Below are 57,671 nucleotides of genomic sequence, written 5' to 3'. Positions count from 1 at the left end.
ACTCGCTGGCACAGGAAGTCGCGGAACGCGTAATCTAGATGATCCCAATCAGCCTCTGTTATAAGCATGTATAGAATTTTGTGAAAAGGGAAACCCTCGTTATATGGGGAGGGTTTAACTAATGAACAAAATGGGCTTATACCAGAGGTTTTGGTGTCTTTTCGTCACCATCGTTCTTCTGCTGACCGCAGCCGGGATCTACCCGGATTACTCGCATAAGTCGGCTCAGGCGAGAGGGATGGAAGACACTGCAGGACAACTTGGCAGCAGCAGCAAGCCACAGCATTCACGGGTTCAGTCTCAGCAAGCAGGTGCAGCATCCCGTCTGGGTGGATCTTCCAGATCCGTTCAGCCAGCTCCTAAGCCTAAGACAGCGGTCAAGTCTCCGGCATCTGAACCGGTAGCCGCACCGGCACCGGAGCAGATTATCACTTCACTGAAAGTCACAGCGACCGGGTATACAGCCGGGTATGAGTCTACAGGTAAGACTGCGAAGCATCCTGAATATGGAATTACGTATTCTGGAGTTAAGGTACGCCGGGATAAGAATGCCGTATCCACGATTGCCGCAGATCCGAGAGTTTTGCCATTGGGAAGTATTTTATATATACCGGGTTACGGATATGCGATTGTGGCCGATACCGGATCAGCGATTAAGGGACAGAAGATCGACCTCTACTTCCGCACCACCAAGCAGGTCTACAAGGAATGGGGCAAGAAGACGGTTGTGGTTCAGCTCATCAAGCGCGGCAACGGAAAATGTACCGAGAGTATGCTGAAGAGTCTTGGCCATGCGATCCAGACCTATAAAGCGGTTCCGCAGTATTTGCTGGAAGAAGCCATTTAGGAACGATGCGCCGGTACCCGGAGTATGAATTTATTTTCACGTGAGTATGCATAATACAGCCTGCCGCTTCCCATAATATCGACTGGGGCAAAACACTTGCTCCTTCGAGAAATAAGGGAGGTGATTTCCGTGGCCAATTCCAAGAAACCAAAGGTGCAAGAAAACTTCAAAACACCTAATGAAAAATACAATGCAGAGTTCGCTGTTGAAAATGACGGTGCTACTAAGCAAAGCAGCAATACCTCTGCCAAGCCGATGCAGAAACCGCAGCAGTAATGCTGGGATTCCGGTAAGCCTATGAGGTAACAAGACTGTCCTTTCATGTCCGGATTACGGGCTGGAAGGGCAGTTTTTTTAATGAGAACAAGACGGTTAACATATAATCCCAAGTGCCTCAGTCTGGAGACCGAGGACGGTTTCCTACTCGCGCCGCTGTTCTCTGCTGCATTCTTCCTGTAGACTAAGGCTATAAGCGCCACATGGAAGATACGTACTAACGACAAGGGGGCACGACATTATGAAACGAAGGTTCACCAGCCAGGTTCTTGGAGGACTGATTCTCATCGGTCTGGGGGGATTATTCCTGCTCCGGCAGATGGGTTACACTGATTTTAGCCTGGGCTCACTGATCTCCACCTATTGGCCGGTTATTCTAATCCTGATGGGGCTGAAGCGGTTTTTGTCTCCGGATGAGGAGCATTCGAGATTCTCTGCAACATTGGGCGGTTTCTTCTTTCTGGCCATCGGGCTGTTCTTCCTGGGACGGAATCTGGACTGGTTCTACTACTCCGCAGGCGATTTCTTCAAAATGCTGATCCCGTTTATGCTGATCGGCGGCGGCCTGGCCGTCATCTTCAAGCCGCGGCGCAACACTCCGCCGATTCCACCAGCACCGCCTTCACCACCGGATTACTATCCGCCCGGACCGGGCAAGGGTCCGCTGGATGTGCAGCCGCCGGGACCGCTGGAATCTACACTCGACCAGCAGTTCGAGCAGAAATTCGGCAAGCCGGCAGGCAGCGTTGACCGGAACTGGGATGATTATCTGCATAAGGGTGCTGAAGACGCGCAAGGCAGCCAGCACTCCTCCTCGGCAGATGCCCGCTGGCAGGAGAAGCAGGAGCGCCATGAGCGCAGACGCCAGGAGCGTCAGGAACGGCATGCCCGCCGCCATGGCGAATGGCATGAGGAGTTTCAGAATTCCGGACATGATAAGGATGCAACGAACCGTTCGGCTTTTATCGGCGATGTGCATATGGGCCGTGAGCATTTTCAATTGAAGCGGACCAACATCTCGCAGTTCATCGGAGATACAGTGCTGGACCTGACCAATGCACAGATTCCTTACGGCGAAACGAAGATTAATGTCTCGGCCTTTGTCGGCGATATTAAGATTTATATTCCAGAGGATATGGATCTGGGCGTTGCGGTTACCGGCAGCTCGTTCATCGGGGATATGCAGGTGCTGGAGCAGTCGCGCAGCGGGTTCATGAGCAATGTGCAGTGCAAGTCCCCTTATTACAAGGAAGCCGGCAAAAAAGTGCGCATCAATGTGAGCTGCGTCATCGGTGACATTAAAGTCAAAACGGTGGGTTAGATGGGGATGATCTTCAGTAACACCAAATGGATGCTGCTGGTGTATTTCCTGCTTAGCGGCGGGGTGACGGCCGGACTGATGTATGCCGGGACATGCCTGGGCTACATCCAGGTAGTGGACACGAGAATGTGGATCTACCTGTGTCTGGGCATCGTGCTGTTCACGGTAATTATCGGCTATATCGCCGGGCAGCGGATTCAGAGACGGATTGATCATCTGGATCTGAATATGCTGCAGGTAGCCAAGGGGAATATGTCCGTGCGGATGCCGGTGAGCGAAGACCAGTCTTTTGCCCAGGTCTATCATGAATTCAACATTATGATGGATACGGTGGAGAAGAAGATGAAGCGGCTCCAGCAGCTCGGGGAACAGGAAGTCATTGAGAAGGAAAAGGCGGCGGAGAGCGCGGTACTGGAAGAGCGGAGGCGTATGGCCCGGGATCTGCATGATACGGTGAGCCAGCAGTTATTCGCTATTCACATGTCCGCTTCTTCGCTGCCTAAAGTGCTTGAACGCAGTGCCGAGCACGGGCAGACGGTCATGGATCAGCTGATCAGTATGTCCCAGATGGCGCAGAAACAGATGAGGGCGCTGATCGCACAACTTCGTCCGGTGGAGCTGGAAGGGCGCACACTGTTCGAGGCACTGGAGAAGTGGTTCCCGGATTACTGCCGCCAGAATGGGCTCAAAGGGGTGAAAGAGCTTGAACTGCAGGGAGAGCTGTCCGAAGCGATTGAGCATCAGCTGTTCCTGATTATTCAGGAGTCGATGGCGAATATCGTGAAGCACGCCGGTGCGCGCGTAGTCAGCCTGTCGCTGCGAGAGGTCACGCGGCAGGTCGTGCTGAGCATCAGCGATGACGGGCAGGGCTTCGAGCATGTGCAGCATAAGCAAGGCTCCTACGGTCTCACGACGATGCGTGAGCGTGCCGAGAAGCTCGGCGGCCAAGTCGAGATTATCAGCCGCAGGGGAGCGGGAACGACGATCCGCGTACATATTCCGAAGTTCGTCCAAGGCCACGCGGAGGCAGCCGGTGCCGAGATGGAAGCCGATTCCGAAGAAGCGTAAGGACGTCTTCAGGAAGCATTAAGCGTATACCATTTTAGGGGGAAACAGAATGAGTCTCGTTAAAGTACTGCTAGTAGATGATCACGATATGGTGCGGATGGGCCTCAAAACGTATCTGATGCTGGAACCGATGTTTGAAGTGATCGGGGAAGCGGCCAATGGGCATGAAGCGCTGAGGATGCTGCGTGAACTGGGACATGAAGCGCTGCCGGATCTGGTACTGATGGATCTGATGATGCCGGTCATGAACGGGGCCGAGACGACCCGCGCTGTGCTGGCTGAATTCCCCGGGCTCAAAATTGTCATCCTGACCAGCTTCCTGGAGGATGATCTGGTTGTCGATGCGATTGAGGCGGGGGCGGTCAGCTATGTACTCAAGACCGTCTCGGCAGAAGAGCTCATCTACGCATTGCAAGGCGCCTATCGCGGCATGCCGGTAATGACCGGGGATGTCTCACAGGCGCTGACCCGCGGTATCCGCCAGCGTACCGTGCAGGGCGATTCCTCCGGCCTGACCGAACGGGAGAAGGAAGTGCTGCTGCTGATCGCTGAAGGCAAGACCAATAAGGATATCGGCGAGGAGCTGCATATCAGTATCAAGACCGTCAAAACCCATGTCAGCAACCTGCTGATGAAATGCGAGCTGGATGACCGCACCCAGCTTGCAATCTATGCCCACCGTAAGGGTTGGGCGCAAGGAGGCCATCTCAATAGCGAACGCTAACTTAATGAAGGAAATTAACTTGAACCATGTGCGTCAAGTGATGAAACGTATGGAGACCGCTACCAAACCACAGTTAGCCTCACGGACCAAGCTGAGTGTCGTAACCATCAACTCCTTAGTCAAGGAACTGTCCGAGTTAGGGGAGCTGTTTGAAGACCTGGTGGTGCCATCCAACGGAGGCAGACCTGCGCAGACTTACCGCTATAATTATAACTTTAGCCTTGCGCTGGTGATGTACCTGACAGAAAAAGAGGGCCAGGTACTGGTTTCTGCTACCGTTGTAAACCTGAAGGACGATATTCAGATGAAGGATGAGCATATCATCCCGGTCTTTGAAAGAGACTTTTTCTATAAAATAATTGAACATGCTCTGGGCCAGTATCCTTCGATCAAGGTGATCGGCATAGGCATTCCGGGGCAGGCGGTAAACGGTGAAATTAAAGTCAGCAGTCTGCGGGAGCTGACGGGCTCGCGGCTGATTGAAGAGATTGAGTCGCTGTACGGACTCCCGATCCTGGTGGAGAATGATGTGAATGCAGCGGTCAGCGGGTATTGCCTGAAGCATAGGGAAGGTGAGCAACAATATTTGCTGGGTCTCTACTTTCCGAACGGGTACCCGCCTGGTATGGGGATCTACCTGAACGGGACTCTTCTAAGAGGGAATCAGGGCATGTCCGGAGAGGTGAAGTTCCTGCCTGATATGCCGGATTGGAGCCTGGAGATGACCGAAGGGAAATTCACTCAGGCCATTTGCAGAATCATTCAAACAGTGAATGCGGTTCTGGCCCCGGACAGAATTGTGATCTATCAGGACAGAGTGGAGGATGAAGTCTGGATGTCCGCCTGGCAAGCCTATCAGCTTCGGTACCCTATGCCCATCTATCCGGAGGTTGTATCGGAGCATACCTTTCAAGAGGATTTTGAGAGCGGTCTGCGCAGGCTGACCCTGAAAGAGCTGGAGCCGGGTTCAGCCTAGCATGATCATTTTAACAACGGAAACCCTTGGTAATCACAGGGTTTTTTGTTGTTTTATAGAGATATGAATAGATTCCTTGACAAGGAGATGAAGGCGTTACATACTTAGTATAATTACTTTATAAAGTATATATATTAAGTATTGCTTAGGGGGATTATTTTTGACTACATGGTTTTTGATCATTATCTATCTGGCGTTTATCAGTCTGGGACTACCCGATTCTCTGCTTGGCTCTGCATGGCCTGTGATCTGGCCGGAGATGGGCTCGTCGCTTGGATCGGCAGGAATCATCTCGATGATTATTGCGGGAGGGACCATTGTGTCCAGCCTGTTCAGTAACCTCATGGTGGAGCGTCTGGGGACAGGGCGGATTACTTTTGTCAGTTGTCTTCTTACGGCAGCCTCATTGTTCGGCTTCTCCGTATCGCCCTCCGTGCTGTGGTTCATAGTGATGGCTATTCCGCTTGGCCTTGGGGCAGGTGCAGTGGATGCAGCGCTGAATCATTATGTGGCCGCATACTATAAGGCCCACCACATGAGCTGGCTGCACTGCTTCTGGGGGGTGGGAGCTACCCTGGGGCCGATGATTATGGCGGTTCAACTGGCAAGCCCCGAGTCCTGGAGAGGCGGTTATGCGGTGGTAGCGGCTATTCAGTTCCTGTTCGCCATCATTCTGTTAGTGACTCTGCCTCTGTGGAAGAAGGTAGCTGCCACGCGGGAGCCGCTGCCTTCCGCAGCGCTTACCGACAGTGCCCCTGCAGAAGCAACGCCGGCAATCAGGCCGCAGGCGAACACCATCCGGCTGCGGGGAGTGCGGCCCACTCTTCTGACGTTCCTGTTATATTGCGGCATCGAAGCGATGGTTGGACTGTGGGGTGCCAGCTATCTGGTTGGCTCCAGAGGGGTTGCGCCTGAGAAGGCGGCGGTCTGGATTTCCTTGTACTACGCCGGGATTACAGTAGGCCGGTTAACCACCGGCTTCATAACCTTGAAGGTTCCTAACCGCCTGCTTATCCGTTACGGCCAGCTGCTGACTATAACCGGCGGTGTGGTTCTCTTATTGCCGCTCCATCCAAGCCTGTCCCTTGCAGGCCTGATATTGATTGGCTTAGGCCTTGCTCCTATTTATCCGGGACTCCTGCATGAAACGCCCGCCCGGTTCGGCAGGGAGAACTCCGCCCGCTTAATCGGGTATCAAATGGCTGTAGCGTATACGGGAACCACAGTAATTCCGCCGTTGTTCGGGCTTCTGTCTGTGCGCACCGGCATAGGCGTGTTCCCCTTTACTGCACTAGCTCTTCTGCTGTTGATGTTCTGGAGTGCGGAGACAGTGAACCGGCTTCTGGGCCGATCCGCGTTAGGGAGGGAATAAAACGATGGCTTATATCCTGATATGTGCAATGATCTGGCTGGCAGCCTATGCTCATCTGGCAGCATTCCATGAGCCGATGGAGGTGCAGCCGATCCGCTCCATAGAGGACCTGTTCGAGCAATGAAATCGCAATCGTCCGTGTATCTTTTATCTCCGCTTAAATTGTTTTTAATGTGACCTTAAGGTTTAAAGTACACAATAAGAACAAGAAAACAAATAACACTTTGCCTGACACGGCAAGGCGCGGGAGGAAAGCAAACATGGACGATAACAAAAACAACTTCAATCGTGATCATGAACCGGGACCGGATCGTGAGTGGGGCACTAATGATAGCAGTACCGTGAATAATAACAACAATCCTAACAACAGCACTGATTCCTCTACAGAAGGCGGCTCTTACTACTATTCTTACGGACCTTTCAAATCCTTGAACAACGACGACATGAACAGCAATGATCCGCAGCACTATAACCGCCGTGAACCGGAGCGGGTGGAGGTTACACCGCCACAGCCGGTGAAGTCACTGCCTTATAACACCTCGCTTCACACCACAGGCAATGACGGGAACGGCGGACGCGGCGGTAATTCTCCGGAGGGGAACAACAGCTGGCAGTACAACCGCAAGCCGAAGAAGCCGGTCAAAGCGGTATTGATTTCTTTTCTCGCCGGAATGGTTGTCTTGTCCGGTTCCATGTTCATGGCTGACCGGGGCAACTGGTTCACAGGAGATCAGGCGGCATCTAGCATCGTAAGTAATACGACAGCCAAGACTGCGAACGGCAATCCTAACATTACACCTTCTACCTCCACTGCCGCTCTGGTGACCGGGTCGGGAGATGTATCCAGCGTTGTAGACGGAGTAGGACCTGCAGTGGTTAAAATTGAGACGCTTGTGAAATCAAGCAACTCCAGAAACAGAAGCAGCAATCCGAATATGAGTGATCCGTTCTCCCAGTTCTTCTTCGGTGACCAGTTCGGCGGAGGAGGCTCTTCCGGCTCGAACTCACAATCTCAGCCGGAATCGAATAATTCGGATTCCTCACAGCTCACTCCTTATGGAGTCGGCACAGGCTTCATCTATAATGCTGACGGATACATTCTTACCAACCAGCATGTGGTGGATAATGCCGATGTGATTCAGGTTACAGTGGACGGCAACACCAAGCCTTACGGAGCGAAGCTGCTGGGCTCAAGCAAGGATTTGGACTTGGCTGTACTCAAGATTGAAGGATCGGATTTCCCTCATGTGGCCCTGGGTGATTCCGACGGTATTAAAGTCGGCTCAGAGGTAGTGGCGATTGGTAACCCGCAGGGCTTTGACCATACAGTTACAGCAGGGGTACTTAGTGCAAAAGGCCGCAGCATTGACATCGCCGCAGAAGACGGCAGCGGTACAGTCACCTACAAGAATCTGCTGCAGACCGACGCTTCAATCAATCCGGGGAACTCAGGCGGACCCTTGCTTAATCTGAACGGCCAGGTTATCGGCATGAATGTTGCTGTTAGCAGGGATGCCCAGGGTATCGGCTTTGCCATTCCGGTAAATACCATTAAAGGCGTTGTGGATAAGCTTGAAGCCAATCAGGAAATACCTAAGGAGCCGGTGCCTTTCATTGGTGCTACTCTAATGACGATTACCGATGAACTATCCAAGCAAATGGGTACAGACCTTAAAGAAGGCTCCGTAGTGGCTGAGATTGTCTTCAAATCACCGGCGTATACAGCAGATCTGCGCCCTTACGATATCATTACAGGGATGAACGGCAAGAACTATGCGACCAGCCAGGATCTGATCACTTATATTCAGACACTTAAAGTAGGCGATCAGGTGACCCTGAATGTGGTTCGTGACGGCAAGAAGCTGGAGCTTCCGGTAACCATCGGCAACAAAAATGATTTCGACACTGCGCAGAATCAGAAGCAATAAGCATACCGGACGGTGAGCGGCACAGCGGAAGGGGCAACCCTTCCGCTTTTGCTGCCTGAGTGCGGGTGCGGAGAGACGGATGCATCTGATACAATAGAGATATATGAATGAGACAATGGGGGCTGCCGGATGCGACCGAATATACTAATTATTGATGATGATGAGAAAATAATCTCCATGCTGCGCCGTGGGCTGGCCTTTGAAGGCTATGATGTCAAAACAGCGGCCAACGGGGCCGATGGCCTGCGCGCTGTACTGAACAGTGATCCCGATGTAGTCATCCTGGATGTTATGATGCCGCAGGTGGACGGATTCGAGGTGTGCCGCCGTCTGCGTGAAGGCGGCAGCAGTGTTCCCGTGCTAATGCTGACCGCCAAGGACGAAATTGAACACCGGGTGAAGGGGCTGGACCTCGGCGCGGATGACTACCTGGTGAAGCCGTTTGCCCTGGAGGAGCTGCTGGCCCGGGTGCGGGCGCTGCTCCGGCGCAAAAGCGAGCAGGGCGGAAGCGCTGATCAGGCGGTCTCCTATGAGGATATTACGCTGGATGTGGATTCGCGGGAAGTAACCCGTGCAGGCCGCCGTCTGGAGCTGACCGCGAAGGAATTTGAGCTGCTGCATTTGTTCATGCAGAATCCGAAGCGGGTGCTGTCCCGCGATCTGATCATGGACAAGATCTGGGGTTATGACTATAGCGGGGAATCGAATGTGCTTGAGGTGTATATTGCCATGCTGCGCCAGAAGACGGAGGAGCATGGCGGCAAAAGACTGATTCAGACGATCCGGGGAGCCGGCTACATCCTAAGAGGTGACTAATATGTCCATACGATTGCGGCTCACTGCCTGGTATTCAGGGATTCTTGCCGTCATGCTGCTGGTCTTGTCGGGCGTGATCTACGGCTTTGTCTATATCAATACGTACGGTGATCTGAAGAACCGGCTCCTGAGCCAGTCCCATCAGGTGGAGCTCAAGCCGGGTCTGAACGTTGACGGCACCCTGCAGCCGGTGCTTGGCGGTCCGGCGGGTCAGAGCCTGTTTGCTCAAATGTATATTTATGATCTGGACAGGCTGATCCCCAGTCCGAACATGACGGAGATCAGTCTGCAATTCAAGATCCCTGCCAAGGAGGATCTTCAGAGCCAGGAGGGATACCTGCAAGCCAGCTATGGCGGCAATCCTTTTCTGATCTATCAGACGGCTCTTGATATTAACATCAACAACACCAGTATGCCTGCTGTGCTTCAGGTTGCCGTATATACGGGCGAACAAGTCACGCTGCTCAACCGGCTGAAGAATATTCTGCTTGCCGGTTCCCTGGCTACCTTGTTTGCCGCCTTCACCTTCGGCTTATTCCTGGCCCGCAAGGCGATGAGTCCCATCGGCAAGGTGATTGAGGCTGCCAACGGGATACAGACGGGAACAGACCTCAGCTCACGGATCGAATACGACGGGCCGGAGGATGAAATCGGGCGGCTGATCGAGACGGTCAACAGTATGCTTGGGCGGATGGAGGGCTTCTATACGGGACTGGAGGAGGCTTACGCTACACAGCGCCGCTTCGTCTCGGATGCTTCGCATGAGCTGCGGACACCGCTTACAACGATCCGCGGAAATATTGATCTGCTGGAGAAAATATGGGAGATGGAGCCGGATGACAGCCGGATGACCGAGGCGGAAATCCGCCAGCTCTCCATAGAATCCGTGAAGGATATCGCTGATGAATCGAAGCGCATGAGCCGTCTGGTGGCGGATATGCTGTCCCTGGCCCGGGCGGATACCGGCCGGACCTTCGAGATTGAGCCGGTAGCACTGGAGCCGATGATGACCGAAGTGGCCCGCCGGGCGTCCTTCCTGCCGCGTGAGGCAGAGTGGTCTGTAGGGGAGCTGGGGCATTTGAACGGCAAATATATTCTCGGCAACAAGGATTATCTGCAGCAGATGATGTTTATTTTCATTGATAATGCGTTCAAATACACATCTGCGGGTCAGGTTACGCTGGACGCGGTCTTGTATCAGAATCAGGTGGGCATCCGCATTGCCGATACAGGAATCGGGATGGATAAAGATGAGGTGCCGCATATCTTCGACCGCTTCTACCGTGCAGATGAGTCGAGAGGCATCACTGAAGGCATCGGGCTTGGACTGTCCATTGCCAAGTGGATTATTGAGGAGCATGTGGGCTCTGTCGAGGTGGTCACCCGTCAGGGGGAAGGGACAACCTTTGTGATCTGGCTGCCGCTTCTCTTTGCCCCGCCGCTGGAATAGGGTATAATTATAAGGATTCCTATTACAGCAGTCATTGACAGCAGAAAGCGGTGAATTCATGGAAGTCATCAAAATCTCTCCCCGGGGTTATTGCTATGGCGTAGTCGATGCTATGGTAATGGCACGGCAGGCTGCGCAGAATCTTGACCTGCCCCGGCCGATTTATATACTGGGTATGATTGTGCACAACAGCCATGTCACGAACTCCTTCGAGGACGACGGAATTATTACGCTGGACGGGCATAACCGTCTGGATATTCTAGATAAAGTGGACAAGGGTACCGTTATTTTCACGGCGCACGGCGTATCTCCCGAGGTACGCAAGATGGCACGCGCCAAAGGGCTGACTACGGTGGATGCCACCTGTCCGGATGTGACGAAGACGCATGACCTCATCAAGGAGAAGGTTGATGAGGGCTGTGAGATTATTTATATCGGCAAGAAAGGCCATCCCGAGCCGGAGGGCGCGGTGGGCATTGCTCCTGAGCATGTCCATCTGATTGAGAAGGAGGAGGATATTGCCAGCCTGAGGATTCCTCCTTCACGTATTGTCATTACGAACCAGACCACCATGAGCCAGTGGGATATTAAGCATATTATGCGCAAGCTGCTGGAGACCTTCCCCGGAGCCGAGGTTCATAATGAGATCTGTATGGCGACACAGGTCCGCCAGGAGGCAGTGGCTGAGCAGGCGGGCCAGTGTGAGCTGGTCATTGTTGTCGGCGATCCGCGCAGCAATAACTCCAATCGCCTGGCACAGGTGTCGGAGGAGATTGCCGGCGTTCCTGCTCACCGCATCTCAGACGTATCCGAGCTGAATACAGAGTGGCTGAAGGGAATTAGCAAGGTGGGCGTAACCTCCGGCGCTTCCACGCCGACTCCGATTACCAAAGAGGTTATTAACTATCTGGAGCAGTATGACGAAGCGAATCCTGAGACCTGGGAGATCAAACGTACGGTCAATATGGCGAAGCTCCTGCCGCCGGTGAAGAATAAGACTGCAAGCACCAAGTGACAGGTCAGGAAACAATGAACTCATAGGGTAATTAGACGGCAGTGCAGCCTTAGGGGGCTGTACTGCTTTTTTTGAAAATATGAGAATTTATATGTTTCAGGGAGATCATTTAGAGGGAATTCGCCTAAATCCTGCGGAAGCCGGGGAATAACGGTTGACTGAAACGGAAACATGCGGTAAAATCACTTTAGTGCTTAAAAGCGTACACGCGTCGTAGCGAGATAGTGTCGGACATTGAATTGACCGATACCGTTGATAAGAATATCCATCCAAAAGGGGAGCTATAATATGATCGTTATTACATCCAACCAAACACCTCAAGAACAGGTGAATGAAATTATTGCCGTTATTGAAAAGGAAGGCTTGCAGGTTCACCTCTCCGTAGGGGCTGATCACACGGTAATCGGACTGGTCGGGGGCGTCACTCCGAAGCTTGCCGAGCATCTGCGCCAGATGAAGGGCGTAGAGAATGTTGTGAAGATTACCAAGTCCTACAAGCTCGCCAGCCGTGACTTCCATCCGGAGGATACGGTTATCGACATCCGGGGAGTGAAGATCGGCGGAGAGAATCTGGTCATTATGGGTGGTCCGTGCGCCGTGGAATCTCCGGAGCAGATTGATGAGATTGCCCGGCTTGTCAAAGCTTCCGGCGGTCAGGTGCTGCGCGGAGGTGCCTTCAAGCCGCGTACCGGACCTTACAGCTTCCAGGGGGTTGGTGTGGAAGGACTTACGATGATGGCCGAAGCCGGCAAACGCCACGGACTGCTGACGATTACTGAGGTTATGACACCGGAGTATGTGGATATCTGTGCCGAGCATGCGGATATTCTGCAGGTAGGTACACGCAACATGCAGAACTTCGACCTGCTGCGCAAGCTGGGAACCTGCGGCCGTCCTGTGCTGCTGAAGCGCGGATTCAGTGCGACTTACGATGAGCTGCTGAATGCGGCGGAATACATTCTCGCCGGGGGCAACCGCGATGTGATGTTATGTGAGCGCGGAATCCGTACCTTCGAGACCTACACACGCAACACGCTGGATCTGTCTGCGATCCCTGTGCTGCAGAACCTCAGCCATCTGCCGGTGATCTCCGATCCAAGCCATGGTACCGGACGCCGTGAATTGGTGGCCCCTATGGCCAAGGCTTCGGTTGCGGCAGGCGCCAATGGTCTGATTATCGAAATGCATACCGATCCTGATAATTCGATGACCGGTGACGGGGTGCAATCTCTGTTCCCTGAGCAATTCGACAGCCTGCTGCGAGATCTTGAGAAGCTGGCGCCGCTGGTTGGACGCAGGTTCTCCCCGTCCCTGGAGGCTGCTCCAGTCGTGTGATTTTGAGTGTGCCAATGGCTTATGAACAGCTCTCTTCCCGCCCGGCTGGGCGCAGGAAGAGGGTTGTTTTTGTTGAATACCGGACAAAGGTGACATGGAATAAGGGAAAAATAGGTTTTTTCACCAAAGCGTTAGAATATCTTACATGTTCGCAAGAAATACCTGACATAAGCATTGACGATGTTAGGTATGCGATTTATAATGACGACAGCAAAAAAATAAAAACAAGAACATTTGATACGAAGAGCGGGCTAATGTTCGGAACTTGGGGAGGAATTAAGCATGTCGGTTGAAAAAGTGTTGCAGACGATCAAGGAAAACAATATCGAGTGGGTGGATTTCCGTTTTGTAGATCTGGGTGGACGTGCCCATCATATCTCATTGCCAGCATCCGCAGTTGAAGAAGAAACATTTGAGAATGGTGTAGCCTTTGATGGTTCTTCCATTACAGGTTTCCGGGGGATCGAAGAATCGGATATGGTAATGATGCCTGATCCAAGCACAACATACATTGATCCTTTTACAGCTCATCCGACGCTTAACATTATGTGCGATATTTTCACGCCTGATGGCGAACGTTATGAGCGCGACCCGCGCGGTATCGCAGTGAAGGCAGAAGAATTCCTGCAATCCAGCGGTGTAGGTACAGCGGCATTCTTCGCACCTGAGTCTGAGTTCTTCATCTTCGACGATGTCCGTTACGAGAGCGGCATGAACACTTCCTCCTTCTTCGTGGATTCTGAAGAAGCGGCATGGAACACATCCCGCAAGGAAGAAGGCGGCAACATGGCCTTCAAAGTTGGCGTCAAAGGCGGATACGTGCCTGTAGCTCCAGTGGATTCCCAGCAGGATATCCGCAGCGAAATGTGCCGTCTGCTTGGTGAAGCGGGCCTTGAAATTGAACGCCATCACCATGAAGTGGCAACAGCGGGCCAGGCGGAAATCAACTTCCGTTTCGATACCCTGAAGAAGACAGCTGATAATCTCCTCACTTACAAATACATTGTGCAGAACACTGCACGCCAATACGGCAAGGTAGCAACCTTCATGCCAAAACCGCTGTTCGGCGATAACGGCAGCGGAATGCACGTTCACCAATCCATTTTCAACGGCGATTCTCCTTTGTTCTACGAAAAAGGCGCGTATGCCAACCTCAGTGAAATGGCCCTGCATTACATCGGCGGTATCCTGTATCATGCTCCTGCATTGATCGCGCTGACCAATCCAAGCACCAACTCATTCAAACGTCTGGTTCCCGGCTATGAAGCTCCGGTCAACCTGGTCTATTCCAAAGGTAACCGTTCCGCTGCTGTACGTATCCCGGTAGCTGCTGTAACTCCTAAGGGCTGCCGCATCGAGTTCCGTACACCGGACTCCACAGCTAACCCTTACCTGGCCTTCTCCGCCATGCTGATGGCAGGTCTTGACGGAATCAAGAAGAAGATCAACCCTGAAGAAATGGGTTACGGTCCGCTGGACAAGAACATCTACGAATTGTCTGATGCAGACAAAGAGAAGATCCGCAGCGTACCAGGCACCCTGGACGAAGCGCTTGATGCTCTGGAAGCGGACTACGAGTTCCTTACAGAAGGCGGCGTATTCACTAAGGACTTCATTGATAACTATATCGCCCTGAAGCGTTCCGAAGCTCAAGCCGTTGCGATTCGCGTTCATCCGCATGAATACTCCCTGTACTTCGATGTATAAGAGAACTTATTGTGAATAGAGTTAGATGAAGAAGAAGTCCCTGGAATCTTTGATTCCGGGGACTTTTTTGCGAATATTACGCCTTACCTCGCTGAAGCGGATGCTGCGGATCATAGAATCCTGCCCAAATTACAACATTTCCTTCGCCGAACAGGCTGTAATCAGGAAATGTTGCACAAAACGCAGGATTTCAGCACCTAGTAAGCCGCAGAGCGGGGCAGATGTTGCAATTCCGGCAAGAATTCTCCCGGACATCCGTAGGCCGGGATTTAGAATTTCCTTTTTTACAACATTATAGGTTACAAACAGCAGAGACAGCATTAAAGAGCACAAACAGAGAGTAGCTTCAGAATCAAAATGCAAACCATAGGCAGCAATATTAAAGGTTAGTTTCGTTGATTTTCGTAAATTTTCGTTAATATAGTACCTTTAATGCAATGAAATTGCAGTTTTGATAGGAGGATTGTTTATATCTGAGGGTGAACTCTGATTTGGCAACGGAAAACGGGTGTGAAATATGTATTATAACACAACTAATTGTATACATAATCCACATGACAGAAAGCGGTTTAAATAAGGTGTAGTTCATAAGCCTATCTTTGATAAAGCCTGATTTATCAGTATTTACAGTAAAAATTATACCCCTGTATATAGTCATAAAAAACGCTTTACAAAGGTAAACAACGATGTGATAATGAAAAACGAAACCGATTTCGGAAATGGAAGTTAGTAGAGTGGGGAGGATGATGATTTCAGTGAGTCATAAATCGGATAGGTCAAAAGCAGGCTGGAGCTTCACCGGGAGTAATGGGGACTTTAGGCTGGAGCAGCCGGACCGGAGCAGCTTTTTATATTTTCCGCTCGTCAACGAAGGGGGCATGATGTCTTCCGTCAGTCCTAAGCTGCATGGTCAGGTTACTTCTGGTCATAATACTTTTCTTACACCGCCAATCTCCGTAGAGGATCTGCATAATTCGCGCGCCTCGCGTAATTTCTGGGTCTATGTTGAAGGCAAGGGCGCCTGGTCGGCAGCGGGCAACTCGGCCCGGCAGAATGCCGCTTTCTATCACGAGACGGCAGATGATTCCTTGCTGGAAGCAGGACTCTTATGGCATAAGGTAACCCGGGAGAGCAAGGAGCTGGGGCTTAGAGCAGAGATCACCAGCTTTGTGCCGTGCGGCAATGATAAGGTTGAGCTAATGAAGGTTGTATTGACGAACAGCGGCACCGGGGAGCTTACGCTGACTCCTACTGCAGCTATTCCGCTGTATGCGCGGTCTGCGGATGATCTGCGGGATCACCGGCATGTCACCTCGCTGCTGAACCGGATCTATACCTCCGCTTACGGAGTAGAGGTGCAGCCTGCCCTGTCCTTCGATGAACGCGGACACCGGGTGAATCATACCTCTTACGGAGTGTTCGGCGCAGCTGACGGCGGGGCGCAGCCTACCGGATTTTTCCCGGTGCAGGAGGAGTTCATCGGTGAGGGAGGAAGCCTGGACTGGCCGGAGTCGGTAGTGAATAATCTGGCTCCACGGATCGGCGAAGGCGGAGGAATAGACAGGGAAGGTTATGAGGCACTGGGCGGTCTGCGGTTTGCGGAGGTTACCCTTGCGCCAGGCCAAAGTCACTCTTATGTCGTAGCAATGGTTATTGAGAATGAGAGAATTGATGTGCCGGCTTTGATGGAAAAGGTTGGCTCGGCGGCTGCTTTTGATGCACTGCTTGAAGAGAATAAGACCTTCTGGGCGGATAAAGTCAATACGGTGGAATTCCATACCGGAGATCATGCCGCAGATGAATGGATGAAGTGGGTAACCTTGCAGCCTGTGCTGCGCAGATTGTACGGCAATTCGTTCCTGCCATACCACGATTACGGCAGAGGCGGCCGCGGCTGGCGCGATCTCTGGCAGGATTGCCTGGCGCTGCTGATTATGGAGCCTGCCGATGTGCGCAGCCTGCTCCTGAATAACTATGCCGGAGTCAGAATAGACGGCAGTAACGCGACGATTATCGGGCAGGAGCCCGGAGAATTCATTGCGGACCGCAATAATATCCCCCGGGTCTGGATGGACCACGGCGCCTGGCCGTTCCTGACCACCATGCTGTATCTGGATCAGAGCGGTGACCTGGACTTCCTGCTGCAGGAGCAGACCTATTTCCGCGATACCTTCATGAACCGCTGCAAGGACCGCGATACTTCCTGGGAGCCGGGTGCAGGCAGCAGTCTGCGGACGGCAGCGGGCGAAGTCTATACAGGTACTATTCTGGAGCATATCCTGCTGCAGAATCTTGTTCCGTTCTTCAATGTGGGTGAGCATAACAACATCCTGCTGGAAGGGGCGGACTGGAATGACGGTCTGGACATGGCTGCCCAGCGGGGCGAGAGTGTAACCTTCACCGCCTTCTATGCCAGCAACCTGCTGGATCTGTCCAGGCTGCTGATCACCTTGAAGGAACGGACTGGCGGAGATACGCTGGAGCTTGCTGAAGAGATGGTGCTGCTGCTGGATTCTCTCCGGCAATCCATTGATTATGAATCTATTCCCGCCAAGCATGAGCTGCTGAACCGCTTCTATGCAGCTGCACCGAATAAGGTGAGCGGTGTGCGGTCCGTCTTGAAGCTTGAGGAGGTTGCAGCAGATCTCGCCCGTAAAGCGGAATGGATCTTCGATCATCTGCGCCGTAATGAATGGGTAGAGAGCGGGCATGGCGACGGCTGGTTCAACGGATATTACAATAACGACGGGGAACGTGTAGAAGGCGAAGGTGCCGGAGGCACCCGGATGACGCTTACCGGACAGGTCTTCCCGCTCCTGGGCCACGCTGCGGCTCCAGAGCAGATTCCTGCGATGATCTCTGCTGTGGAACGCAATCTGTTCGATGAGAAGATCGGCTATCGTCTGAACAGCAACTTCGGCGGCATTCAGCAGAATCTGGGCCGGGCGTTCGGCTTTGCCTTCGGACACAAGGAGAACGGGGCCATGTTCAGCCATATGACCGTAATGTACGGTAATGCGCTGTATAAGCGCGGTTATGTCAAAGAAGGCCGCAAGGTGCTGGACTCCCTGTACAGCCTGAGTGCGAACTTTGAGGTCAGCCGGATGTATCCGGGAATCCCGGAATATATCAACGAAGAGGGCAGAGGGATGTACACCTATCTGACAGGCTCGGCGAGCTGGATGCTGCTGACCATGGTCACAGAGGTATTTGGGGTCAAAGGCAAGCTCGGCGACCTGCTGCTGCAGCCGAAGCTGGTTCAAGAACAGTTCGACGGGGAGCAAAGCGCCTCGATCAAAACGATTTTTGCCGGACGCGAGCTGAAAGTCGTCTATACGGCTTCAGGAAGCACGGAGTACGGAGAGTATCAAATACACTCTGCCGCCTTGAACGGGGCTGAGGTAACGCTTCAGCGCGTCTCAGAGGGCGCTGTGATTCCGCGCAGCCTGCTGACCGCTCTGCCTGAAGGGGAAATTCATCTGCTTGAAGTAAAACTGGCATAAGCCGGGGCTGCCTGCCCCATAGCGCCTGCTCTGACGGTCCGCCGGAGAGCAGGCGTTTTGATATCCGAATACGGAGGATAGAATGCGCTGGAAATGGTATGATAGGATGTGCTGTGTAATTCAGGACAGAAAGGACAGATAGAAATGGCACGTATACTTTCAAACGGAATACTTACAGTAGAGATTGCTGATGTGGGTGCCTATGGGGGGACCCGTTTTGACTGGAGCGGATTTATTACAGGCGTTACGCTGGAGCAGGGCGGACATACCTTTTGCGTTCCCGAAAGTCTGGTGCCTGGACAAGGCACGGGCGGTATCGGTCTCTGCAATGAGTTTGGCATTTCCCGGGCAATTGGCTACGAGGAGGCGGCAGTGGGGGAATGGTTCCCCAAGCCCGGCATCGGACTGCTCCAGAAGCAGAGCGGAGAGCCGTATTCTTTCGTAGGGGAATATCCGCTCAAGCCATTTCCCATTATTGAGGAGTGGAGCGAACAATCGGTTACATACACGGTTGAGCCGTTGGAATGCCGGGGCTACAGCATGAGGCTGGTCAAGTCGCTGAAGCTGGAGGGGGACCGGTTGAACATATCCTATAATATGGAAAATAATGGAACAAAAGCCTTGCGGATCGAAGAGTATATCCACAACTTTGTTGGAATTGACCAAGCATTCGTAGGAACGGATTATGAGCTTAAGCTGCCGGGAGTCCCGCAGATCGTTGCCCCTGAATCTTCTTATACGGAGAATCTGCTGAGTGTATCCGGGAACAGCCTCACATGGGCAGGGGAACCGGACCGTCAGTTCTATTGCAGGCTCGAAGGCTGGGAGCAGGCTGAGGCGAATTATTACTGGGAGCTGCTCCATAAGCCGAGCGGTGCCTGCATCAGGGAGAGTGGAGATTTCACCGCCGAGCGGATTGCTTTGTGGGGGGACAAGCATGTTATTTCTCCAGAGGTTTTTGCGGACATCACTATTTTACCGCGTCACAGCAAGGGTTGGAGCCGCAGCTATCAGTTTTTCACCTCCTGAACCCTGCCTGGCTTACCTTATATGTGAATAATTATACTTGCTGGTGTTTATCGTTATCTGCTATCATAGCGATATCCATATTCATAGGAGAGAAAGGGTGGGAGTTATTTTGAGCAAGAGAGCATACAATTTTAATGCCGGTCCGGCAGCATTGCCGCTGGCAGTATTGGAACGTGCGCAAGCGGAGTTTGTCGAGTTCCGGGAGAGCGGAATGTCCATTATGGAGATGTCGCACCGCGGGGCGATATACGAATCTGTGCATAATGAAGCTCAGGAACGCCTGCTTTCGCTTCTCGGCAATCCGCAAGGCTACAAGGTATTGTTCATCCAGGGCGGGGCAAGCACGCAGTTCGCTATGGTGCCTATGAACTTCATCTCTGAAGGCCAGGTCGGCAGTTATGTGATGACAGGAAGCTGGGCGGACAAAGCCTTGAAGGAAGCCAAGCTGACAGGCGGCGGTCATGTAGCCGCATCCTCAGCAGACAAGAAATTCCTGGCTATTCCTGAGCTTGACAGTATTAAGGCCGCAGACAATGCCGCTTATCTGCATATCACCTCGAATGAGACGATCGAAGGCACGCAGTATGCGGAGTATCCTGATGCCGGTAACATTCCGCTGATTGGCGATATGTCCAGTGATATTCTGAGCCGCGACTTCGACATCAACAAGTTCGGACTGATCTATGCCGGAGCGCAGAAGAATCTCGGACCGTCCGGTGTCACTGTAGTGATCGCCAAGGAAGAGCTGATCTCCAGTTCCCCTGCGAATATTCCGACGATTCTGCGGTATGATACCCACTACAAGAATAACTCTCTCTACAATACGCCGCCATCCTTCTCTGTATATATGGTTAACGAAGTGTTAAAATGGATTGAGGAGCAGGGCGGGCTTGCCGGCACCGAAGCCAAGAACCGTGACAAAGCAGGTCTCCTGTATGACTATATCGACGGCAGCGACGGCTTCTACCGCGGAGTTGCGGAAGAAGGCAGCCGTTCCATTATGAATGTAACGTTCCGGATGCCATCGGAGGAGCTGGAGAAGCAGTTCATCAAAGCTTCTGAAGCAGAAGGCTTCATCGGGCTCAAGGGCCACCGCAGTGTAGGAGGCTTACGTGCCTCTATCTATAACGCAGTCCCTCATGAGAGTGTTAAGGCGCTAGCCGACTTCATGAAGCATTTCCGGCAAACTCAAGGTTAATGAAAGAACGTTCCTGACCTTCCGCCTGGCAGCGGAAGGTTTCTTCTTGCCCGCCTGCCTCAGGAATTCTAAGACCCTACAGAGAGGAGTATCGTAAATTATGGCATTACACATTGTGCTGGTGGAACCGGAAATTCCGGCCAACACCGGCAATATCGCCCGCACCTGTGCGGCCACAGGAACCCATCTCCACCTGGTACATCCGCTGGGCTTCCGCACAGACGATGCAACGCTGAAGCGTGCCGGACTCGACTATTGGCATGCGGTGAATATCGAATATCATGATTCCTTCAGTGAAGTGCTGGAGAAGTATAAGGAAGGCCGGTTCTTCTACGCCACTACCAAGGCAGAGAAGCGGTATTCTGATTTCACCTTCCAGGATGGAGACTTTTTTGTTTTTGGCAAAGAGACCAAGGGACTGCCTGCGGATATTCTGGAGGCCGGCAAGGAAACCTGCATGCGGATGCCGATGAGCGAGGCGGTAAGATCGCTGAATTTGTCCAATTCTGCAGCAATTGTTGTATATGAAGCGCTCCGGCAACTGGATTTCCCAGAACTTTTCTAAAAGTTGACATCATTTTTTATTTTTTTCAGCAGGATTCGACATTTTAGTAACGAAATAGTTGATTAGTGCCGAAGTAAGTAATATAGAACGTGAACTTAGAAGGCCAAGAAGGGCACTACTAATCATAAGTTGAACAGGAGAGTGTAAGTTAGATATGAAACCTGCTGGCGTTGTACGTAAAGTGGATCAGCTGGGCAGAATTGTTCTGCCTAAGTCTCTGCGTAAAAGGTATCAAATGAATGAAGGCGACCCTGTAGAAATTCTGGTTCAGGGCGACCACATTATTCTGGAGCGTTACCGTCCGAAGTGTGTGTTTTGCGGATCAATGGAAGGCGTAAGTGAATATAAAGACCGTTATATTTGTGCAAGCTGCCTTTCGGAAATGACGCAATTGCCAAAACACGCGTAAGCGTAGACCGCATCGCTATCTACATAGGATAAACGCCCAAGCGGCGTCCTATAACAGGGATGCTGGCTGGACATGCTTAAGTTAATAGTCACACAAGCAGAAACGGCTATGCCGTCCATTGGAAGGTCGGCATTCGTTTCAGCGAGAAATAGAAGGATGTTCACAAAAAAGAGCGCCGCACATCAGTGCGGTGCTCCTTTTTGTAGTAATACGCTCAGGGATGGATGCGCAGGGATCTGTTTACAATCCCTTCGTCTTGTCGTCGTTGTAGGATGAAGTAAGAATACCGGCCATAAACAGCACAAAAACCAGGGTTACGATCCAAAAAGTCAGGGAGAACGACATGCTGGGCACCTCCGTTATTGACGATCTTCATTAACCTGAGTATACCCTTTTATTCTGTAAAAATAAATATAAAGTGTGATATTTGGCATTGACGAGCTCTACTGAATCACTTGAAGAACAGAAAGTTCGTCGGGACACGGCGCAGATTGCCGTCAGAAGGCCTATTAATGACCTTTCCCCTGAAGATCAGGGAGGAAGAGCCGCCGCCATCCAGGTTATAGGCATCAATGACACCGAGATTGTACAGCTTGTCTTGAAGCTCGGCCAGCGTGGCGCCGGAATTGCCGTTCTCGTCATATCCGTCAGCAACCAGAATCAGCAGCTGGTCATCCTTATAATTGCCGATGACGGTCCGCGGTGCCCGCTTGGGGGCGAGCTGCCATTTCAGCGGAATGGCGGTTTTGCTCTGATTCTTCAGCAGAACGGGGACAAAGGTTGCGCCGAATACCGGCTCCAGCCGGTCCAGCTCTGTACGGCTGTTGAACTTGCCTCCGATGAGCTTGCCTGCCTTGTCCAGGCCGACGAAGCTGAGATCCTTGTAGCTGGGCTCGAAGCCGTACAGATACTCTCCGCCGACGACGGTTGTCGAGAGCGGATAACGTTTGCCGTTCTGGTCGGCGAACCCCCCGGCATTAATACCGGCTGAAGCGCCGTAGCGGTTCACGGCCTGCAGGGTGGTCTCGGAGGCGCCGGTGCCGTCACCGGCCAGGCTCATCTTCATGGCTGACGGGTCCTTCAGCTTGATCTTTAGGGCGTATGCTGTATAGTTGCCGGGGTTCAGCCGGTATAATTCGATGGTAATCCGGTCACTGCTGATGATGTCGGCAGGAATGCCGAGCCGGGAACTAATCCGGTTGTTATAGATCCGCTCCGGACGGGAGGTCTGGGCTGCCGCTGTAGTGACCAGTGCGTTCATGGCGCTCGTGGTCTGCTTATAGAGCTGTGCGCTGGTGCTGATAGAGTCGATGGTGTAGGCGGCATAGCTTTTGGCCACGGCCAGATCCTGCTTCAATTGCGCGGTCTCATTCACGGGTCCGGGAACAGCAGCGAAGGGCCCGGTATTCAGCTTAAGCTCAAGCGGGGGCTGGTACAGCCACAGACAGAGCAGCAGTCCGAACAACGGGGCGGTCAGGAGCATGAAGAACCGGTTTACTCTTTTGACAGGAGTCATCATTTAAGCAGATCCATCTCTTTCTTGAGCGAATCAAGCTGTTTCTTGACCTCGCTTAATTGCGTGTACAGCTTGTTGCTGTTGTCCGTCTTGTTGCTGGCATTATCCTTGGTGAAGGTCAGTAGCTCATTGAACGTCTGAACCGTGCTCTGGAGTTCCTTCACCTGCTCGGACAGAACGGCAATCTTGGACTCATAATCGGTCTTCAAAACGGTAAGCTGCTGCTGGCTCTGAGATCCAAGCTCGCTCAGCACCTGATCTTTCAGATGATTGGTGTAGCTGTACACGGCATATACGCCGCTTGCGATCATCAAAATCCAGAACAGTAGAAACCATTTTACGGAAGAGCCGCTTCTCTCTGCGCTCCGGCGAGAGTGTACCCGGGTCGATTCCGCTAGCGGTTGCATTTCATCACCTCAAGCCATTATTTTTCAAGTCCCCATTCTATCAGACTTTCAGGTTTTTCGCAAAAGTGAAAGAGCCGTGCAAAAACGACAAAAAGTAATTGCATCCTGTTAAACTACTGCGATACAATTTCTATAGATTGGAATATCTGATGGACGTATTCAAGGTAAAAGCAGGAAAACAGACTTGGGCAGCATACATCCTTGCTTGCGTGTTGACAGGAAACGCTAATAGCGCTTTCCATTCTGGAATATTATATAGATAGCAGGAGGTCTGGGCATTAATGATGAAGGTCTGGCGGGTGGTCATCGTGGGATGTCATCCCACAAGTATGCTGGGAACAAAATTGATACTGGAAGATGAGGAGGGACTTACGGTAGACGGCATGTACTCTACCTGGGCAGAATGCATCCCCGTCGTGGAGGAGTGCCGGCCTGATCTGGTGCTGAGTGATTATCAGATGCCGGAAGGAACAGTGGAGCAGGTGCTGCCGGAGATGAAAAAAAGCTCCAAGTGCTCCCACATTATTGTCATGACCGAGGAGAACGATAAGGAAATGTTCCAGCCCCTGATTGAGCTTGGGGCCAGCGGGGTATTGTCGAAGGGGGCCACTCCGGGCCAGCTGCTGCAGATGATTAACGGAATCCGTGAAGGGTTCCTCTCGATTCCGCTGGAATGGATCGAAAAGGGCTTACGGCCGGTCACCTCTTCCAGAGGACTGGAGGGTGTGATGCAGCTAACACAGACAGAGATGTTCATCATGGAACGAATTGTGCAAGGAATTACATACGACAAGATCGCACTTGAAATTGAAGTCAGCCGCCGTTCGATCGACAACTATCTGCGTAAGATTTATGTCAAGCTGGAAGTATCGACCAGAGCGCAGGCGATTGAGAAATTTGCGCTGTTCTCAAGACAGAACAAGCAAATCTACGCATAATCCCTGTATTACGACATAATGGCGTCAGGAGCGGAATATTCTTAAACCAGATAAAGGGGGGAGCGTATGAAGTATGAGTTTTCTTCGCGCGCACATACATTGTTATCTTCACCGCTGCTGAGTATCCGTAAGGAGACACGCCGGGGTACGCTGATCTCGCTGGCGGAAGAGCTTCCGGCGGAAGAATTATTTCCGCTGTCACTGTTGTCTGAGGCCGCATCTACAGTGATATCGACAGATGCCAGTGCCTTGCAGTACGGGGAGCCGGAAGGGTATGGCCCGCTCCGTGAATGGCTTACCGGAGATTGGCTCAGCAGCAAAGGAGTCGCGGTAGCCGAAGGCGGCGTTCTGCTGACCACGGGAAGCCAGCAGGCCATTGATTTGCTGTCCAGGGTATATATTGATCCCGGAGATCATGTTCTGGTAGAGAATCCGACCTCTCCTGGTATTCTGCAGGCTCTGCGGATGCAGGGAGCCGTTATTATTCCGGTGCAGGGCGATAAGGATGGCCTGCTGCCGGATCATCTGCGCAGCATGATCCGGCAGTACAGGCCCAAGATGCTGTTCGCGGCGCCGAGCTTCACCAATCCCAGCGGAGTGCTCTGGAGCCTGGCGCGGCGTCATGAGATTCTGGAGCTGTGTATCTCCCATAATGTGCTGATTGTGGAGGATGATTCTTATGGCGATCTGCACTTCCAGCGGAGTGAAGGACATCCTTCCAAGCGGTATCCAACCCTCTACGCGCTGGAGAATGTCAGCGAGGGCGGGCATGTGCTGTATATCGGCTCCTTCAGCAAAACCGTCGCGCCCGCGCTGCGGACGGGCTGGGCGGCGGGAAGCCGGGAGCTGATCGGGATGATGGCTGCCGCCAAGCAGATGGCTGACTGGCAGTCCAGCTCGCTGAATCAGCGGCTGCTGCATCATCTGCTGAGTGTATCGGCCTTTGATCTGCGCGAGCATATTGCCCTGCTGAACCGCGAATACAATACCCGCCTGAAGCTGATGGCGGAGCTGCTGAAGCGTCCGGCCTGGAAGAGCAGCGTGTACGATATGCCGGTGGGCGGCATGTTCCTCTGGGTATCGCTGCCCGCAGGCTTGGATGCGATGGCTCTGCTGCGCGCCGCTCTGGCGAAGGGCGTCGCCTTTCTGCCCGGGCCGCTGTGCAGTGTAAGCGGAGGCACTGACCGCATCCGCCTGAACTTCAGCCATCCCGGCCGGGATGAGCTGCTGCTCGGAATGAACCTGATGAGTGAAGCTGTCACTGAGTTCACGGCCCGTAGTTAAGGGACGGGGAGCGAGCGAACGAATGAACCCCTAAATGGAAGTAGGATGACCGCTGGGCCTTGATGGCTGGCGGTCATTCTTTTTTGTGCAGGCCTCCGCAGGGATTACGATGTGTACTACGTCTAAGATAACAAGTGAATATATTCACATGTACTAAGCAGGAAATACATATCTAAGGAGTTGCAGGAGATGGAGAATGTACTGGAGTGCAGCAATGTAACCAAAAGGTATGGAAGGAAGACGGCGCTGGACGGTCTTAACCTGACCATTCCCGCCGGGAGAATCGTAGGGCTGCTTGGACCGAACGGGGCGGGGAAGACGACGCTGATGAAGCTGATTGTCTCTTTGCTCAGGGATTATAAGGGGACTCTTACGGTCAGCGGGATGCGGCCCGGCCTGGACACCAAAAAAATCGTCTCTTACCTGCCCGACCGCGAGTTCCTGTACCCGTGGATGACGATTGAAGAGAGCATTGCTTTTTTTGACCATTCGTTTGCCGATTTTCAGCGGGATAAGGCGTACAGCATGATTGAAGCCTTGGGACTGAATCTGCAGGACAAGGTGAAATCCTTATCCAAAGGGATGCAGGAGAGGGTAAGCCTCTCGCTGGTGTTTGCGCGCAAAGCCCGGCTGTTCGTTCTGGACGAGCCGCTGGCGGCGGTGGACCCTTCCACGAGGGATAAGATCATAGGCATCATCCTGGATAATTTCGATCCGGACAGCTCAATCCTGATCAGTACGCATCTGATTCACGATGTCGAGAGTCTGTTTACGGATGTGGTGTTTGTGAACGATGGCAAAGTGCTGCTGCAGGGAAGGGTGGAGGAGCTGCGGCGGGAACACGGTATGCCGATTGAGGATTTATTTAAACGTCTGATTTGAGCTACTTTACAAAAGGGGAGAACATCATGGTTTATTTGCATCAATTCAAGCTGGAATGCCGGAAGCATAGTGCCGTATTTGCCATCTTTACCGTCTTAAGCGGTCTCGCTAACCTGTATTTTCTGTTGGATCACGGACAGGATGTCGCCTTCGTCTTCCTGCTGGTAAATATGGTAATAGGCATACTGCTGCCGGTCTATATCTATATGGATTATTACAGGGAATTCTTCACGGGGACGATGCCGATTAACCATATGCTGCCACTCCGAACCTCCGCTCTGTTCGGTGTGAAGTCCGCTGTATTTATGCTGGGGCTTACGGCGGTCTGGTCCACCACTCTGCTGGATGTGTTCCTGAATCCCGAGGGGCTGTATCAGACACGGGTTATCCATTCCTCCAGCCCGCTGCTGGGGATGACCTACTTCATTCTCTCCAAGCTGTGCAGCCTTCCGGCGGGACTGGCGCTTATAGGTCTGGCCCTTGCGGCTGCCAAAAGATTCCGTAAGCCGGCGCTAAGCCATCTCTGCATCGCTGCGTTCATTCTCATCACAGTTGGCATCCAGTTTGCGCTGGTGGTCCGCGGCAGCACGCACTGGAGTATCGGCTCCTCATCGGCGGCAAGCTTCAAGCAATACGCAAATCTGCTGACGGTGAGTCCGGTAGGCCGGGAGCAGCCGGCTAACATCAACGAGACCATTAACTGGCTGTCCGTAGGCATGAACCTGCTGGTGGCGCTGCTTGCAGGAGCGATAGGCAGTGCGCTGCTGAACGGGCGCAAATATGAGCTGCACGGGAAGTGAGTGGGAAGTGAGTAGGGAGGGAGTGGGGAGTGTGTAGGGAGTTTGAGTGGGGAGTGTGTAAGGGAGTGAGTGGGGAGTGAACGGAGGGTGAGTGAGAGGGGAGTGAGTGGGGAGTCTGTAGGGAGTAAATGGGGTGTGTGAGGAGTGAGTGGGGTGTGAGTGGGGAGTGTGTGTGGAGTGTGTAGGGAGTGAGCGGGGTGTGAGTGAGGAGTGTATAGGGAGTTTGAGTGAGGAGTGTATAGGGAGTTTGAGTGAGGAGTGTATAGGGAGTTTGAGTGGGGAGTGTGTAAGGGAGTGAGTGGGGAGTGTGGAGGAGTGAGTGGGGAGTGAACAGGGTATGAGTGAGGAGTGAGCAGGGTGTGGAGTGAGAGTGTGGTAGAGGGTGAGCGGGCTTTTGGAGTTGTCACGCCGTAGCTTTGCAGCGATGCTGTGTGCGGAACAACCTGCGCCTGATCATCCGTGGGCCGTCTGCAGGAGCTTAAGGTTGTAGCTTTTTTGGGGCGTGGGTGGATGGGGAATAGTCCAGGTCAGGGCACCCTGGTGACCGCTCCCAACCTAACGTAATAGCAGTTGGAAAAAAGGCACTTAATTATGCTAGAATCCTGAAATTTAGGAGTTTAGTTGGAAAAATTACATCTACTCGCCTGGGATACGCTAATGGGGCTCAGAATCACAGAAAATAAATGCTATTTATCCAACTAATCTTTTTGTATCGGATAAACCAGTGAATTTAAGTGCCTAAATTCCACCTACTGTTGGGCAAGTGGAACGGGTACGCGATTCGCCTGTAGGGATATGGCGCTGGAAGTGAGCGTGGCTGGGCGTATTATGGGCGCATCCTCCAGAAGCATCATTGGTAGGCTAGGCAGCACCCTGGTACGCAGTCAGTTTGGCACCCCGGGCGGGGGTTGTAGCTAGCTCAAGCGTTGCTGCCTGGGCCCAGCGGAAGGCGTCGCTTAGATGGATAGACGGCGCGGTTGAGGCCGGGCGAATCCCGTCAGCGGCTCCCCCGGGGCGCGCCGCCTACAGCTTGGCGGCGCTGATCTCCGCGATCGTGGCATACTCGATCAGCGCTGCCCTTCCGGCGGCCGTGAGCGTGTAGCGGCCGCGACCCACCCGGAAGAACCACGAATAGTAGTTCTTCTGCAGGAAGGCGGCGGCGCCGGGCACGCCGCTCCGCTTACGCAGCGCGGCGGGCGTTACGCCGCGCGGTGCCTCCGCCCGGCTGAGCGCAGCCGCCGGGCCCGCACCCGCAGCAGCGTTCCCCGCCGCTGCTGCCGTATCCGTGGCCGCCGTCCCGGCAGCGGCCACGGCAGTTCCCGGCGCGCAGCCCGGCGACGCGCGCCCCCCGCCGAGGCCGGCCGCATCAGCGGCTTCGGCCTCCAGGGCCTGCAGCGCGAGTGCGACGCGCAGCGCCTTCTCGCGGTAGGCGGTCACGAGCTTCACGCGCGTGCTGCCGCCGGTGTTGTAGTCCCCGCTGCGCTCGCGGAACTCGTAGAGCAAGCGCTCGCGGCGGCGCACGGCGCTGCGGGCCTGCGGCGGCGCCTCGCCCGGCTCCGCGAGCACCTCGACGAGCGGGGCCTTCGTCTTGTAGAAGACGACGGTGATCAGCCCGAGTCCCAGGCGGCGGCACAGCCCGCTGAGCTCGCCCCAGCGCTGGTTGACCGCGCCTTTCTTCTCCCTAACGCGTTCTACCGCAAGGTAGACGTTAGGGCTTAGACGCAATCGTTCAATCCCCTGCAGCAGCAGGGCGAGATTGAACGATTTTTTCATCTCTACGATCAGCGGCTGGGCCTCGTCCTCCCGGATGCCGACCAGATCGCAAGTGCGCACCTCGCCTTTGATCTCATAGCCCTGCCGTTCAAAAAATCCCTTCAAAGGAGCATACAGCTCCGTTTCCTGCTTGATCGCCATTGGTTGTCACTCCTGCCCTGGATTGCAGCGTAATCATTCTTCAGAAATCATGATTCTCTATTATAGCACAGCAAAAAAGAGGTCAACTATTCCGGGCTCGCCGCATAGGTATGTAATACACTTTCTAAGCTTGGTGGAGCAAGTAGGAGCGCAAGAGGAGGCAGCGAGCCATGGATATTTTTGAGCGTATATCTTCGTATCGGGCTGAGAACGACCGTTTGGCGTGGAGCGGCACTTTCAAGGACTATATAGAACTGCTGAGACTAGACCCCTCTCCCGCAAAAACGGCTCATTCCCGCGTATACGACATGATCAAGTCACACGGCGTCGAGGACATTAACGGACGTAAACGGTATAAGTTTTTTGAGCAGGAGATCTTTGGACTGGACCGTGCGGTGGAGAAGCTGGTGGAGGAATATTTCCATTCCGCAGCCCGCAGACTGGATGTGCGCAAACGGATCCTGCTGCTGATGGGACCGGTCAGTGGAGGAAAGTCCACACTTGTCACACTGCTGAAGCGCGGACTGGAGCAATATTCGCGTACAGATGCGGGTGCGGTGTATGCCATTGAGGGCTGCCCGATGCATGAGGACCCGCTGCATTTGATTCCGCTGGAGCTGCGTCCGGAGATTGAGCGCGAGCTGGGGGTGCGCATCGAAGGCAATCTCTGCCCGTCCTGCCAGATGCGGCTGAAGAATGAGTACCACGGGGACATTGAACAGGTTGGGGTGGTCCGGGTGCTTTTGTCGGAAGAGGAGCGGGTGGGGATTGGTACATTCAGCCCTTCCGATCCGAAGTCGCAGGATATCGCTGACCTGACCGGCAGTATCGACTTCTCAACCATTACCGAATTCGGCTCGGAGTCCGATCCGCGCGCTTACCGCTTCGACGGGGAGCTGAACAAGGCCAACCGCGGCCTGATGGAATTCCAGGAAATGCTGAAATGCGATGAGAAGTTCCTGTGGAACCTGCTGTCCTTGACCCAAGAGGGCAACTTCAAGGCCGGGCGGTTCGCGCTAATCAGTGCTGATGAACTCATCGTGGCCCATACGAATGAGACAGAATATAAGTCCTTCATCTCCAATAAAAAGAACGAAGCGCTCCAGTCGCGCATGATCGTCATGCCGGTTCCTTATAATCTGCGGGTCTCGGAAGAGGAGAAAATCTACGCCAAGCTCATCGGCCAGAGTGATATGAAGCATGTGCATATTGCCCCTCATGCGCTGCGCGCGGCAGCGATCTTCTCGATCCTGACCCGGCTCAAGGAGAGCAAGAAGCAGGGCATGGACCTGATCAAGAAGCTGCGCATGTATGACGGCGAAGAGGTTGAGGGCTACAAGGAAGCGGACCTGAAGGAGATGCAGACCGAATATCTGGATGAAGGCATGTCCGGCATCGACCCGCGTTATGTCATCAACCGCATCTCCAGCGCTTTGATCAAAGGCGACCTGCAGTGCATGAATGCGCTGGATGTGCTGCGGGCGATCAAGGACGGCCTGGATCAGCATCCTTCGATCACGAAGGAGGAACGTGAACGGTACCTGAACTTTATTTCCATTGCCCGCAAGGAATACGATATTCTCGCCAAAAGCGAAGTGCAGAAGGCGTTCGTCTACTCTTTTGAGGAATCCGCCAAAACCCTGTTCGAGAATTATCTCGACAACATCGAAGCCTTCTGTAACTGGTCCAAAATCCGTGACCCGCTCACCGATGAGGAGATGGAGCCGGATGAGCGGCTGATGCGCTCCATTGAAGAGCAGATCGGCATCTCCGAGAATGCCAAGAAGGCCTTCCGCGAGGAGATCCTGATCCGTATCTCCGCTTACTCCCGCAAGGGCAAAAAGTTCGAGTACAACAATCACGACCGGCTGCGGGAAGCCATTGAGAAGAAGCTGTTCACCGATCTGAAGGATATCGTCAAAATCACCACCTCCTCCAAAACACCGGATGAAAGCCAGCTCAAACGGATCAACGAAGTCAGCCGCCGCCTGATTGATGAGCACAACTACTGCCCGATCTGCGCGAATGAGCTGCTGAAATATGTTGGAAGCCTGCTGAACCGCTGACGGGAAGCCATTGACGTCAGTAGATAATGGAAAAAGGGACGATCTCCGGCCATCTTCATGGCTGGGGATCGTCCCTTTGCATTGTCGAGCCGGTCTGCTGCACTCCCGTGCAGCTTCCTTACGGACTGGAGAGCCGTTATTTTCTACACAACGTCACTGCCACAATTTCCTGAAGTCTTATTCCTTAGTGTCCTTAGCCTGCTGCTCCTTACCGCCAATCTTAAAGCCTGCTTGCCCGTTGTATTTGCCTACCTGTCCGGTGATATCTAATCCAGCACCTTGCCCTCCGCCGAGCTGTGCCTTGGCCTCGGCACCGAGACCATTCTCACCGCCGAGCTGCAGATGGGTCTGGAGTCCGGCCCCTTCACTGAGACCCAGGTGACCTTCCGCATCCGCACTCAGACCGTGTTCACCTCCGGCTTGCGCTGCTGCATGGAAGCCTGCCCCTTGGCCGCCGCCGAGCTGGGTTGTGGCCTGGGCTTCAAGCCCATACTTGCCGAAGGCCTGGGCCTCTGCATCAAGTCCAAGGCCCTGGCCGTTACCCAGCTGGGTATTGCCCTGTGCCTGGATTCCGTAGGAAGGGTGGCCGATGTGGGCGTCCGCATGAATACTAGCGCCAGAGTGTGCTATATTCCCGCCAGCGTTCAAGCCAATGCCGTGCTCACCGCCAACTTCGCCTCCGGCATCAACCTGGATTCCCTGCCCGCTGCCTGCATTGGCGTTCATATGTCCCTTCGCAAGTTTATCGTTTCTACTGTGGTCTTCTGTGGCCTGAGCTGCCCGGCGGGTCTCCGGGCGGACCAGATGATAGTAATGCGAGTAGGGAAAGGAATCGTAACGTTTCTGGTCTTCATTCTCAAAGGTCATAGGCGATACCTCCATAATTCAAAGTTATAATAGCCTATTCACCGTAGCCCGGATGTGTGTTGTAATAGTTGCAGTGTTATGCTATAGGCAAGGAGGCGACCTATGGAAACCATTCTGATCATTGAAGATGATGCCAAGCTTGCAGGACTGCTGAGCGCATACCTCTCTAAATATGATTATCGCACCATTCGTATTGACGACTTCTCGAACGTGCTGGAAGCCTTTAAGGCGAGCGCTGCCGCTCTTGTGCTGCTGGATGTCAATCTGCCCAAGTACGATGGTTATTACTGGTGCCGCCAGATCCGCCAAATTTCGCTTTGTCCCATTCTGTTCATTTCAGCCAGAGACAGCGGGATGGACCAGGTGATGGCGCTGGAGAACGGCGGGGATGATTATATTACCAAACCGTTCCACTACGAAGTCGTTTTGGCCAAAATCCGCAGTCATCTGCGCAGAGCCTACGGCTCATATGCACAAACTCAGGGGGAACGTACGCTACATTCAGGAGCTCTAACCCTGTATCCTGAACGTTATACCATCCAGTATGCCGGGGAATCCATGGAATTGACCCAGAAGGAGTCTATCCTGATGGAAGCGCTGCTGCTGAAGGAAGGGCGTGTGGTCTCCCGGGAGAAGCTGCTGGATCTGATGTGGGAGGACCAGCATTTCATTGATGATAATACCTTGAACGTCTACATTACACGTGTCCGCAGGAAGCTCAAGGATCTTGGCGCGGGAGAAGTTGTTGAAACGGTAAGGGGCGCCGGGTATCGTCTGAATATACCGGGTGAAGCACCATGAGATTATTCTGGAAGGATCAGGTTCCGCTGCTGCTCTTCTATCTGCTGCAGATGCTCCTGGTTCCGGTGTTGTATTGGATCTCAGGCGAGGACAGGCCCCCGGCGATCATTGGATACGGTGTGCTCCTGAGCGGCAGTATTCTTCTCTTGTACCTCGGTTACCGTTATGTTCAGCACCGCAGATTATATAAGCTGTTAAGCTCTCCCGGCACCTTCTCTGCGGATCAGTTGACACCCCTTGGAGAGGTTGCGCTTCCCGAGGCCGTTCAAGAGCTGCTACAGAACATGGACCGCCAGTATCAGGAGAAGCTGAACGGGCACATCCGGCAGATGGACCAGCATATTGTGTTCATTAACCGCTGGGTGCATCAGATGAAGACCCCCATCTCTGTTATACAGCTCATCCTGCAGGATCTGGAGGACGAAACCGCCGGCAGCATTCAGGAGGAGGTGGAGAAGCTGCGCAAAGGACTGGAAATGGTCATCCACACCTCCCGTCTGGAACGTTTTGAGAATGACTTCCATGTGGAGCTATTGTCCCTCCGCAAGACTGTCGGCAATGCGGTAGCCGGGAACCGGAGACTATTCATCCGCAGGGGAGTCTCCGTGAATATTCTGGTGGATGACGGGACCCATGTATACAGCGATGCCAAATGGCTGATGTTCATGCTGGGCCAGATTTTGACCAATGCTGTCAATTACACGGTCGGTTCCGGCAAAACGGTGACGATCTCTGCACACCCCCGCGGCAAGGATACGGTTCTGGAGATTTCAGATCAGGGCATTGGCATTTCTCCCGAGGATTTGAAAAGAGTATTCAACCCGTATTTCACCGGTGAACGCGGGCGTCAATATCATGAGTCCACCGGAATGGGGCTGTATCTGGTCAAAGAAATCTGCACCAGACTGGGACATGCCGTTGAATTGGAATCCCGGCCCGGGGCAGGAACTGCGGTCCGGATTATTTTTAACGGCCAAGCCCCTGTACAGTAACCGAACATAACCTTAAACCAGGTGTAAGATAGCCTTAAGGTAAAGCCATAGCAGCGGAATTGCTCATCCTGTACATTGGAACAAGGATAAAGACCCACACACAGGTAAACACTTGTTTCCCTAAGGAAAGGATGATTTCAGTGAATGTATTGGAAGTGAAAGGACTGAATAAAGTATATCCCGGCAAAGTGAAGACCCAGGCGCTTACCGATATTCATCTCAGTGTCGAGAGCGGGGAATTCGTAGGGATCATGGGGCCCTCCGGCAGCGGTAAAACCACATTTCTTAATATGGTATCCACCATTGACCAGCCTACCTCCGGAGAGGTGAATATCAACGGCAGTAATCCGTACAAGCTGAATAAGAAAGAACTGGCTCATTTCCGCCGCAGACAGCTCGGCTTTGTCTTTCAGGACTTCAATCTGCTGGAGACGTTAACTGTGGCTGAGAATATTGTGCTTCCCCTTACGCTGGATAACCGCAAGCTGAAAGAGATGGATTCCCTGCTGCTGAAGGTTGCTGAACAGCTTAACATTACAGATATCCTGAATAAACGCACCTATGAGATATCGGGCGGACAGCGGCAGCGGACTGCTCTTGCACGTGCAATCATTACGTCCCCTGCGATGATCCTGGCTGATGAGCCGACCGGTTCCCTGGACTCTAATTCCTCGCGGATCGTTATGGAATCGCTGGCGAACATTAACCGCACACAAGGCACCACCCTATTGCTGGTTACCCATGACCCGCAGGCAGCGAGCTACTGTAACCGGATCATCTTCATTAAGGACGGCAAGCTGGCTGCCGAAATTCACCGTGGCGATAACCGTCAGGCCTTTTTCCAGAAGATTATTGACACACTATCGTTTTGGGGAGGGAATAGTCATGAGCTTTCCTCAATTCGCGTTTAATAATGTACGGCGTAACGCCCGGGCTTATATTGCTTATTTCCTGAGCAGTTCATTTATGGTCATGGTATTTTTTGCTTATTCCGTATTCATTTATCATCCCGGGATTGCGAGTCAGAATATAGGGACCATGGCGGTAACGAGTATGCGGGTCGCAGCCTGCATTGTGTATGTGTTCGCTTTTTTCTTCGTACTGTATTCCATCGGAACATTTTTGAAATCACGGAATCTGGAGTTCGGGATTCTGACCATCCTGGGTGCCCGGCCCAACCAGATTAACCGGCTCATCTTCCTTGAGAATATGCTGATCGGCATAGTTGCCATTGTAACCGGAATCGCAGGGGGCATGCTTCTCTCCAAGTTATTTCTGCTGCTCAGCACAAGGGCGATTGGAATTGAGGATCTGCCTTTCTACTGGCCTGTCCATGCCATGCTGGTCACCTCCCTGTCCTTCGTCTCCTTGTTTCTGTTCATCTCCTTCTTTACGCTGCTGCTTATCCGCAATAACAAAGTACTCGATCTGCTTCAGGGAAATGTTAAGCCGAAAAAACAGCCGAAGGCCTCCCTGTTTCTGTCCTTAATGGGCGTAATCCTGCTGAGTACCGGTTTTTATGCCCTGCGGATTGAACTCAGTCCCTTTGCTATTATTCTGGCCGCTGTTGCGGGAATTAGCGGCACCTATTTGTTCTACTCCCAGCTGTCTGTTGTTGTCATTCGTCTGCTTAAGCGCAGCCGGAGATCCACCTGGCGCGGCACGCGGCTGTTGTGGACTTCAGAGATGAGTTACAAACTGCGGGACAATTCGCGGATGTTATTCATGATTACAGTAGTCACGGCCTTGGCCAGTATGGGGGCAGGTTATGTTCTGTCCATCAATCAGGCCGGAAGAGACGAGTACAATGAGAAACCTTTTGCCATCACCCAAACCTATTACCGGACCACATCGGCAGACCCTGACCGGAGCACAATTCACCAGGAACTCAAGGCGGCGGGTGTGGAGTACACGGAGAAGAGAACCGACTTGCTCTCTGCATCGGCACTGGATGAAGAGGGAAGGGAGAACGGCCTGTATCTGATCGGACTTGCCCAGTATAATGAGCTTGCGCCTTTGGCTGATCTTCCGGCCGTAACCGGACTGGGTGCAAATGAAGTCGTTGTTGTAGCGTCACCAGAGGTGGAGAAGAAGGAGTATATCCGTGACCAGATGGTTACCTTGGCTGAACAGCCCGCTGTATCCCTCTACGTCAAGGAGAGTGTAACCACAGAATCGGTTGGGTTCATCAGTTCAGTAGCCCCTGTGCTGATTGTGCCGGAGAAGTGGGTGGAGATGGTCAGAGTAGCCCGGTCGGCTGAAGAGGGCAAGGAGGTCAGACCTTATATCAGTTATCACTATAAGGTTCCGGCATGGGATACAGGATCACTGCCTTCCATCGACAGTCAGGAGAATATCGTAGGCACCAAGCTGAGACAATGGAATACTGCAAGGGAAGGGACAAGCGATGAGGTGTTCGATTTAACTTCACGCGCCGCTAATTATTGGGTTCTTAAACAAAGCACAGCCATGCTCAGCTTCGTCAGTGTTTTTGTGGCTCTGATTTTTTCGGTGGCATCGGCCAGTTTCCTGTATTTCAAGCTGTACAGTGATCTGGCTGCAGATATTCGTATGTACCGTGCGTTATCCAAGATCGGGCTAAGCACCAGTGAAATGTCAGCATCAGCAACCAAACAGATTGCGGTACTGTTCTATATACCTATTGTAGTGGCTGCTGTTCAGAGTCTGGTGGTCATCAGCCCTATCCTGGAGACGGGAATCATGAATGTGCTTAAGCCGGTACTGACCACCTTTGCCGGGTATCTGATTCTGCAAAGCGTCTTTTTCATCATTGTGAAATCAAGATATATCCGCAGTCTGAAGAAAATGATGGTATGAACAAAGAATAGTAACTTCTTACAAGAAGGCAGCCCAATTAGGGCTGTCTTCGTCGTTCAATCACGTATTTACATTTGACATTAAAATGAAAAAGATCTAGAATAAAAACTGATTGAACGATCAAAATAAAAAATGACTGATCAATATTTTAAAAGGCGGATGAATATATTGGAAAATAAGCACTCTTTGATAGCCGATGCGCGCCGGGAACAAATCATTAAAGCTGCCATCGTAGTTCTAACGGAAATTGGATATCTTAGCACCAGCCTGTCCAAAATCGCGAATAAAGCGAATATAAGCACAGGCCTTATATCTTATCATTTCTCGGGCAAGGAAGATTTGATGAGGAACACTTTAATCTACCTGGTTGAGCAGGAGCGGGCTTTTATTAAAGGGAAAGTGGAACCGAAACAAACGTATATGGAGAAGTTAATGGTTTTTATTGAAGCAAGCTTAGCCTATCAGGGCACAAACCGCGCCTATAACATTGCTCTGCTTGAAATTGTTTTTAATGGGCGTACACCTGATAACGTCCCTTATTATCTGGCAGAGATTAATGATGAAGATGAATTGAATGTTTTGTTGAAAGGGATTCTCTACAAGGGGCAGGAAGCTAAGGAATTTGGTGATTTTGATCCTATTGTAATTGCAATTGTCATTCGGGGGGCTATATCCGCTTCCCTGTCATTGCCTAAAACTGAAATGAGTCTTGAAGATTACAATGAAAAAATCATAAAGAGCGTATTGAAAATGCTGAAATAACGCAGCAGGCAAGCCAGTTGATATCTCTGTTGTTTATTATCCGAAAGGAAGTGAAGAAATGTTCACCAAGAGGAGCCGGAGCAAAGCTATGCAACGGGTCAAGCCGGGAAACGGACGTCCATTGAAGGACTTCCGCTGGTGGCAACCGCTCTCCCGGGCCCTGTTCTACCTCCCGTTGACGAACAATGATGACCAGCAAGGCGTTTTTGCTGTGGATGTCCCCTATTGGGAGCGGCTGCTTACGGATGACGGTAAGGGTAAGGCCCATCTGTATCTCAATGGCAAGCATTACGCCCAATCCAAGCTTCCTGCAGTCTTTCCTGTAACTGGTGGAACGATTGAAGTAGTGTCCACGGTTTTCGGCCTTAGACGTTGCCACTATGTCACGAGTGAAGGGGGTGTGAGACAGCTTATCCCGGATGAGAGGTCGGCAGAAGGAAGGCGTGCCCGTCTTGGCCGTAAGCATCCGGGATTGAGCCGCTGGATCGGATATATTTCACTGATTATGATTCTGGTTCCCATGGTTCTTGCCATCCCTCAGATCATGGACCAGATTACCCGAGTGCCTGAGATTGCTGAGCGCTTCGGAACCTTCAACTCGCCCATTGCGCTGCCGGTGTGGCTGAACATGCTGCTCGGTCTTTGCGCCGCCACGGGCAGTGTGGAACGCGCAACCCGTCTGCGCTGGAACATGCTGCTGGACGGCAGCTCTTAGATAATAGGTCAAGAAACAGCCGGAGGGGTAACCATTTAGCATTTGAATTTGCTATGTGGTATAATGTCCGCCAGTTCAGTTTAACAATAGACATCCGGCAAAGGAGTTAACCATGGTCAAACAACGTAAGATCTTACTAACTATAACCGTGTTGTACACATTGCTTGTTCTTTATTTTATGTTCTTCGCTTTCGGCAGAGGAGAGGCTTCGGATCATACCATCTACACCTTTATTTTCATGCCCGATAACTTCCTTAAGCTGCCGTCCCCATCTGATCTTATGCCTCCAACCCTGATGGATTTGGTGGGGTTCGGGAACACGATTGCGTTTATTCCTTTCGGTATATTGATTCCATGGCTGTACCGGGTCAGCTTCGTCCGGTTCATCAGCTTGTTCTTCATCGCGATTCTTGTGCTGGAAACGCTCCAGGCTCTTACCTTCCTGGGCAGCTTCGATATCAACGACGCTCTTCAGAATTCGATTGGCGCAGCTCTCGGTTTTGGGGCGTACAAGCTTGGTTTCCGTTACCGGAGCCTCGGGCGCAATCTGGTGGCAACGGCTTTATCGGGGTTGGTCCTTTTTATAGCTTTATGGGGATTAGGCGCGGCGGTAGACAAATTAATAACTAAAGTAGAGGGTCCGTTTACGGCGATCACTGATTGGAAGGACACCTCGGGCAATTCATCCACAGGGGACAAGCCGGACAGTATTCAAATCAACGGACAGAAGATACCGCTCCGCTATAACCTATATAGCGCTGAAAGCTTAGATTCCAGAACGTTCACGTACAAGTCTGAAGGCCGGACGATTTTCTGCTTCACTTTCGGAAACCCCGAACCAACGGATTATTCCGGTGAGATCAGTATTACCCGGGATGGCCAGGAGATCTTTAATTATACTGGAGACTTTCAGCGTACTAATCCTGAACAGTACCCTGTGGTATACGAGATGCCGGTTGAGCCGGGGGAAGAGCTGAAGATCACGATTAAAGGCGGCTTGGAAATATGGGATGTCGGGTATAAAAAGATGCAGTATATCTGGAACTAAACATAAAAAGGCAAGCCCCTTAAACGGAGCTTGCCTTTTTGGTCGTTATTGCCCGGCTGCGGCATCCAACTGAACGGCTACGTAACTTCCGAATTCAACCATACCCGCCTTATCCAGCTTGGTTGCATCGTGTTGCTTGATGACCTCGGCGGTTTTCTTCATCAGCTCTGAGTTGTCTGCATCGGCCAGAACGCGCAGGACCACCAGGGTCTCGCCTTTCTTCAATTGCTCTGCCAGCTTGGACTTGTACGCTTCAAGGGAATCGACCTCAAGCCCTTGGGTCACATAATAATCATAGTCATTGCTGGTGGCCTTGAACAGGGATAGCTCATGGTCCAGCCAGTAAGCCTTGTCCATCACATACTCTACATCTGTCGCAGTGGCATCGCTGGAATTGTAGAGCAGATAGGGAAGTCCTGAATTGGTAGCATTATTCGTCGGATCGACATTGACCCATTCGTCGCCGATTTTCACTTTGTTCCAGGCGTGATTCACGCCGCTCATGGTTCCCGTGACCACCATCGAAGGGACTTGGGACAGGTCAGCGAGCAATTGGAAGGTGTGGGCATAACTCATGCATACGCCAACTTTTTTGACCAGAATGCCGTAGGTACTGAAGGAATCATTGAATTTCGCATCCACACTCTTGAACTGCTGCTCCTGGGCATTCTCCAGCGCGGCATCGTCATAGGCGGTATTGTCATTCAGATAATCGTAGATCGCCATCTGCTTCTCATCAGCACTCATACCGTCCTTGAATATGGCGGCGATGACTTTGTCTGCCTCTGAGAGAATCTCACGCTGCTTGGACGCAATGACCTCGGATGAATCATCGTATTCCACATGCAGCGTCAGGTTCTGATAATCGTAGCCATAGCTGCGGAATCCGAGAATGAGCGGGTTCTGGTAGACTACCTTTTCCACTACATCGACCAGGGTCCGCGCATTCTGCGCCTCCGGGAAGGCCAGCAGCGGAATTTCGGTCTTTCCGCTGATCAGGGACAAGGCGAGATACTCTTCCAGCGCAGAATCGGCATGAATCAGGTCCGCCCGGATTGTTGAGGCAGGCACGGCCTGCTTGTTCCCCTCATCTACCTTGCTGCGTGTATTCTCCTTCTGCCGGTCAATGGCATTATCGCCATCGCCGGATTCGCCCGTATTGTCGTTGTCAATGATGGTCGGAACATCAGGAGCAGGCACATATTCCGTATTATTCTCCGGCTCCACATACCCTGGATTGGCCCCTTTGCTCTGGGCGGCTGCAAGACCGGCAATATCGGCATCCGTCAGCTGCGTAACCTGAACGTACCCTTTGAGTGCCGTTCCTTGAATGGAGTATGGCACATCGGTTGGACCGGACTTCTGAATCGTGATGGAATCCGTGTCATAGATCACAGTCCCCGCGGCTTTGGAGCCGTCAATGAACTGGACCGGGACGGTCTTGGGCAATTCGGCAGCGTTCTTGAATAACTTCAGGTTGATATTATCCTCGGAAGCTACGGTGCGCGGCAGCAGCTTGGATAACGAAACCGTATCCACCGACCGGCTGAACCTGGACTCTTTGCCTCCCTGAACAGCGGTGACATAATATTCACCTTGCACATTGTTGTTCTGAAGGCTGGTGATGGTCTCATCCACAATCCCGAGCGCGCCGCGCCCGTCCTTCATGAAGTCGTTATAAGAAGTGCCGGGCACCGTTGCAATCTTCAGCGGACGCTGATTCGCATATCCTTGCTCCGCCCCGTTCAGCGCCTCGTTGGTATTCTCCATCGTGATATGCGAAGCGCTGTAAATATTGTAGCTCTCAGCGCCCGGCACCTCATTCCACACCAGAGTCAGTCTGCCGTCAGGGCTGATGTCCGCATCCAGAGTCGGTGTAGGCAGATCCGATTTCACTGTAAACGGAATAATAATGGGCTGCTTCAGCGGAGTAGGCGATTTGGCATCCAGATCATAGTTAAGCCGGATGTAGTACACCGGGGCGTTCCCCCAGGAGCTGCCTCCGGCTTCGCGCAAGGAATCGGAAGGGAGTACGCCGAAGCCGAGCGGCTTGATGGAGTATACGCTTTTGCCGCCTACAAGCTGTGAGTCTTCAAGGGTCCCTACCTTACTCTCCGGCAGTGCCTTGATATCGGTATGTACGGATAACGTCTTGCCTATTGCTTCGGATCCAAGATCCGTATTGAATCTGAAGATGAATTCCATATCCTGCTCAACATTATACATAGGCATGATGCCCGGATTGTTGTCAGTATCGTATTTCTGCTTCAGATCATACACCGTCTGCGAAGCGTCCGGCGGAGTATTCTCCGGGGTATTCGTCGTTTCTGCCGCCGGACTGGCCGTCGGTGCAGGTGTAGACGCTGGACCCGCTTCCTTGCCGCCCCCCATGCAGCCTGTCAGAATTACACACATGATGAGCATAAGCATTGCCAATTGTTTCACTTTCACTAATGTCCTCTCCTGTCTCGGTTGTCTTAATGAGGGTAATAGTGTGTAATCCAAAATTACCCATACAAATCACAGGAGATATATAACCAATTTGAGAACGATTAAAACAAATTTGGGATATTTTATATTTAAGTGATAGAAGCCGATCACAAAAACGGCTGTCACGGTGCGCCGACCATGATTATCGAAGTACTATCGCCATCCACTGCCCTTAAGGACTTCAATGAGAAGTTTAATTTATATCAAAAATACGGCGTACAGGAATATTGGATCGTCGATCCCGGCAATCGTACGGTTCATGTTTATACGCTTTTGGACGGTGTGTATCAGGTGCGGGACTTATATTCGGAACAGGATAGCGTGCGGTCGAATGTGTTTAGAGATTTTCAGATACCGCTTGGCAGACTGTTTGACTTGGAAGTCTAATACGACAAGCAGAAACGGCTTCGCCGTCTTATATTTTCAAATAAGCCGCAGATGAGTTGCATATCGCAACCGACCTGCGGCTTAATAGACGGGCATATCCACGTTAACTACATAAACTTCCGCTGCACCTTCTTACCGTCATAGGTAAAGAGGGCTTTTTTGTCTTCCACGACAGTCTGGAGATGCACGGTGCGGCCCCACAGGGCGTAGATATGGGGGAGCGTGCGCTCCAGGTATTTCAGATCCAGCTCGATGCTCTCGTAATGGTGGGCGATCAGCAGTTCGCCGTTGCGCTCATAATCGGCATCCTGGACGACAAGGTACGGGGAGCCGCCGTTGACCCGGGCCAGCACCAGCTGGTCGCGAACATTCTCCCAGGCCTTGTCGGTGATCTTCCATTCCGGACCTTTTTTCTCGAAGACATAGAGGTCGAGATCACTCACCAGTTCCTTGGACAGATAGCTGCGGATAAAAGAGGTATCCGAATCCAGCTCACGGACCTCGAAGATTTTGTCCCGGTCCCAGCGCTTCTCAATGTCCTCGAAGATCTTCAGCCCGAGGTAATACGGGTTCAGACTCTGCCGTGAGGGCTGCACCACGGCTGAGTTGAGCTTGGCGTACTCGATGGTCTCCTCGGCTGTCAGATCCAGCTCGCGCATGATCCGCTGATGCCAGTAGGAGGCCCAGCCTTCATTCATGATCTTGGTCTCCATCTGCGGCCAGAAATAGAGCATTTCGTCATGCAGCATAGTCATAATATCGCGCTGCCAGTCCTCCAGAGCAGTGGAATACTGCTGGATGAACCAAACGACATCCTTTTCCGGCTCGGGCGGGAAAGTGCGTTTGCCGGCAGTTTCCGGCACGGGTGCTTCGGCATCCGGGTTTTTCTCCAGATCCCACAGCTCGCTATAGGCATGAGCCGGTCCGGGACCGCCGGGCGGGAAGTCCTTACGCTCCTTCATCTTGGCTTCGAGCAGATGGGTCTTGCCCAGCTTGCGGGGCTGGATCAGGCTGGGATCGATATGCTCCTGGATCGCCAGCACTGAATCAATGAAGCTCTCTACCGCATCCGTTCCATAGGTGACAGAATAATCGTTAATCCGGTCGGCGGTGGCTGCCATGCTCTCGACCATATCCCGGTTGGACATGGAGAAGCGCATATTGTTCTTGAAGAAGTCGCAGTGCGCCAGCACATGCGCGACAATCAGCTTATTCTGCACCAGGGAATTGCCGTCGAGCAGGAAGGCGTAGCACGGATTAGAGTTGATCACCAGCTCATAAATTTTGCTCAGGCCGAAATCGTATTGCGACTTCATTTTGTGAAAAGTCTTCCCGAAGCTCCAGTGCCCGAACCGGGTGGGCATCCCGTAGGCACCGAAGGTATAAATAATATCCGCAGGACATATCTCATAACGCATCGGATAAAAATCGAGGCCGAACCCGGTAGCAATCTCCGTAATCTCGGCAATCGCCCGTTCCAGCGCTTTAATCTCATCACCGGGCATGCATCCATCTCTCCTTCCAGCTTGCGAACCGTTCTTCCTATGTATATGGGCGGAGGGGAGGGAGTATGATGGGGAAGAATGCGGCATGAGAGGGCAGATGAGTTATTGTACAAAAAATAGCCTAACCCACAGCGAATATGCTAAGAGGTTAGGCTATTTATTCGTTCTGGATCTTGTTCAGTAACTGGGCAAATTCCTCTTCGCTGTCACTGTAAGTGGAAATTCCATCTCTGCGATCTTTTTGAGCTTGTTGAAGTTGGGAGAGAACACCTTCATCTTTGAAGATAACCGAAGTCATTTGCTTCTTTTGCTCATCTGTAAGTATTCTGTTCATTCGAGCCACTCTCGGTCTACTAAAAACACGAATCTCAACCTTCAAATCATCATTTCCGGTATGTGATTCAAGGATTTGCTGCTTGACGTATTGATTGGGATAAATCTTCCGAACCTCTTCCCATTGCATGGCTGGCACCTCCAATTTGGTTTGTCCTTATATTGTAGCAGAATATTATCCATAAAAAAGCTCTCCAAAACGATGTGCATCGTTCATGGAGAGCTTTTTTGCGTAAGCACCTTGGGAGATTCGAAGTGGGATTTCCACCGCGAAGAGCGGAATAGATCAAGAAATCTGGGGACAACAGCGGCCGGAGGTCCAAATGTTCACCGCAGTGATGATGAAGCTTCAAGTTCAAGTCTATTCCGCCTCAGTGTAGAATATTTTAAGCAGCATATTCTGCGGATAATTTCCAAAGTGCTCCCCGAAAATAGTAAGTCCACCTTTGTTCTTAGAATGATCATCAATGCTTATCTTCAATTTGATGAAGGGGGAGTCTTCGATCTTTAATTGGGCAAGGGTAACCGATGATATTTTTTGACCGTCTATTCCTGTATCTTTCTTGGTGACTCTTAAATGCTTCAAAAGGCCGTATTGGCTTAGTTCGTTATCCCACCAGGCTGGTGTTAATTTCCCGCGCACATCTGAAAAATTACCTGGAGCCGTCCAGGTGCCTAGAAAAACATCGTTGATATAAAAAGCGATATCACTGGGCCAATTATTGTTGGAACCAGGAAACTCTGAAGAGAGCTCTAAGGATAACTCTAATAATTCTGCAGTGAAATTGTGGTTGAAATCATTCGGAATCATATATTCAACGAAGCCCTCGGCAAACCAAAGTAAGGAAGCCTCAATCCGGTCATTGGAGACGAAGGTCCGTTGATCATCTAACTTTCCGATTACTTTGGCGGGGCTGGCTAATCCGCATGTAGGGGTGACCGAAAAATTAGAATAGTATCCGAGCTTAATTTCATTAGTAATTACATTGAAAGGAAGATGGAGCTTCTTCGGTAAGTTGAGGGCAACATGATCCACAGCAAGAATGAAATTCTTCTTACGGCTATCGGTAACCTCTAAATTGTCCTGGAGCTTGATGATCTTGGCGTCCTCCAGTAACCGGATATGGCGTGATACGATAGCTTTGCTTAAATTTAGCTTTTTGGCGAGCTCACTGACTGTAAGCGGTGTATGTAACAATAGTTTGAGAATGGAAGCTCTGGTGTCAGAGGCCAGTGCTTTCAAAACAGAAATACCAATCTCATCGAGTTCTAAGAACATAAGTACCTCCAATTGTTAACTTTTTAGTTTACAATAAACGATCTGGTTAAGCGCTAATTTTATTTAGTATACCACGAAGTTGAAAATAAGGAATTACGCTGATATAAGCTTGAAAGAGCGCTTTCATCATGATAGTATTTGCTTGCTTGTGAGGAAAGTTTACTGTTGAACTTGCAAGAAAGTTAACTATTATTGTTGCAGGAATATTAGGATAGGAGATGAAGACAGATGACACACCGGATGGAATATCCGCGTCCACAGTTAGTTAGAGACGCATGGCTTAACTTAAATGGAGCATGGCAATTTGAATTTGATGATAAGAATGTTGGAGTTGCACAGCGCTGGTTTGATCCAAGTGAAAATTTCAGTCAGACCATTCAAGTTCCCTTTGCTTTTCAAACCCCTGCGAGTGGAATACACGATACCTCTTTTCATGACTACGTCTGGTATAAGCGTAATTTCACACTCGAGCCAGGTTGGTATAAACAGCGTGTTGTCTTACATTTTGGAGCGGTAGATTATAGAGCCTGGGTGTACGTGAATGGTCATTATATCGGCATGCATGAGGGAGGACACACTCCATTTTCCTTTGATATTACACATGCCTTAACCGGGCAGGAGGAACAGGTGACTGTTCATGTGGAGGACCCTTCACAGGATGAGACTATCCCCCGGGGCAAACAGTTCTGGGTAGAGAAGCCGGACAGCATCTGGTATACCCGCACGACAGGGATTTGGCAGACCGTGTGGCTGGAGGCGGTGAACCCTGTTTATATTCATCAGGTGAAGTTTGAGCCCGATGTAGACCGGGGGAGCATTGGAATAGAAGTTAAATCTGAGGGATATGGATCAGAGGAATTAGATGTGGATATTCGGATTTCTTTTCGGGGAGTCCCTGTTATTCAGGATCGAGTACGATTGCTGCAGCCCATAACACGTAGAACGGTAGATCTGTTTGGTTTGAAAATCTTCCGGACAAACTTTCATAACGCCGGCTGGACCTGGACTCCGGAAACTCCTAATTTGTTCGATGTTGAAATGAAGCTGTACGATCATGGGGTTGAGGTGGATTGTATACAATCATATTTCGGCATGCGGAAAGTTCATACAGAGAACGGTATGGTCTATCTGAATAACAAACCTTATTATCAAAAGCTTGTACTCGACCAAGGTTATTGGCAGGAAGGATTGCTTACTGCGCCCACGGATGAACACCTGAAGCAAGATATTGAATTAGCCAAAGAATTAGGGTTCAACGGTTGCCGTAAGCATCAAAAGGTAGAGGACCCGCGGTTTTTATACTGGGCAGATCGTATAGGGTTCCTTGTATGGGGAGAATGTGCTGCCAGTCCCTCTTACAATAATGATGCTGTAGCCCGGTTAACCAAAGAATGGATTGAAATTATTGACCGTGACTTCAATCATCCGTCTATTGTGGCCTGGGTTCCGCTTAACGAGAGCTGGGGAATTCCGATGGTGAAATCGAATAAGCAGCAGCAGTATCACAGCTTAGCCATGTATAGTCTTATTCATTCCTTGGATGATACCCGGTTAGTGATCTCGAATGATGGCTGGGAAATGACGCAGACGGACATTTGTGCGGTACACAATTATCAGCATGGCAGAGCAGATGAGACCGATAAGTATGAGGAATTCAAACGGATTCTGTCCACGAAGGAAACGTTGCTTGCTTCCAAGCCGTCCGCCCGCAGTGTATATGCAGATGGTTATGAGCATCGGGGAGAGCCCATCCTGTTAACTGAATTCGGCGGGATAAGCTATAAGGCTGGCGCTGACGATGGCTGGGGGTATACCAGTGCACAATCTTCAGAGGACCTTGTTCTGGAATATGAGAGAATTATGAAGGCTGTATACGCTTCTAAGATTATTTATGGTTATTGTTATACGCAGTTGACCGATGTGGAGCAGGAAATTAACGGTCTATTGGCCTATGATCGGACACCCAAATGCGATACGAAGTTAATTAAAGAAATCAATAATCAATGGCATCTGCGGACCATTTAACCGGAACATATTGAATGACAAGGAGCTTAGGAATCCATGACAAATGAAATATTGCTTCAAAAAATCGGGCTGGTAGTAGATAAGCTGATGAATCTGGGCGGCAGCGACTATGAAAAGGATAAAACCGTGGTTCAGGCCGATACAAGAGTAGGGATTGTGCAACGGGATTTCGGAATTGAAGAATGGGACTGGCCGCAGGGCGTCGGTCTGTATGGTCTGTACAAGCTGCAGAATTATTACAGCGATCAACGCTATATGGGATTTTTGCAGCATTGGTATTCCCGTAATCTAGAGGCGGGACTGCCTTCCAAAAACATTAATACGACAGCTCCTTATTTGCCTTTGGTGCTGCTCCTGGATCAGCTGGAGCCTTCCAGCCAGCTGGAGGAGCTATGCCGGGAACATGCGGATTGGCTCCTTCATGAGTTGCCCAAAACCAAAGAGGGAGGCTTTCAGCATACGGTTACTGCCATTGGCAACCGGGATGGCATTCACTTGCACAATGGGCAGCTATGGATTGATACGCTCTTTATGGCGGTTCTGTTTCTGAACCAGGCCGGGCGCAAGTTCAACCGGCCGGAGTGGCAGCATGAAGCTGAACACCAGATTCTGCTCCATATCAAGTATTTGTTCGACAAGCATACCGGCCTGTTCTTCCACGGCTGGAGCTTCGAGCGTAATGATAATTTCGGCAGTATCTTCTGGTGCCGCGGTAATTCCTGGTTCACCTATGGAATTGTCGATTACCTGGAAGCTTGCCAGGATACAATTAGCCCGGGTATCCGGAACTTTCTGGTGGATACGTATAAAGCTCAGGTCAATGCCCTGGTTTCCCTTCAGGCAGCTTCCGGCCTGTGGCATACAGTCCTGCAGGACCCCACCAGCTATGAAGAGGTATCCGGTTCGGCCGCCATTGCCGCAGGTATCCTAAAAGGCATTAAAGCCGGTATTCTGGATTCCTCCTATCAGGCTGTGGCCGATAAGGCTATTCAGTCGGTATGTCACAATATTAGCGGAGATGGAACGGTGCTGAATGTGTCGGCCGGAACCGGGATGGGAATGGATAAGGATCATTACAAGAACATTACCCTCATGCCGATGGCATACGGACAGTCCCTGGTGCTTATTGCCTTGTATGAAGCTGTGAACTACCCCCACCTATAGAGGTGGCGGCTTCTTGGAAACAACCCGGACTTGCTCAAAACGGCGTACATCCGTGAGCAGCGGTCAGATTTATTGCGCGCTTAAGCAAATGGAGGGAGCGGCTTCTCCCCTCCCTTCGCATCTGCTCAGCGCCCTACCCAAGCGATCCCCGCAGTCCCTGCGGTTCGGGGTCCAGTTAACGCACTCCTGTGCCTTGCAGCAGGCGAAGCCCTTCGGTTCGAATGTTCAAGCTCGCATTGACGTCACGGTCATGGTGGACACCGCAGCTGGGGCAGCTCCATTCCCGGATGTGGAGCGCCTTCTTCCCACCTGGATGCCCACAAGCCGAGCACAGCTGGCTCGAAGGAAACCAGCGGTCCACCTGTACGACTTGTTTGCCGTACCACGCCGCTTTATAGGTCAGTTTGGATAGAAAGCTTGACCACGAGGCGTCATGAAGCGACCGGGCAAGTCTGCGATTCCGAACCAACCCTTTGACATTCAGCGACTCCACACTGATCACATCGTGGTTGTTGACGAGATCCGTGCTGAGTTTGTTCAGAAAGTCATTTCGTTGGTTGGCCACTTTTTCATGCAGCTTGGCGACCAGAATTCGCTGCTTCTGGTAGTTGCGGCTCTCGCTGAGCAGATGTCCGTCCTTCTTCGCCTGCTGCGTCCGGCGCGATAGTTTGCGCTGCGCTTTCGCTAGGGTAGCGGCGGTTTGGGCGAGAACTCTCGGATTCGGTACCTTTGTTCCATCCGAGAAAACTGCAAAATGCGCAAGACCGAGATCAATCCCGATCACCGAACCCGTTTGGGGTTTGGGCGGAATGTCCGTTTCGCACAGCAGGGAGACAAAGTACTTGCCGGATACGGTGCGGGAGATCGTCGCTGACTTGATCACCCCTTCCGGTTGTCGATGTAGTTTGATACGTACCGGCTTCATTTTGGGCAGCTTCAGATAGCGACCCGCCTGAATTGCAATCGTTCCTTTTTGATTATTCGTGGTGTAGGATTGAACGGGATTTTTGCGGGATTTCCACTTGGGGAAACCAGAGGCGGGCTGCTGGAAAAAGTGGCGGTAGGCGGTATTCAGGTGGAGTTGCGCATTAGCCAGAGCCAAACTATCGACTTCTTTAAGAAAGGGAAATTCATTTTTGTATTGCGCTGGTGTCGGGAACTTGATTTTCTCACCGGTTTCTTGATTCTTTTGGTACGATTCGATACGGTCATGGAGCATGAGATTGTAGACTTTGCGTACGCAACCGAATGTTTTGGCGAATAGTTCCGCCTGCTGTGTTGTGGGTTCCAGGCGATATTTGAATGCTTTGAGCACAATAAGGCCTCCTATGTAGGTGGTGCGCCTTCGATTTGCTGTTCAAACCGAAGGCGAGTCCGCAAAATAGAACAAAGTTCCGGCTGGCCAAATCAACTATGGTCGCAATCCACGAACAAATCGGCCAAGACCATTACAGGAACGTACATTCGCTTCCATAGCATAACCGAAATCCCTTTAAAATCCAAGTCCAAACCGTTGTCATTCATCCCGCCACTTTAGAAGTGGGGGAATTCTGACAGCTTTTTGTTAAAATAAACCCTGCGTAAGCACATTTTATTCATGTCTTCCTGGACATAAATAGCCTAATCCTTGAGCATTTACGCCAAAGGATTAGGCTATTTTATCTTCTTTACTCAGTTACTCGTAAACCCGCACCTCAATAATCTCCGCATACTGACTTCCGTTAGTCGCCCCGATCACAACGCGCAGGCGATCAGTTGTTACAGCTTCGGCAAGTGTGTGCACATGCTTACGCTTGTGATTGTCACTTCCGGCGGCGACTGCTGTCCAGTTGCCGTTCACGTAAGCTTCAATACGATAATCCTTGACGAGCGTCGGCAGGATTTCATATGGCGTAATATGATGATGCAGGTTAATCAAGTCCTCGTTGACATCGTCATTGAAGGTAACGTGTACCTCACGAAGGGTTACAGGTGCGCTCCAGGCCAGCTCAAGCCATTCCGGGCGGCCGGAGTTCATCCGGTCAGAGGACCACAGATGCGGGCCGCCGTAAGGACGGAGGTATCCGTCCACCGCTTTACCAGCGGCGAAGGCATTTGTCGGTCCGGACAGCCGGATGCAGGGGGCTGTGTGATCGAATTTCTTTTTGTCCCACAGGACTACAGGCTGTGCGGGCTGATTCTGGAAATCCAAGGATACTACCGGTGTGTTGCTGTGTCCATAGGCGAGCATCCCCGAAGTCGGCTGATCTGCCATATGCAGGGTGATTGCCGCATTAGCCTTGATGATCAGAAAAGCATTGCACGGCGTCTCCGGCTGCCAGCGCAGGTCGAGCTTCACCCATTGCTGCGTACCGGAGCTGACAGAAGTCGATGCGGATTGCAGAAGCGCATAGGGAACATAATTCTCGGGCCGTCCGGTCTCCCATAGCTGAACGGTCAGCTCTGCCGCTTCGCTTGCGTCGATCAGCAGCTCCATTCCGTCCAGCAGAGGATCGACAGGAATGGTGAACCCGATGTCTGTCTCCAGCGGCACTGTAAGCGCAGATTGCTCGACCGAGAATCGGCTCCGTTCGCTGGAGGCGCTGACGGCAGCCTGGAGTGCCAGGTCAGCTGCGTCTTCATTGTTCAGACCCAGGATAGAGGCGTCCTGGCGGAGCATCGTCTGCTGCAGCTCCTTCAGGTGGTTCGCATGCAGTTCGCGCGGCGTCACTCCCTTGGCGGCGCAGAGCGCAGCGCCGGTGCCGGCCGCTTCGCCGATGACCGCGCAGGTAGCCATAACGCGGGTCGTCCCGAACGCCACATGTGAGGCGCTGATGTCGCGGCCGGCCATTAGCAGGTTGTTCACATTCACGGAATACAGTGACCGGAACGGAATGTGGTAGCTGCCGTCAGAATACATATGCTTCGAGCCGGATTCGGTGGCATAGACTCCCTGCGGAGGATGCAGATCAATCGACCAACCGCCGAAGCCGATGCGGTCCGTGAATTCCCGCTGCGCAAGGATATCGTTCTGGTTCAAGATATAGTCTCCTACGAAGCGGCGGTATTCGCGCTTGCCCGGAAGCGAACCGACCCATTCCAGCGTCATGTTCCCGGCATCGAAATTCCCGGAGTTCTTAATATAGTCCCAAATCCCGTAAATGATCGACCATAACTCGCTGCGAATGGCCTCGTTGTCATGAACCGTATCCTGTTCGCCGCCGAACTCAATCCACCAGTAGGCGCAGCCATTGTCGCCGCTGCGGATGATGCGGTTCTCAGTGATGGATGTCTTAGTAATATCTATAGCCATTGCCGGAGCTATATATTTAACCGGATGGCCGGCATCCTTGGTATAGAAGAGCAGGGTGCTGCCGAGAGTGATATCATCTGCAACCAGCGGTGCCCATTCTTCGCCCAGTTCATCGCGCGCTTCACGGCCCATCCGGTATTCTGCACCCGCCAGGAACCCGACCAGCCCGTCTCCGGTGCAGTCCAGATAGACCGGACTCTCGAAGCGGATGCTGCGCTCTGACCCCATCATCCATCCGGTAACCGAGCGGATACGGCGCCCGCCGCCATCTTCCTCATCGGCCTCGGCTTCATGCACATCCGTGTTCAGGAACAGCTGAATATTCGGTTCCGCCTGCACGGCTTCCAGCACAACCATATCCCACAGGTACGGATTCCCGTCCTTGTTACGGTACTGGTTCTCTACAAATAGTTCCCCCATAATCCCCGTCTCCCGGGCATACCGGTGAATGCCATGCGAGGTGGCGCCGCACACCCATACCCGCACTTCACTGCTGGAGTTGCCGCCGAGCACCGGACGGTTGTTGATCAGAGCGACGCTCTGCCCCAGACGGGCCGCTGCAATCGCCGCACATACTCCTGCCAGACCCCCTCCTATAACGGTGACATCCGTTTGGACCGTTTCTTTGCGCATGATTGAACCTCTCCTCTGAATTGTGATAATATATCCGTAGTTTCATGATAAAATAATATATCATCAAATAACATGCATATAATTTCTAAATTCATATACTTTATTTCAGTAATTTGATATCGCTAGAGGAGAGTTAGACATGCGTATGAATTGGTCCGTCCGTCCGGTAAGCTATCTCTATTGGGAGCAGAAAAAGCAGTTCCTGCTGGAGCATGATACCTATCCCGTATGGACGATATTCGCGGTTGAACAAGGACAATTTGTGTACCGGTTCGGAGAGCACGAAGGAGAAGGCGGATTCGGGGACATTATTGTATGTCCGCCCGGTACGGCCTTTTACCGGAGAACGCTTACCCCTCTAACGTTTCACTTCATTCAATTCGTATGGGAGGCAGAGGTGGAGCCGGAAGAAGCGGCAACGCTTGGCGGAAGGTGGGCCGTCAGGGATGTGGAGCGCTTAAGGTCAACGTACCGCTACATGCGGAGCATCGGAAGAGGGATTCAAGAGGAGCCCATGCTGGGCCGGATCAAGCATCTGCTTGAGGATGTATGGAGGCTGCTCGAAATCGAGCGCAGTAATACAGCGGAAGAAGGGCATGTCGATGAGAAAAGTCCTGATCCAACGATGCAGCAGGCCAGACAATGGATGGTTGAACATGCCGGCACACCGGTGACCCTGCAGGAGCTGGCCGTTACCTTGAACATTACGCCGGTACAATTAACGCGGCGGTTCCGTGCGGCCTACGGGGTCACCCCTTCAGAATTCGTGACCGGACTCAGGCTGAGCCGGGCATGTCAGCTGCTGGAGGACTCCACACAGCCCATCGAGCAGATCGCCCAGCAGTGCGGTTATGAGAACGGCTTCTATCTGAGCCGGGTATTCACCGCGAAGCTGGGGTTAACGCCATCGAAATACCGTAAGCTGCACCGGTTATAACAACAAACGCGCCTCTCCTGTTAAGGAGGGCGCGCTGCCGTTAAGCTTTTATTAAGGCTGTCATCGTCCCACCGCTGTGCGGCTGAATTCTATTGCTGCTTCGCATACCACGCGGAGAACTGCTTTTGGTATTCGGCGATGTATTTGTCAATACCGGCTGCTTTTAACCGCTCAAGCGCCTTCGGGTAAGCAGAATCATAATCACTGAAGCCGCTGCCGATCGGGGCCAGGTATTCGGTGAATACGCCGTTCAGCTTGGTTTCTTCATTCTTGACTGGCGTATTGTCGAAGTTGAAGCCCGCACCCTTGGAGATAATGGCTCCATCATCCCAAGCTTTGTAATCGGCAATGAAATCATCCGGTACGGTGTTATCAAAACGCATGAAGTTCTTGTTCATCAGCAGCCAATCAGGAATCAGGGAATCGGTATTGATTTTGGTCAGACGGCCGTTAGCATCCAGCGTATAATCGGTGCCTTCAATACCATAGGCGAACAGGTCATACAGCTCCTGGTTTTTTTGCAGCAGGTTGAAGAACATGACATAACGTTCAGGGTCCTTGGCTGCGGCAGAGACGAAGAAGGCGGTGCTGTAGGTGCCTCTGCTGATTTTTGGACGGCCGGTGCCCAGGAAGTAATTGACCAGCTTGGCTTCAGGCACGGCCTGTGAGATGGTAGCGGCACCTTCGAACGGACGCGCTGCGGTTCCTGCCCAGAACATCGCTTTGCCGGAGTTCCAGTCAGACTGCAGCTGCGGCACATTCGTAGCGGCATATTTCGGAATAATCCCTTTCTTGTACCAGCCGTGCATCAGACCGGCATAGGTCTTGAATTCAGGCGACTCGAACCAGCTGATAATCTGATCATCCTTGGCCGACTCATCCAGTGCGATGAAATCATTTTGCCAATACAGATTCTTGTCGGTGAAGTCATATTGCAGCATTCTGCGGGCGTCCGTGTTAGCATAGCCGATCAGCTCGGGATGAAGGGCATGGGCTTTATCATAGAACTGTTCAAGCTCGGCAAGCGAGGTGACCTGGGTCATGCCTGCTTCCTCCAGCAGATCCTGCCGGACAAGCACACTATAGAATTCAGCAGAGTTGGGTTTGTTGCCGACAGGAACCGCATATTGCTTCCCGTCCAGCTGGAAGGCCCGGAAGGAAGCCTCATCCACCGTAGCACTCAGATCTGCTGCTGCTGGGATGTAGGGAGTAAGGTCGGTGTAGAGTCCTTTGGCTACAGATTTCACCATATAGTTGGCATCCGTGTAGGTTGCGAAATCCTCGCCGGTTGACAGCATCAGGTCTGTTTTGCCGCCGCCGTATTCCGTCCAGGGCAGGAACTGGAATTCAACCTCGGCATTGATTTCTTTTTTGACCACATCATAGAACTCTGTCTTGGCCAGCTCCTTCATCCGGTTCGACTCGTCCCCGTACAGCACGATCTTCAGCTTGGCCGGCGCCAGAGCCGTACCTTCACTGCCTCCCGCCGTGGCCGGTGCTGTGCCTGTGCCGCTATTGCTGTCTGTATTGCCAGGGGTAGCGCTTTCATTGTTACCCTGCGAACAGCCGCTTACGAGGAAGACCGTTGCCAGGAGCAAACTTAACCAGCCTTTTTTCTTGATCATGATGAACCCTCCTGAATTAGAATTAATCTGTGAGGCTTATATTGCCAAGGCGGTGCTCCCGTAAGCTTATTGTACAACATGTTGAAGCCCGGGAGCACACGCCTGCTGCAACCAATATTAGGTCTGTGTGTCTATAGGATCAGCCTTTCACCGAACCCACGATAATCCCTTTAACGAAGAATCCCTGGAGAAAAGGATACAAAATAGCGATCGGCAGAACGGTCAGGCAGGTCATCGCCATCTTCGCGGTCTCCAGCGGCGGGGCAATAATTGCGCCTCCCACCTGTGCGGCATTGCCGGAGGCCAGGAACTGAATGTTCGCCATCATGTTGTACATCAGGTATTGAATCGTATAGAGCTCCTGATCGGTTACCAGCATCAGCGGCAGATAGAAGTCATTCCAGAATTGGAGCGCATAAAAGAGTGAAATCGTCACCAGCCCGACCCGGCCGAGCGGGATCATAATACTGAAGAAGATCCGCAGGTGACCGGCACCGTCTATTTGCGCAGACTCCACAATCTCATGCGGAATGCTGCGGAAGTAGTTGGCCATCAGGAACATCAGGAACACACTCAGCACATAGGGAATGAACAGGCCGAGCAGCGTATCGCCTAGATGATAGTATTTGGTGCTGAGCAGATACCACGGCAGCGTGCCGCCGCTGAACAGCATCGTGAAGTAGGCAAAGAAGGCGAAGAAGTTCTTCAGCCGGAAGCCTTTTACGGAAATAACGTAGGCATAAGCGGTAGTCACCAGTACAGCGGTCAGCGTGCCCAGCACGGTTACGAACAGCGACATAGCGTAGGCCCGCAGAATCTGCTCTGCTTTGGAGCCGAACAGGAATTGATAGGTTTCGAACGTGAACCCCCGGGGCCAGAAGGAATAACCCTCCGCAGCAATCCTCGACTCTGTAGAGAGAGAACCGGATACGGCCAGCACGAACGGCACCAGGCAAATGACCGAGAATACCGCAATACAGACATAGAAGAAAATAACCAGCCCTTTGTTTTCAGTAGTTTGCATCGTATCGGTCTCCTAGAATAGTTTGCTGTCTTTGTCATACCAGCCGGCCAGCTTGTTGGCTACCAGCACCAGGATGAATCCAAAGACGGATTGATAGAGCGTAATGGCGGAAGCAAAGCCGAATTCGCCGGAACGTATAGCTGTACGGTAGACATAGACGTCGATAATATCGGTAGTGGGCAGCAGCAGCGGATTGAGGAACGTTACGCCCATGATCATACTCAGATCACCCTTCAGCATGCCTCCGATTCCGAGCAGCGTCATTAGGATGATGGAAGGAATCAGCATCGGTATCGTGATTTTGGTGATAATCTGCCAGCGGGAGGCACCGTCGATCCGGGCAGCTTCATAATAAGAGGTGTCCACTCCCTGCAGCACCGCGTAGTAGATGATCGCGCCGTAGCCGGCACTTTTCCAGATATTTGCGAGCACCAGGATCACTACGAACAGCCACGGGCTCGAATACCAGTCCATTTGCGCCAGGCCAAGCGATTGCAGCAGCTGGTTGAGAATCCCTTTGTCATAGTCGAGCAGGGAGAACAGGATGGCTCCGATAATGATCCAGGAGATGAAGTAAGGGAAGAACATGACGCTCTGGGTGATTTTGATAAACCACTTGCTGCGCAGCTCGTTCAAGATAATGGCGATGGCCACCGAGAAAAAAGTGCCGGTCAGCATGTACAGCGCATTCAGCATAACCGTGTTGCGGGTCGCCCGCAGGGCATCCTCCATACTGGAGAAGAAAAACTCGAAGTTGGCGAAGCCCGCCCACGGGCTGCCGAAGATTCCGTCGTTAAAGTTGTAGTTCTTGAAGACGAGAATCAGTCCGCTCATCGGCAGGTACGCAAATAAAATCAGAATAATGATGCCCGGCAGGGCGAGCAGGTACAGCGAGCTGTCCTTCCTCAGCGATTTGCGGAAGCGCCGGGCGCTGACAGTCCGCTTCGCCGGAACAAGCTGTCCGGGTGTGCCGGGTGTTGCCTCTTGCGTCATATACAGTCCACTCCTTTATGCTAGCGTTATCATTTCATCCCGGGATTCAGGAGAACGTTGTACAAGGCAAATCATAATCCGCCACAGAGTGTAAGCGCTATCATAATAAACGGAAAAAAGTTAAAAAATGCGGAATGAGCGGGCTTAAAAAAACAGAAAAAGCAGAAGTTTTCTGCTTGAGCAGGGTTAAATGCCTGATAAAAGCGGGGGAAAACGGGGATGTGCAGGGGGGAGTTCCGTGTTTGGAGATTAATGCAACTATATGACATCAGAGCTAAGGAAGTAAGTTCGTTCAATGCAGCAATTTATGTATCCAGTTCCAAATGAAAATGAAATTCAGAGATAGTTGTATAATGTGCAGTTAAAAACAGCGAAAAGATGTGCTAGGATGGCGTAAAATAAGTTGTGTACCAGTATTTGGAGCCTAGTCAGGCAACAAAAAAGTAGGGTATCCTCAGGATTGCGAAACCACTAAGGAGGAACCCTACCAATGGCTATTTTACCCGAAAGTGCACTGAATAATCTATTTGAAAAACTTGTTAACGATTTTGTGAAAGACAACATGCAGTCCCTTCTGCGCGCTGAAATCCAGGGGTTTATGGACAGCGAAGAATC

General features: G+C 52.0%; 49 protein-coding genes and 1 pseudogene (1 of these 50 running past the window's edge). 37 read left to right on the top strand and 13 right to left on the bottom strand.

What is annotated here, in order from left to right; all coding sequences use genetic code 11:
- The 20 genes from thrS to HQN87_RS22720 form a co-directional block, all read left to right on the top strand.
- Positions 1-38 carry the final stretch of a threonine--tRNA ligase gene (gene thrS, locus HQN87_RS22815; protein WP_173137991.1) on the top strand. Its footprint begins 1,900 nt before the window's first position, so only the last 38 of its 1,938 coding nucleotides appear in the window; its start codon lies beyond the left edge, outside the window; the stop codon is at positions 36-38.
- A gap of 83 nt (positions 39-121) precedes the next feature.
- Positions 122-847 (top strand): 3D domain-containing protein, encoded by a 726-nt coding sequence (locus HQN87_RS22810; protein ID WP_173137989.1) that lies wholly within the window; start codon positions 122-124, stop codon positions 845-847.
- Positions 848-976: 129 nt separating this feature from the next.
- Positions 977-1,123, top strand: a complete 147-nt coding sequence (locus tag HQN87_RS22805) for a hypothetical protein (RefSeq protein ID WP_173137915.1) — start codon at positions 977-979, stop codon at positions 1,121-1,123.
- Positions 1,124-1,364: 241 nt separating this feature from the next.
- Entirely contained in the window at positions 1,365-2,444 is a 1,080-nt protein-coding gene (liaF, locus tag HQN87_RS22800; RefSeq protein ID WP_173137987.1) for a cell wall-active antibiotics response protein LiaF, read from the top strand.
- Positions 2,445-3,512: a HAMP domain-containing sensor histidine kinase gene (locus tag HQN87_RS22795; protein ID WP_173137986.1), complete on the top strand. Its 1,068-nt coding sequence runs from the start codon at positions 2,445-2,447 to the stop codon at positions 3,510-3,512.
- A gap of 49 nt (positions 3,513-3,561) precedes the next feature.
- Entirely contained in the window at positions 3,562-4,236 is a 675-nt protein-coding gene (locus HQN87_RS22790) for a response regulator (protein ID WP_173137985.1), read from the top strand.
- Positions 4,217-5,212 (top strand): ROK family protein, encoded by a 996-nt coding sequence (locus HQN87_RS22785; protein ID WP_173138209.1) that lies wholly within the window; start codon positions 4,217-4,219, stop codon positions 5,210-5,212. The genes HQN87_RS22790 and HQN87_RS22785 overlap by 20 nt, the downstream gene beginning before the upstream one ends.
- A 160-nt stretch (positions 5,213-5,372) precedes the next feature.
- A complete protein-coding gene (locus HQN87_RS22780; protein WP_173137984.1) occupies positions 5,373-6,584 on the top strand; it encodes an MFS transporter in 1,212 nt (403 codons plus the stop codon).
- Between the two features lie 260 nt (positions 6,585-6,844).
- Positions 6,845-8,512 (top strand): S1C family serine protease, encoded by a 1,668-nt coding sequence (locus tag HQN87_RS22775; RefSeq protein WP_173137983.1) that lies wholly within the window; start codon positions 6,845-6,847, stop codon positions 8,510-8,512.
- A gap of 129 nt (positions 8,513-8,641) precedes the next feature.
- Positions 8,642-9,328: a response regulator transcription factor gene (locus tag HQN87_RS22770; protein ID WP_173137982.1), complete on the top strand. Its 687-nt coding sequence runs from the start codon at positions 8,642-8,644 to the stop codon at positions 9,326-9,328.
- Between the two features lies 1 nt (position 9,329).
- Entirely contained in the window at positions 9,330-10,778 is a 1,449-nt protein-coding gene (locus HQN87_RS22765; protein WP_173137981.1) for a sensor histidine kinase, read from the top strand.
- A gap of 58 nt (positions 10,779-10,836) precedes the next feature.
- Positions 10,837-11,793 (top strand): 4-hydroxy-3-methylbut-2-enyl diphosphate reductase, encoded by a 957-nt coding sequence (locus HQN87_RS22760; protein WP_173137980.1) that lies wholly within the window; start codon positions 10,837-10,839, stop codon positions 11,791-11,793.
- Positions 11,794-12,081: 288 nt separating this feature from the next.
- Complete coding sequence (gene aroF, locus HQN87_RS22755; RefSeq protein WP_173137979.1) at positions 12,082-13,128, top strand: 3-deoxy-7-phosphoheptulonate synthase; 1,047 nt, start codon at positions 12,082-12,084, stop codon at positions 13,126-13,128.
- Between the two features lie 14 nt (positions 13,129-13,142).
- Positions 13,143-13,421 carry a hypothetical protein gene (locus HQN87_RS22750; protein ID WP_173137977.1) on the top strand — a complete coding sequence of 93 codons (279 nt, stop codon included), beginning with the start codon at positions 13,143-13,145 and terminating at the stop codon, positions 13,419-13,421.
- The gene (gene glnA / locus HQN87_RS22745; protein ID WP_173137975.1) at positions 13,411-14,835 is read left to right on the top strand and encodes a type I glutamate--ammonia ligase; all 1,425 of its coding nucleotides are present in this window, start codon (positions 13,411-13,413) and stop codon (positions 14,833-14,835) included. Before HQN87_RS22750 ends, glnA begins: the two co-directional genes overlap by 11 nt.
- 755 nt (positions 14,836-15,590) lie before the next feature.
- Positions 15,591-18,338: a GH36-type glycosyl hydrolase domain-containing protein gene (locus HQN87_RS22740; protein ID WP_367272781.1), complete on the top strand. Its 2,748-nt coding sequence runs from the start codon at positions 15,591-15,593 to the stop codon at positions 18,336-18,338.
- A gap of 144 nt (positions 18,339-18,482) precedes the next feature.
- Positions 18,483-19,367, top strand: coding sequence for a hypothetical protein (locus HQN87_RS22735; RefSeq protein WP_173137972.1), 885 nt, complete (start codon positions 18,483-18,485; stop codon positions 19,365-19,367).
- A gap of 106 nt (positions 19,368-19,473) precedes the next feature.
- Positions 19,474-20,565, top strand: coding sequence for a 3-phosphoserine/phosphohydroxythreonine transaminase (gene serC / locus HQN87_RS22730; RefSeq protein WP_173138205.1), 1,092 nt, complete (start codon positions 19,474-19,476; stop codon positions 20,563-20,565).
- Positions 20,566-20,665: 100 nt separating this feature from the next.
- Positions 20,666-21,130: a tRNA (uridine(34)/cytosine(34)/5-carboxymethylaminomethyluridine(34)-2'-O)-methyltransferase TrmL gene (gene trmL, locus HQN87_RS22725; RefSeq protein WP_173137970.1), complete on the top strand. Its 465-nt coding sequence runs from the start codon at positions 20,666-20,668 to the stop codon at positions 21,128-21,130.
- 154 nt (positions 21,131-21,284) lie between these two features.
- Positions 21,285-21,539: an AbrB/MazE/SpoVT family DNA-binding domain-containing protein gene (locus HQN87_RS22720; protein WP_173137968.1), complete on the top strand. Its 255-nt coding sequence runs from the start codon at positions 21,285-21,287 to the stop codon at positions 21,537-21,539.
- Between the two features lie 451 nt (positions 21,540-21,990).
- Here the strand turns inward: HQN87_RS22720 and HQN87_RS22715 are convergent, their stop codons facing one another.
- Complete coding sequence (locus tag HQN87_RS22715) at positions 21,991-23,058, bottom strand: phosphodiester glycosidase family protein (protein ID WP_173137966.1); 1,068 nt, start codon at positions 23,056-23,058, stop codon at positions 21,991-21,993.
- On the bottom strand, positions 23,055-23,462 hold the full coding sequence (locus HQN87_RS22710) for a hypothetical protein (protein ID WP_173137964.1): 408 nt from the start codon (positions 23,460-23,462) through the stop codon (positions 23,055-23,057). The genes HQN87_RS22715 and HQN87_RS22710 overlap by 4 nt, the downstream gene beginning before the upstream one ends.
- Positions 23,463-23,743: 281 nt before the next feature.
- Here HQN87_RS22710 and HQN87_RS22705 point away from each other — a divergent pair, with 281 nt between their 5' ends.
- From HQN87_RS22705 to HQN87_RS22690, 4 genes are all read left to right on the top strand, one after another.
- Positions 23,744-24,400, top strand: coding sequence for a response regulator transcription factor (locus HQN87_RS22705; RefSeq protein WP_173137962.1), 657 nt, complete (start codon positions 23,744-23,746; stop codon positions 24,398-24,400).
- A 66-nt stretch (positions 24,401-24,466) separates the two neighbouring features.
- Entirely contained in the window at positions 24,467-25,684 is a 1,218-nt protein-coding gene (locus HQN87_RS22700) for an aminotransferase-like domain-containing protein (protein ID WP_173137960.1), read from the top strand.
- A gap of 189 nt (positions 25,685-25,873) precedes the next feature.
- On the top strand, positions 25,874-26,566 hold the full coding sequence (locus HQN87_RS22695; protein ID WP_173137958.1) for an ABC transporter ATP-binding protein: 693 nt from the start codon (positions 25,874-25,876) through the stop codon (positions 26,564-26,566).
- A 26-nt stretch (positions 26,567-26,592) separates the two neighbouring features.
- Positions 26,593-27,366 carry a hypothetical protein gene (locus tag HQN87_RS22690; protein WP_173137956.1) on the top strand — a complete coding sequence of 258 codons (774 nt, stop codon included), beginning with the start codon at positions 26,593-26,595 and terminating at the stop codon, positions 27,364-27,366.
- 1,023 nt (positions 27,367-28,389) lie between these two features.
- Here the strand turns inward: HQN87_RS22690 and HQN87_RS22685 are convergent.
- Positions 28,390-29,280 carry a DUF2161 family putative PD-(D/E)XK-type phosphodiesterase gene (locus HQN87_RS22685; protein WP_173137954.1) on the bottom strand — a complete coding sequence of 297 codons (891 nt, stop codon included), beginning with the start codon at positions 29,278-29,280 and terminating at the stop codon, positions 28,390-28,392.
- Positions 29,281-29,450: 170 nt separating this feature from the next.
- On the opposite strand from HQN87_RS22685, the gene HQN87_RS22680 reads away from it, so the two are divergent.
- A complete protein-coding gene (locus HQN87_RS22680) occupies positions 29,451-31,346 on the top strand; it encodes a PrkA family serine protein kinase (protein ID WP_173137952.1) in 1,896 nt (631 codons plus the stop codon).
- Between the two features lie 177 nt (positions 31,347-31,523).
- On the opposite strand, the gene HQN87_RS22675 is transcribed toward HQN87_RS22680, so the two are convergent.
- The gene (locus HQN87_RS22675; protein ID WP_173137950.1) at positions 31,524-32,213 is read right to left on the bottom strand and encodes a hypothetical protein; all 690 of its coding nucleotides are present in this window, start codon (positions 32,211-32,213) and stop codon (positions 31,524-31,526) included.
- 102 nt (positions 32,214-32,315) lie between these two features.
- On the opposite strand from HQN87_RS22675, the gene HQN87_RS22670 reads away from it, so the two are divergent.
- The 7 genes from HQN87_RS22670 to HQN87_RS22640 all read left to right on the top strand — a co-directional run bounded on the left by HQN87_RS22670 (position 32,316) and on the right by HQN87_RS22640 (position 39,369).
- Positions 32,316-33,014, top strand: a complete 699-nt coding sequence (locus HQN87_RS22670; RefSeq protein WP_173137949.1) for a response regulator transcription factor — start codon at positions 32,316-32,318, stop codon at positions 33,012-33,014.
- Positions 33,011-34,006, top strand: coding sequence for a sensor histidine kinase (locus HQN87_RS22665; RefSeq protein ID WP_173137947.1), 996 nt, complete (start codon positions 33,011-33,013; stop codon positions 34,004-34,006). The genes HQN87_RS22670 and HQN87_RS22665 overlap by 4 nt, the downstream gene beginning before the upstream one ends.
- 140 nt (positions 34,007-34,146) lie before the next feature.
- Positions 34,147-34,917, top strand: coding sequence for an ABC transporter ATP-binding protein (locus tag HQN87_RS22660; RefSeq protein ID WP_173137945.1), 771 nt, complete (start codon positions 34,147-34,149; stop codon positions 34,915-34,917).
- Entirely contained in the window at positions 34,892-36,844 is a 1,953-nt protein-coding gene (locus HQN87_RS22655) for an ABC transporter permease (protein ID WP_173137943.1), read from the top strand. The genes HQN87_RS22660 and HQN87_RS22655 overlap by 26 nt, the downstream gene beginning before the upstream one ends.
- Positions 36,845-37,012: 168 nt before the next feature.
- The gene (locus HQN87_RS22650) at positions 37,013-37,606 is read left to right on the top strand and encodes a TetR/AcrR family transcriptional regulator (RefSeq protein WP_173137941.1); all 594 of its coding nucleotides are present in this window, start codon (positions 37,013-37,015) and stop codon (positions 37,604-37,606) included.
- 88 nt (positions 37,607-37,694) lie between these two features.
- Entirely contained in the window at positions 37,695-38,321 is a 627-nt protein-coding gene (locus tag HQN87_RS22645) for a hypothetical protein (RefSeq protein WP_216857412.1), read from the top strand.
- A 112-nt stretch (positions 38,322-38,433) separates the two neighbouring features.
- Complete coding sequence (locus HQN87_RS22640; protein WP_173137937.1) at positions 38,434-39,369, top strand: VanZ family protein; 936 nt, start codon at positions 38,434-38,436, stop codon at positions 39,367-39,369.
- A 45-nt stretch (positions 39,370-39,414) separates the two neighbouring features.
- On the opposite strand, the gene HQN87_RS33075 is transcribed toward HQN87_RS22640, so the two are convergent.
- Complete coding sequence (locus HQN87_RS33075) at positions 39,415-41,820, bottom strand: transglutaminase domain-containing protein (RefSeq protein ID WP_173137935.1); 2,406 nt, start codon at positions 41,818-41,820, stop codon at positions 39,415-39,417.
- A 132-nt stretch (positions 41,821-41,952) separates the two neighbouring features.
- Here HQN87_RS33075 and HQN87_RS22630 point away from each other — a divergent pair, with 132 nt between their 5' ends.
- Positions 41,953-42,246 carry a Uma2 family endonuclease gene (locus tag HQN87_RS22630; RefSeq protein WP_367272779.1) on the top strand — a complete coding sequence of 98 codons (294 nt, stop codon included), beginning with the start codon at positions 41,953-41,955 and terminating at the stop codon, positions 42,244-42,246.
- A 107-nt stretch (positions 42,247-42,353) separates the two neighbouring features.
- Here the strand turns inward: HQN87_RS22630 and HQN87_RS22625 are convergent, their stop codons facing one another.
- From HQN87_RS22625 to HQN87_RS22615, 3 genes are all read right to left on the bottom strand, one after another.
- Complete coding sequence (locus HQN87_RS22625; RefSeq protein WP_173137933.1) at positions 42,354-43,751, bottom strand: SpoVR family protein; 1,398 nt, start codon at positions 43,749-43,751, stop codon at positions 42,354-42,356.
- Between the two features lie 157 nt (positions 43,752-43,908).
- The gene (locus HQN87_RS22620; protein ID WP_173137913.1) at positions 43,909-44,214 is read right to left on the bottom strand and encodes a hypothetical protein; all 306 of its coding nucleotides are present in this window, start codon (positions 44,212-44,214) and stop codon (positions 43,909-43,911) included.
- 231 nt (positions 44,215-44,445) lie between these two features.
- Positions 44,446-45,363 carry an ArsR/SmtB family transcription factor gene (locus HQN87_RS22615; RefSeq protein WP_173137931.1) on the bottom strand — a complete coding sequence of 306 codons (918 nt, stop codon included), beginning with the start codon at positions 45,361-45,363 and terminating at the stop codon, positions 44,446-44,448.
- Between the two features lie 228 nt (positions 45,364-45,591).
- On the opposite strand from HQN87_RS22615, the gene HQN87_RS22610 reads away from it, so the two are divergent.
- Entirely contained in the window at positions 45,592-47,388 is a 1,797-nt protein-coding gene (locus tag HQN87_RS22610; protein ID WP_173137929.1) for a glycoside hydrolase family 2 protein, read from the top strand.
- 36 nt (positions 47,389-47,424) lie between these two features.
- A complete protein-coding gene (locus HQN87_RS22605) occupies positions 47,425-48,552 on the top strand; it encodes a glycoside hydrolase family 88/105 protein (protein WP_173137927.1) in 1,128 nt (375 codons plus the stop codon).
- A 175-nt stretch (positions 48,553-48,727) separates the two neighbouring features.
- Here HQN87_RS22605 and tnpB read toward each other — a convergent pair whose 3' ends face one another.
- Together tnpB and HQN87_RS22595 are read right to left on the bottom strand one after the other, a co-directional pair.
- Positions 48,728-49,867: an IS200/IS605 family element RNA-guided endonuclease TnpB gene (gene tnpB, locus HQN87_RS22600; RefSeq protein ID WP_367272778.1), complete on the bottom strand. Its 1,140-nt coding sequence runs from the start codon at positions 49,865-49,867 to the stop codon at positions 48,728-48,730.
- Positions 49,868-50,227: 360 nt separating this feature from the next.
- Positions 50,228-52,477: an FAD-dependent oxidoreductase gene (locus tag HQN87_RS22595; protein WP_173137925.1), complete on the bottom strand. Its 2,250-nt coding sequence runs from the start codon at positions 52,475-52,477 to the stop codon at positions 50,228-50,230.
- Between the two features lie 139 nt (positions 52,478-52,616).
- Between HQN87_RS22595 and HQN87_RS22590 the strand changes: the two genes are divergently transcribed.
- Positions 52,617-53,414: an AraC family transcriptional regulator gene (locus HQN87_RS22590; RefSeq protein WP_173137923.1), complete on the top strand. Its 798-nt coding sequence runs from the start codon at positions 52,617-52,619 to the stop codon at positions 53,412-53,414.
- 89 nt (positions 53,415-53,503) lie between these two features.
- Here HQN87_RS22590 and HQN87_RS22585 read toward each other — a convergent pair whose 3' ends face one another.
- The 3 genes from HQN87_RS22585 to HQN87_RS22575 all read right to left on the bottom strand — a co-directional run bounded on the left by HQN87_RS22585 (position 53,504) and on the right by HQN87_RS22575 (position 57,056).
- Complete coding sequence (locus HQN87_RS22585) at positions 53,504-55,039, bottom strand: DUF3502 domain-containing protein (RefSeq protein WP_173137921.1); 1,536 nt, start codon at positions 55,037-55,039, stop codon at positions 53,504-53,506.
- Between the two features lie 139 nt (positions 55,040-55,178).
- Entirely contained in the window at positions 55,179-56,063 is an 885-nt protein-coding gene (locus tag HQN87_RS22580; protein WP_173137919.1) for a carbohydrate ABC transporter permease, read from the bottom strand.
- 12 nt (positions 56,064-56,075) lie between these two features.
- Entirely contained in the window at positions 56,076-57,056 is a 981-nt protein-coding gene (locus HQN87_RS22575; RefSeq protein ID WP_173137917.1) for an ABC transporter permease, read from the bottom strand.
- 490 nt (positions 57,057-57,546) lie between these two features.
- Here HQN87_RS22575 and HQN87_RS33230 point away from each other — a divergent pair.
- A pseudogene (locus HQN87_RS33230) lies at positions 57,547-57,671 on the top strand (IS256 family transposase); the annotation flags it as partial.

The organism is Paenibacillus tritici (assembly GCF_013204885.1).
Taxonomy (GTDB): Bacteria; Bacillota; Bacilli; order Paenibacillales; family Paenibacillaceae; genus Paenibacillus_AQ; species Paenibacillus_AQ tritici.
Note: the sequence above shows the minus strand (reverse complement) of the source record. Positions and strands in the feature narration are given on the sequence as shown.

Excerpts from the sequence above, each read along its gene's own strand:
- HQN87_RS22750 (WP_173137977.1), top strand. The coding sequence starts at position 13,143 with ATGGCTTATGAACAGCTCTCTTCCCGCCCGGCTGGGCGCAGGAAGAGG.
- HQN87_RS22645 (WP_216857412.1), top strand. The coding sequence starts at position 37,695 with ATGCAACGGGTCAAGCCGGGAAACGGACGTCCATTGAAGGACTTCCGC.
- HQN87_RS22590 (WP_173137923.1), top strand. The coding sequence starts at position 52,617 with ATGCGTATGAATTGGTCCGTCCGTCCGGTAAGCTATCTCTATTGGGAG.
- HQN87_RS22770 (WP_173137982.1), top strand. The coding sequence starts at position 8,642 with ATGCGACCGAATATACTAATTATTGATGATGATGAGAAAATAATCTCC.
- HQN87_RS22735 (WP_173137972.1), top strand. The coding sequence starts at position 18,483 with ATGGCACGTATACTTTCAAACGGAATACTTACAGTAGAGATTGCTGAT.
- HQN87_RS22625 (WP_173137933.1), bottom strand. The coding sequence starts at position 43,751 with ATGCCCGGTGATGAGATTAAAGCGCTGGAACGGGCGATTGCCGAGATT.
- trmL (WP_173137970.1), top strand. The coding sequence starts at position 20,666 with ATGGCATTACACATTGTGCTGGTGGAACCGGAAATTCCGGCCAACACC.
- HQN87_RS22765 (WP_173137981.1), top strand. The coding sequence starts at position 9,330 with ATGTCCATACGATTGCGGCTCACTGCCTGGTATTCAGGGATTCTTGCC.
- HQN87_RS22580 (WP_173137919.1), bottom strand. The coding sequence starts at position 56,063 with ATGCAAACTACTGAAAACAAAGGGCTGGTTATTTTCTTCTATGTCTGT.
- HQN87_RS22675 (WP_173137950.1), bottom strand. The coding sequence starts at position 32,213 with ATGACCTTTGAGAATGAAGACCAGAAACGTTACGATTCCTTTCCCTAC.
- HQN87_RS22655 (WP_173137943.1), top strand. The coding sequence starts at position 34,892 with ATGAGCTTTCCTCAATTCGCGTTTAATAATGTACGGCGTAACGCCCGG.
- HQN87_RS22680 (WP_173137952.1), top strand. The coding sequence starts at position 29,451 with ATGGATATTTTTGAGCGTATATCTTCGTATCGGGCTGAGAACGACCGT.
- HQN87_RS22640 (WP_173137937.1), top strand. The coding sequence starts at position 38,434 with ATGGTCAAACAACGTAAGATCTTACTAACTATAACCGTGTTGTACACA.
- HQN87_RS22760 (WP_173137980.1), top strand. The coding sequence starts at position 10,837 with ATGGAAGTCATCAAAATCTCTCCCCGGGGTTATTGCTATGGCGTAGTC.
- HQN87_RS22610 (WP_173137929.1), top strand. The coding sequence starts at position 45,592 with ATGACACACCGGATGGAATATCCGCGTCCACAGTTAGTTAGAGACGCA.
- HQN87_RS22585 (WP_173137921.1), bottom strand. The coding sequence starts at position 55,039 with ATGATCAAGAAAAAAGGCTGGTTAAGTTTGCTCCTGGCAACGGTCTTC.
- liaF (WP_173137987.1), top strand. The coding sequence starts at position 1,365 with ATGAAACGAAGGTTCACCAGCCAGGTTCTTGGAGGACTGATTCTCATC.
- HQN87_RS22670 (WP_173137949.1), top strand. The coding sequence starts at position 32,316 with ATGGAAACCATTCTGATCATTGAAGATGATGCCAAGCTTGCAGGACTG.
- aroF (WP_173137979.1), top strand. The coding sequence starts at position 12,082 with ATGATCGTTATTACATCCAACCAAACACCTCAAGAACAGGTGAATGAA.
- HQN87_RS22665 (WP_173137947.1), top strand. The coding sequence starts at position 33,011 with ATGAGATTATTCTGGAAGGATCAGGTTCCGCTGCTGCTCTTCTATCTG.
- HQN87_RS22685 (WP_173137954.1), bottom strand. The coding sequence starts at position 29,280 with ATGGCGATCAAGCAGGAAACGGAGCTGTATGCTCCTTTGAAGGGATTT.
- HQN87_RS22595 (WP_173137925.1), bottom strand. The coding sequence starts at position 52,477 with ATGCGCAAAGAAACGGTCCAAACGGATGTCACCGTTATAGGAGGGGGT.
- HQN87_RS22620 (WP_173137913.1), bottom strand. The coding sequence starts at position 44,214 with ATGCAATGGGAAGAGGTTCGGAAGATTTATCCCAATCAATACGTCAAG.
- HQN87_RS22795 (WP_173137986.1), top strand. The coding sequence starts at position 2,445 with ATGGGGATGATCTTCAGTAACACCAAATGGATGCTGCTGGTGTATTTC.
- HQN87_RS22810 (WP_173137989.1), top strand. The coding sequence starts at position 122 with ATGAACAAAATGGGCTTATACCAGAGGTTTTGGTGTCTTTTCGTCACC.
- HQN87_RS22715 (WP_173137966.1), bottom strand. The coding sequence starts at position 23,058 with ATGATGACTCCTGTCAAAAGAGTAAACCGGTTCTTCATGCTCCTGACC.
- HQN87_RS22705 (WP_173137962.1), top strand. The coding sequence starts at position 23,744 with ATGATGAAGGTCTGGCGGGTGGTCATCGTGGGATGTCATCCCACAAGT.
- HQN87_RS22615 (WP_173137931.1), bottom strand. The coding sequence starts at position 45,363 with ATGTTCTTAGAACTCGATGAGATTGGTATTTCTGTTTTGAAAGCACTG.
- HQN87_RS22695 (WP_173137958.1), top strand. The coding sequence starts at position 25,874 with ATGGAGAATGTACTGGAGTGCAGCAATGTAACCAAAAGGTATGGAAGG.
- HQN87_RS22605 (WP_173137927.1), top strand. The coding sequence starts at position 47,425 with ATGACAAATGAAATATTGCTTCAAAAAATCGGGCTGGTAGTAGATAAG.
- HQN87_RS22575 (WP_173137917.1), bottom strand. The coding sequence starts at position 57,056 with ATGACGCAAGAGGCAACACCCGGCACACCCGGACAGCTTGTTCCGGCG.
- glnA (WP_173137975.1), top strand. The coding sequence starts at position 13,411 with ATGTCGGTTGAAAAAGTGTTGCAGACGATCAAGGAAAACAATATCGAG.
- HQN87_RS22720 (WP_173137968.1), top strand. The coding sequence starts at position 21,285 with ATGAAACCTGCTGGCGTTGTACGTAAAGTGGATCAGCTGGGCAGAATT.
- HQN87_RS22710 (WP_173137964.1), bottom strand. The coding sequence starts at position 23,462 with ATGCAACCGCTAGCGGAATCGACCCGGGTACACTCTCGCCGGAGCGCA.
- HQN87_RS22690 (WP_173137956.1), top strand. The coding sequence starts at position 26,593 with ATGGTTTATTTGCATCAATTCAAGCTGGAATGCCGGAAGCATAGTGCC.
- HQN87_RS22700 (WP_173137960.1), top strand. The coding sequence starts at position 24,467 with ATGAAGTATGAGTTTTCTTCGCGCGCACATACATTGTTATCTTCACCG.
- HQN87_RS22790 (WP_173137985.1), top strand. The coding sequence starts at position 3,562 with ATGAGTCTCGTTAAAGTACTGCTAGTAGATGATCACGATATGGTGCGG.
- HQN87_RS22775 (WP_173137983.1), top strand. The coding sequence starts at position 6,845 with ATGGACGATAACAAAAACAACTTCAATCGTGATCATGAACCGGGACCG.